The 43,043-nt window shown below is 62.5% G+C and carries 40 protein-coding genes, 4 tRNA genes, 3 rRNA genes and 1 pseudogene (1 of these 48 only partly in view); 47 read left to right on the top strand and 1 reads right to left on the bottom strand.

Translation table 11 applies throughout. The features are described from left to right. Positions 1–238 precede the first annotated feature (238 nt). From A2G96_RS21395 to rpsJ, 22 genes and pseudogenes are all read left to right on the top strand, one after another. A 16S ribosomal RNA gene (locus A2G96_RS21395) occupies positions 239–1,772 on the top strand. 335 nt (positions 1,773–2,107) lie between these two features. Continuing rightward, positions 2,108–5,011: ribosomal RNA gene (locus A2G96_RS21390) — 23S ribosomal RNA — on the top strand. 115 nt (positions 5,012–5,126) lie between these two features. Next, positions 5,127–5,239 (top strand): 5S ribosomal RNA (gene rrf / locus A2G96_RS21385). The 16S, 23S and 5S rRNA genes sit together here with 3 tRNA genes alongside, the layout of an rRNA operon. A 295-nt stretch (positions 5,240–5,534) precedes the next feature. Further along, positions 5,535–5,620, top strand: a tRNA-Tyr gene (locus tag A2G96_RS21380). A gap of 51 nt (positions 5,621–5,671) precedes the next feature. Continuing rightward, a tRNA-Gly gene (locus tag A2G96_RS21375) sits at positions 5,672–5,745 on the top strand. A gap of 39 nt (positions 5,746–5,784) precedes the next feature. Next, positions 5,785–5,859: transfer RNA gene (locus A2G96_RS21370), tRNA-Thr, on the top strand. A gap of 45 nt (positions 5,860–5,904) precedes the next feature. Then, positions 5,905–7,095: an elongation factor Tu gene (tuf, locus tag A2G96_RS21365; RefSeq protein ID WP_062801974.1), complete on the top strand. Its 1,191-nt coding sequence runs from the start codon at positions 5,905–5,907 to the stop codon at positions 7,093–7,095. 83 nt (positions 7,096–7,178) lie between these two features. Next, positions 7,179–7,254, top strand: a tRNA-Trp gene (locus A2G96_RS21360). 59 nt (positions 7,255–7,313) lie between these two features. Beyond that, positions 7,314–7,694: a preprotein translocase subunit SecE gene (gene secE / locus A2G96_RS21355; RefSeq protein ID WP_012354155.1), complete on the top strand. Its 381-nt coding sequence runs from the start codon at positions 7,314–7,316 to the stop codon at positions 7,692–7,694. A gap of 10 nt (positions 7,695–7,704) precedes the next feature. Continuing rightward, the gene (gene nusG, locus A2G96_RS21350) at positions 7,705–8,286 is read left to right on the top strand and encodes a transcription termination/antitermination protein NusG (RefSeq protein ID WP_012354154.1); all 582 of its coding nucleotides are present in this window, start codon (positions 7,705–7,707) and stop codon (positions 8,284–8,286) included. Positions 8,287–8,448: 162 nt separating this feature from the next. After that, positions 8,449–8,880 carry a 50S ribosomal protein L11 gene (gene rplK, locus A2G96_RS21345; protein ID WP_010810467.1) on the top strand — a complete coding sequence of 144 codons (432 nt, stop codon included), beginning with the start codon at positions 8,449–8,451 and terminating at the stop codon, positions 8,878–8,880. Continuing rightward, complete coding sequence (gene rplA / locus A2G96_RS21340; protein WP_012354153.1) at positions 8,881–9,576, top strand: 50S ribosomal protein L1; 696 nt, start codon at positions 8,881–8,883, stop codon at positions 9,574–9,576. Positions 9,577–9,984: 408 nt separating this feature from the next. Further along, positions 9,985–10,506: a 50S ribosomal protein L10 gene (gene rplJ, locus A2G96_RS21335; protein WP_062801973.1), complete on the top strand. Its 522-nt coding sequence runs from the start codon at positions 9,985–9,987 to the stop codon at positions 10,504–10,506. Between the two features lie 69 nt (positions 10,507–10,575). Further along, positions 10,576–10,950 (top strand): 50S ribosomal protein L7/L12, encoded by a 375-nt coding sequence (gene rplL / locus A2G96_RS21330; protein ID WP_012354151.1) that lies wholly within the window; start codon positions 10,576–10,578, stop codon positions 10,948–10,950. 439 nt (positions 10,951–11,389) lie between these two features. Beyond that, the gene (gene rpoB / locus A2G96_RS21325; RefSeq protein WP_062801972.1) at positions 11,390–15,496 is read left to right on the top strand and encodes a DNA-directed RNA polymerase subunit beta; all 4,107 of its coding nucleotides are present in this window, start codon (positions 11,390–11,392) and stop codon (positions 15,494–15,496) included. Between the two features lie 114 nt (positions 15,497–15,610). Beyond that, entirely contained in the window at positions 15,611–19,852 is a 4,242-nt protein-coding gene (gene rpoC / locus A2G96_RS21320) for a DNA-directed RNA polymerase subunit beta' (protein WP_018003796.1), read from the top strand. A gap of 200 nt (positions 19,853–20,052) precedes the next feature. Continuing rightward, positions 20,053–21,900, top strand: coding sequence for a DNA helicase RecQ (recQ, locus tag A2G96_RS21315; RefSeq protein WP_062801971.1), 1,848 nt, complete (start codon positions 20,053–20,055; stop codon positions 21,898–21,900). 333 nt (positions 21,901–22,233) lie between these two features. Further along, complete coding sequence (rpsL, locus tag A2G96_RS21310; RefSeq protein WP_006576501.1) at positions 22,234–22,611, top strand: 30S ribosomal protein S12; 378 nt, start codon at positions 22,234–22,236, stop codon at positions 22,609–22,611. A gap of 224 nt (positions 22,612–22,835) precedes the next feature. Then, entirely contained in the window at positions 22,836–23,306 is a 471-nt protein-coding gene (gene rpsG / locus A2G96_RS21305) for a 30S ribosomal protein S7 (protein WP_010810459.1), read from the top strand. A 117-nt stretch (positions 23,307–23,423) separates the two neighbouring features. Continuing rightward, positions 23,424–25,532 (top strand): elongation factor G, encoded by a 2,109-nt coding sequence (gene fusA / locus A2G96_RS21300; protein WP_062801970.1) that lies wholly within the window; start codon positions 23,424–23,426, stop codon positions 25,530–25,532. Positions 25,533–25,614: 82 nt separating this feature from the next. Further along, positions 25,615–26,807 (top strand): annotated as a pseudogene (gene tuf, locus A2G96_RS21295) (elongation factor Tu). Between the two features lie 77 nt (positions 26,808–26,884). Beyond that, positions 26,885–27,193 carry a 30S ribosomal protein S10 gene (gene rpsJ, locus A2G96_RS21290; RefSeq protein ID WP_006160488.1) on the top strand — a complete coding sequence of 103 codons (309 nt, stop codon included), beginning with the start codon at positions 26,885–26,887 and terminating at the stop codon, positions 27,191–27,193. Between the two features lie 103 nt (positions 27,194–27,296). Here rpsJ and A2G96_RS21285 read toward each other — a convergent pair whose 3' ends face one another. Continuing rightward, complete coding sequence (locus tag A2G96_RS21285; protein WP_062801969.1) at positions 27,297–28,310, bottom strand: AraC family transcriptional regulator; 1,014 nt, start codon at positions 28,308–28,310, stop codon at positions 27,297–27,299. 277 nt (positions 28,311–28,587) lie between these two features. Here A2G96_RS21285 and A2G96_RS21280 point away from each other — a divergent pair, with 277 nt between their 5' ends. From A2G96_RS21280 to secY, 25 genes are all read left to right on the top strand, one after another. Beyond that, on the top strand, positions 28,588–29,817 hold the full coding sequence (locus A2G96_RS21280) for a dienelactone hydrolase family protein (RefSeq protein ID WP_062801968.1): 1,230 nt from the start codon (positions 28,588–28,590) through the stop codon (positions 29,815–29,817). A gap of 77 nt (positions 29,818–29,894) precedes the next feature. Next, positions 29,895–30,683 carry an SDR family oxidoreductase gene (locus tag A2G96_RS21275; RefSeq protein WP_062801967.1) on the top strand — a complete coding sequence of 263 codons (789 nt, stop codon included), beginning with the start codon at positions 29,895–29,897 and terminating at the stop codon, positions 30,681–30,683. 32 nt (positions 30,684–30,715) lie between these two features. Further along, on the top strand, positions 30,716–31,957 hold the full coding sequence (locus A2G96_RS21270) for a styrene monooxygenase/indole monooxygenase family protein (protein ID WP_062801966.1): 1,242 nt from the start codon (positions 30,716–30,718) through the stop codon (positions 31,955–31,957). A gap of 1 nt (position 31,958) precedes the next feature. Then, on the top strand, positions 31,959–32,459 hold the full coding sequence (locus tag A2G96_RS21265) for a flavin reductase family protein (protein ID WP_062801965.1): 501 nt from the start codon (positions 31,959–31,961) through the stop codon (positions 32,457–32,459). Positions 32,460–32,767: 308 nt separating this feature from the next. Then, a complete protein-coding gene (gene rplC / locus A2G96_RS21260) occupies positions 32,768–33,418 on the top strand; it encodes a 50S ribosomal protein L3 (protein WP_010812397.1) in 651 nt (216 codons plus the stop codon). 12 nt (positions 33,419–33,430) lie between these two features. Beyond that, entirely contained in the window at positions 33,431–34,051 is a 621-nt protein-coding gene (rplD, locus tag A2G96_RS21255) for a 50S ribosomal protein L4 (RefSeq protein WP_011299311.1), read from the top strand. Then, positions 34,048–34,362, top strand: coding sequence for a 50S ribosomal protein L23 (rplW, locus tag A2G96_RS21250; protein WP_061956557.1), 315 nt, complete (start codon positions 34,048–34,050; stop codon positions 34,360–34,362). The genes rplD and rplW overlap by 4 nt, the downstream gene beginning before the upstream one ends. 2 nt (positions 34,363–34,364) lie before the next feature. Further along, a complete protein-coding gene (gene rplB, locus A2G96_RS21245; protein WP_012354139.1) occupies positions 34,365–35,195 on the top strand; it encodes a 50S ribosomal protein L2 in 831 nt (276 codons plus the stop codon). A 22-nt stretch (positions 35,196–35,217) separates the two neighbouring features. Continuing rightward, a complete protein-coding gene (rpsS, locus tag A2G96_RS21240) occupies positions 35,218–35,493 on the top strand; it encodes a 30S ribosomal protein S19 (RefSeq protein ID WP_012354138.1) in 276 nt (91 codons plus the stop codon). Between the two features lie 9 nt (positions 35,494–35,502). Beyond that, positions 35,503–35,832, top strand: a complete 330-nt coding sequence (gene rplV / locus A2G96_RS21235; protein WP_003271370.1) for a 50S ribosomal protein L22 — start codon at positions 35,503–35,505, stop codon at positions 35,830–35,832. Positions 35,833–35,841: 9 nt separating this feature from the next. Beyond that, the gene (gene rpsC, locus A2G96_RS21230; RefSeq protein WP_010812392.1) at positions 35,842–36,639 is read left to right on the top strand and encodes a 30S ribosomal protein S3; all 798 of its coding nucleotides are present in this window, start codon (positions 35,842–35,844) and stop codon (positions 36,637–36,639) included. Positions 36,640–36,641: 2 nt separating this feature from the next. After that, on the top strand, positions 36,642–37,058 hold the full coding sequence (rplP, locus tag A2G96_RS21225) for a 50S ribosomal protein L16 (RefSeq protein WP_010812391.1): 417 nt from the start codon (positions 36,642–36,644) through the stop codon (positions 37,056–37,058). An 11-nt stretch (positions 37,059–37,069) separates the two neighbouring features. Further along, positions 37,070–37,264, top strand: coding sequence for a 50S ribosomal protein L29 (gene rpmC / locus A2G96_RS21220; RefSeq protein ID WP_008642937.1), 195 nt, complete (start codon positions 37,070–37,072; stop codon positions 37,262–37,264). Continuing rightward, positions 37,261–37,539: a 30S ribosomal protein S17 gene (gene rpsQ, locus A2G96_RS21215; protein WP_010812389.1), complete on the top strand. Its 279-nt coding sequence runs from the start codon at positions 37,261–37,263 to the stop codon at positions 37,537–37,539. The genes rpmC and rpsQ overlap by 4 nt, the downstream gene beginning before the upstream one ends. 282 nt (positions 37,540–37,821) lie before the next feature. After that, positions 37,822–38,190 carry a 50S ribosomal protein L14 gene (gene rplN, locus A2G96_RS21210; protein ID WP_010812388.1) on the top strand — a complete coding sequence of 123 codons (369 nt, stop codon included), beginning with the start codon at positions 37,822–37,824 and terminating at the stop codon, positions 38,188–38,190. Positions 38,191–38,199: 9 nt separating this feature from the next. Next, the gene (rplX, locus tag A2G96_RS21205) at positions 38,200–38,508 is read left to right on the top strand and encodes a 50S ribosomal protein L24 (protein ID WP_010812387.1); all 309 of its coding nucleotides are present in this window, start codon (positions 38,200–38,202) and stop codon (positions 38,506–38,508) included. A 25-nt stretch (positions 38,509–38,533) separates the two neighbouring features. Further along, positions 38,534–39,076 carry a 50S ribosomal protein L5 gene (rplE, locus tag A2G96_RS21200; RefSeq protein ID WP_010812386.1) on the top strand — a complete coding sequence of 181 codons (543 nt, stop codon included), beginning with the start codon at positions 38,534–38,536 and terminating at the stop codon, positions 39,074–39,076. Between the two features lie 9 nt (positions 39,077–39,085). After that, entirely contained in the window at positions 39,086–39,391 is a 306-nt protein-coding gene (gene rpsN, locus A2G96_RS21195; protein WP_010812385.1) for a 30S ribosomal protein S14, read from the top strand. 27 nt (positions 39,392–39,418) lie between these two features. Continuing rightward, the gene (gene rpsH / locus A2G96_RS21190) at positions 39,419–39,814 is read left to right on the top strand and encodes a 30S ribosomal protein S8 (protein WP_010812384.1); all 396 of its coding nucleotides are present in this window, start codon (positions 39,419–39,421) and stop codon (positions 39,812–39,814) included. 10 nt (positions 39,815–39,824) lie between these two features. Beyond that, positions 39,825–40,358, top strand: a complete 534-nt coding sequence (gene rplF / locus A2G96_RS21185) for a 50S ribosomal protein L6 (RefSeq protein ID WP_062801964.1) — start codon at positions 39,825–39,827, stop codon at positions 40,356–40,358. Positions 40,359–40,369: 11 nt separating this feature from the next. Continuing rightward, positions 40,370–40,726, top strand: coding sequence for a 50S ribosomal protein L18 (gene rplR, locus A2G96_RS21180; RefSeq protein ID WP_062802262.1), 357 nt, complete (start codon positions 40,370–40,372; stop codon positions 40,724–40,726). A 21-nt stretch (positions 40,727–40,747) separates the two neighbouring features. Further along, on the top strand, positions 40,748–41,266 hold the full coding sequence (rpsE, locus tag A2G96_RS21175; RefSeq protein ID WP_006160449.1) for a 30S ribosomal protein S5: 519 nt from the start codon (positions 40,748–40,750) through the stop codon (positions 41,264–41,266). A 10-nt stretch (positions 41,267–41,276) separates the two neighbouring features. Beyond that, positions 41,277–41,459, top strand: coding sequence for a 50S ribosomal protein L30 (rpmD, locus tag A2G96_RS21170; protein ID WP_010812381.1), 183 nt, complete (start codon positions 41,277–41,279; stop codon positions 41,457–41,459). A 19-nt stretch (positions 41,460–41,478) separates the two neighbouring features. Continuing rightward, the gene (gene rplO / locus A2G96_RS21165) at positions 41,479–41,913 is read left to right on the top strand and encodes a 50S ribosomal protein L15 (protein WP_012354135.1); all 435 of its coding nucleotides are present in this window, start codon (positions 41,479–41,481) and stop codon (positions 41,911–41,913) included. A gap of 47 nt (positions 41,914–41,960) precedes the next feature. Continuing rightward, on the top strand, positions 41,961–43,043 hold the 5' portion of the coding sequence (gene secY / locus A2G96_RS21160) for a preprotein translocase subunit SecY (RefSeq protein WP_062801963.1). Its footprint extends 261 nt past the window's final position; the window shows 1,083 of its 1,344 coding nt (coding positions 1–1,083); it begins with the start codon at positions 41,961–41,963; its stop codon lies off the right edge, out of view.

Here is a 43,043-nt window from a genome sequence, read left to right as displayed (position 1 = left end):
GCTGCTGACAACGCAGCGCGCTGAACGGCAAAGCCGGTGAGCGAAGTTCTTTAACAAACAAACAACCGATAAGTGTGGGCGCTTGATAGCGGATGCGAAAGACTTCGGTCTTTTAGCTTAAAAGTTATACAGTGCTCGCACAGCAAAACGTGACTGGGTCTTCGGATCTGGTCAGTCAGTTTTCTGAGAGTGAGCGACCGCTCGAAAGAGCGAGGGTCTACGGACCCACACAGAGATTGAACTGAAGAGTTTGATCCTGGCTCAGATTGAACGCTGGCGGCATGCCTTACACATGCAAGTCGAACGGCAGCGCGGGCTTCGGCCTGGCGGCGAGTGGCGAACGGGTGAGTAATACATCGGAACGTGCCCTGTCGTGGGGGATAACTAGTCGAAAGATTAGCTAATACCGCATACGACCCGAGGGTGAAAGCGGGGGACCGGTAACGGCCTCGCGCGATAGGAGCGGCCGATGTCTGATTAGCTAGTTGGTGGGGTAAAGGCCTACCAAGGCGACGATCAGTAGCTGGTCTGAGAGGACGATCAGCCACACTGGGACTGAGACACGGCCCAGACTCCTACGGGAGGCAGCAGTGGGGAATTTTGGACAATGGGGGCAACCCTGATCCAGCAATGCCGCGTGTGTGAAGAAGGCCTTCGGGTTGTAAAGCACTTTTGTCCGGAAAGAAATGGCCTGGGCTAATACCTCGGGTCGATGACGGTACCGGAAGAATAAGCACCGGCTAACTACGTGCCAGCAGCCGCGGTAATACGTAGGGTGCGAGCGTTAATCGGAATTACTGGGCGTAAAGCGTGCGCAGGCGGTTTGATAAGACAGGCGTGAAATCCCCGGGCTCAACCTGGGAATGGCGCTTGTGACTGTCAGGCTAGAGTGCGTCAGAGGGGGGTAGAATTCCACGTGTAGCAGTGAAATGCGTAGAGATGTGGAGGAATACCGATGGCGAAGGCAGCCCCCTGGGACGTGACTGACGCTCATGCACGAAAGCGTGGGGAGCAAACAGGATTAGATACCCTGGTAGTCCACGCCCTAAACGATGTCAACTAGTTGTTGGGGATTCATTTCTTCAGTAACGTAGCTAACGCGTGAAGTTGACCGCCTGGGGAGTACGGTCGCAAGATTAAAACTCAAAGGAATTGACGGGGACCCGCACAAGCGGTGGATGATGTGGATTAATTCGATGCAACGCGAAAAACCTTACCTACCCTTGACATGCCACTAACGAAGCAGAGATGCATCAGGTGCCCGAAAGGGAAAGTGGACACAGGTGCTGCATGGCTGTCGTCAGCTCGTGTCGTGAGATGTTGGGTTAAGTCCCGCAACGAGCGCAACCCTTGTCTCTAGTTGCTACGAAAGGGCACTCTAGAGAGACTGCCGGTGACAAACCGGAGGAAGGTGGGGATGACGTCAAGTCCTCATGGCCCTTATGGGTAGGGCTTCACACGTCATACAATGGTGCGTACAGAGGGTTGCCAACCCGCGAGGGGGAGCTAATCCCAGAAAACGCATCGTAGTCCGGATCGTAGTCTGCAACTCGACTACGTGAAGCTGGAATCGCTAGTAATCGCGGATCAGCATGCCGCGGTGAATACGTTCCCGGGTCTTGTACACACCGCCCGTCACACCATGGGAGTGGGTTTTGCCAGAAGTAGTTAGCCTAACCGCAAGGAGGGCGATTACCACGGCAGGGTTCATGACTGGGGTGAAGTCGTAACAAGGTAGCCGTATCGGAAGGTGCGGCTGGATCACCTCCTTTCAGAGCGTGCAGCCAACGTTGAGCGTCCACACTTATCGGTAGTTTGTTGGTTAAGGCCAGATGGCCAAATGCAAGCGCTTAAGCTTTGAGCGTTTGCATTTGGCATTGCCAAGCGAGCGCGGGTCTGACCTGCGGATCGGCTGTTCTTTAACAATATGGGATGTAGTAAAGGTGTCGCGGTGCTTTGATGAGAAGCACAGTAGTTGAACGCGATACCGGGTTGTGATTGTATCAACCAAATGTATTTTAAAGTGATCGAAAGATGACTTGGAATACGGCACAAATGCGAGAACTCAACCTGTAGTGAGCGTGTCGATGAGACACACTTGTTATAGGGTCAAGCGAACAAGTGCATGTGGTGGATGCCTTGGCGATCACAGGCGATGAAGGACGCGGTAGCCTGCGAAAAGCTTCGGGGAGCTGGCAAACGAGCTTTGATCCGGAGATGTCCGAATGGGGAAACCCGGCCCGTATGGGTCATCCCACACTGAATCCATAGGTGTGGGAAGCGAACGCGGCGAACTGAAACATCTAAGTAGCTGCAGGAACAGAAATCAACCGAGATTCCCAAAGTAGTGGCGAACGAAATGGGAACAGCCTTGTACTCTTTAGCAGTGGTGTTAGCAGAACGGGATGGAAAGCCCGGCCATAGCAGGTGATAGCCCTGTATGCGAAAACACGATTGTGGAACTAGGTGTACGACAAGTAGGGCGGGACACGTGAAATCCTGTCTGAAGATGGGGGGACCATCCTCCAAGGCTAAATACTCGTGATCGACCGATAGTGAACCAGTACCGTGAGGGAAAGGCGAAAAGAACCCCGGGAGGGGAGTGAAATAGATCCTGAAACCGCATGCATACAAACAGTCGGAGCCCTTTCGGGGGTGACGGCGTACCTTTTGTATAATGGGTCAGCGACTTACATTCAGTGGCAAGCTTAACCGGTTAGGGAAGGCGTAGCGAAAGCGAGTCCGAACAGGGCGTTGAGTCGCTGGGTGTAGACCCGAAACCAGATGATCTATCCATGGCCAGGTTGAAGGTGCGGTAACACGTACTGGAGGACCGAACCCACTAACGTTGAAAAGTTAGGGGATGAGCTGTGGATAGGGGTGAAAGGCTAAACAAATCTGGAAATAGCTGGTTCTCTCCGAAAACTATTTAGGTAGTGCCTCGTGTCTCACCTTCGGGGGTAGAGCACTGTCATGGTTGGGGGGTCTATTGCTGATTACCCCGCCATAGCAAACTCCGAATACCGAAGAGTGCAATCACGGGAGACAGACATCGGGTGCTAACGTCCGGTGTCAAGAGGGAAACAACCCAGACCGCCAGCTAAGGTCCCAAAGATTGGCTAAGTGGGAAACGAAGTGGGAAGGCTAAAACAGTCAGGAGGTTGGCTTAGAAGCAGCCCCAGTCACCGAAGCTGCGGACGCGTGCGTTCCTTTAAGTGCACCAAGCTTGTCGATGCGCAGCATCGACAAAGCCACCAACAATGATCGCTGGTGGTCGTGCTAGTGGATTTAAAGGAGCGCACGCGTGGTAGGAGAGCGTTCTGTAAGCCTGTGAAGGTGTCTTGTAAAGGATGCTGGAGGTATCAGAAGTGCGAATGCTGACATGAGTAGCGATAAAGGGGGTGAAAGGCCCCCTCGCCGTAAGCCCAAGGTTTCCTACGCAACGTTCATCGGCGTAGGGTGAGTCGGCCCCTAAGGCGAGGCAGAGATGCGTAGCTGATGGGAAGCAGGTTAATATTCCTGCACCGTCGTATGATGCGATGGGGGGACGGATCGCGGAAGGTTCTCCGGGTGTTGGAAGTCCCGGTCCCTGTAGTGGAGAAGGCGCTTAGGCAAATCCGGGCGCGTAATTCAAGGCTACGGGGCGAGCGGCCTAGTGCTGCGAAGCAATTGGAAGTGGTTCCAAGAAAAGCCTCTAAGCTTCAGTCATACGAGACCGTACCGCAAACCGACACAGGTGGGCGAGATGAGTATTCTAAGGCGCTTGAGAGAACTCGGGAGAAGGAACTCGGCAAATTGGTACCGTAACTTCGGGATAAGGTACGCCCTGGTAGCTTGACTGGCCTGCGCCAGAAGGGTGAAGGGGTTGCAATAAAATGGTGGCTGCGACTGTTTAATAAAAACACAGCACTCTGCAAACACGAAAGTGGACGTATAGGGTGTGACGCCTGCCCGGTGCCGGAAGATTAAATGATGGGGTGCAAGCTCTTGATTGAAGTCCCGGTAAACGGCGGCCGTAACTATAACGGTCCTAAGGTAGCGAAATTCCTTGTCGGGTAAGTTCCGACCTGCACGAATGGCGTAACGATGGCCACACTGTCTCCTCCCGAGACTCAGCGAAGTTGAAGTGTTTGTGATGATGCAATCTCCCCGCGGCTAGACGGAAAGACCCCATGAACCTTTACTGTAGCTTTGCATTGGACTTTGAACCGATCTGTGTAGGATAGGTGGGAGGCTTTGAAGCGTGGACGCCAGTTCACGTGGAGCCGTCCTTGAAATACCACCCTGGTTTGTTTGAGGTTCTAACCTTGGCCCGTGAATCCGGGTCGGGGACAGTGCATGGTAGGCAGTTTGACTGGGGCGGTCTCCTCCCAAAGTGTAACGGAGGAGTTCGAAGGTACGCTTGGTACGGTCGGACATCGTACCTAAAGTGCAATGGCAAAAGCGTGCTTAACTGCGAGACCGACAAGTCGAGCAGGTGCGAAAGCAGGACATAGTGATCCGGTGGTTCTGAATGGAAGGGCCATCGCTCAACGGATAAAAGGTACTCTGGGGATAACAGGCTGATACCGCCCAAGAGTTCATATCGACGGCGGTGTTTGGCACCTCGATGTCGGCTCATCTCATCCTGGGGCTGTAGCCGGTCCCAAGGGTATGGCTGTTCGCCATTTAAAGAGGTACGTGAGCTGGGTTTAAAACGTCGTGAGACAGTTTGGTCCCTATCTGCCGTGGGCGTTGGAATCTTGACGGGGGCTGCTCCTAGTACGAGAGGACCGGAGTGGACGTACCGCTGGTGTACCTGTTGTCTCGCCAGAGGCATCGCAGGGTAGCTATGTACGGAAGAGATAACCGCTGAAAGCATCTAAGCGGGAAACTCGCCTGAAGATGAGGATTCCCTGGAGGCTTGACCTCCTTGAAGGGTCGTTCGAGACCAGGACGTTGATAGGCTGGGTGTGGAAGCGCAGTAATGCGTTAAGCTAACCAGTACTAATTGCCCGTAAGGCTTGATCCTATAACCAGTGTGTTTCACCTGGTTGAGCGTCGCCTTGTGCCTCGATACACGCACAACCAACACTACATCCCGATTCGTGATGCTGGCCTCAACCCCAGCGTCACAACCCCTCATGCCTGGTGACCATAGCGAGCCGGAACCACCCCTTCCCATCCCGAACAGGACCGTGAAACAGCTCCGCGCCGATGATAGTGCGGATTCCCGTGTGAAAGTAGGTCATCGCCAGGCTCTTATTGTGCAAAACCCCTCGACAGCGTGTGCTGCGAGGGGTTTTTGCTTTTCCGTCGCCTGTTCGGAACGGCGTCGAACAAGCTCCGCCAGGCCGCTCCAGAGCCGCCAGGAGCCGTCCTGCAAAGCCCCCTATAGGGTGAGAACGCAGAAATCTAAACTGCGCTTGTGGGAGCGGTCAGGCAGCGCCAGACGCCACGCCGGAACGCCCTCCCGATTCCCTGGCAGCACAGCATCCGCAACGGAAAGTGCTTGACAGGAGCGGCGAGGAAGCCCATAATCGATAGTTCTCTGCGGAGAGGTGCCCGAGTGGCTAAAGGGGGCAGACTGTAAATCTGTTGGCTTACGCCTACGCTGGTTCGAATCCAGCCCTCTCCACCAGAATGCAAGACAGCAGCCGGCAACGCCGGTGAAGAAGCAGGAAAGACCCAGGCGGGTGTAGCTCAATGGTAGAGCAGAAGCCTTCCAAGCTTACGACGAGGGTTCGATTCCCTTCACCCGCTCCAGTCGCGCGGTTGCTGTCATAAAGTAGTACGTCTAGTTTCGCCCATGTGGCTCAGTGGTAGAGCACTCCCTTGGTAAGGGAGAGGTCGGCAGTTCGATCCTGCCCATGGGCACCAAATACCACGCACTGGCAATATCGCTACCGAGACAGGAGTCGCGAAATGGCAAAGGAAAAGTTCGAGCGGACCAAGCCGCACGTGAACGTTGGTACGATTGGTCACGTTGACCATGGCAAGACCACGCTGACCGCAGCGATCGCCACGGTGCTGGCAGCGAAGTTCGGTGGTGCGGCCAAGAAGTACGACGAAATCGACGCAGCGCCGGAAGAGAAGGCCCGCGGTATTACCATCAATACCGCCCACGTCGAATACGAGACGGCCAACCGCCACTACGCGCACGTTGACTGCCCGGGCCACGCCGACTACGTCAAGAACATGATCACCGGTGCCGCCCAGATGGACGGCGCGATCCTGGTGTGCTCGGCCGCTGACGGCCCGATGCCGCAGACCCGCGAGCACATCCTGCTGGCCCGTCAGGTCGGCGTGCCGTACATCATCGTGTTCCTGAACAAGTGCGACATGGTGGACGACGCCGAACTGCTCGAGCTGGTCGAGATGGAAGTGCGCGAGCTGCTGAGCAAGTACGAGTTCCCCGGCGACGACACCCCGATCATCAAGGGTTCGGCCAAGCTGGCGCTGGAAGGCGACAAGGGCGACCTGGGCGAAGAAGCCATCATGCGCCTGGCCGACGCGCTGGACACCTACATCCCGACGCCGGAGCGTGCCGTTGACGGTACCTTCCTGATGCCGGTGGAAGACGTGTTCTCGATCTCGGGTCGCGGCACCGTGGTGACCGGCCGTATCGAGCGCGGCATCATCAAGGTCGGCGAGGAAATCGAAATCGTCGGTATCAAGCCGACCGTGAAGACCACCTGCACCGGCGTGGAAATGTTCCGCAAGCTGCTGGACCAGGGCCAGGCTGGCGACAACGTCGGTCTGCTGCTGCGCGGCACCAAGCGTGAAGACGTCGAGCGCGGCCAGGTGCTGTGCAAGCCGGGTTCGATCAAGCCGCACACCCACTTCACCGGCGAGGTGTACATCCTGTCGAAGGACGAAGGCGGCCGTCACACCCCGTTCTTCAACAACTACCGCCCGCAGTTCTACTTCCGTACCACCGACGTGACCGGCTCGATCGAGCTGCCGAAGGACAAGGAAATGGTCATGCCGGGTGACAACGTGTCGATCACCGTCAAGCTGATCGCCCCGATCGCCATGGAAGAAGGCCTGCGCTTCGCCATCCGCGAAGGTGGCCGTACCGTCGGCGCCGGCGTCGTGGCAAAGATCCTCGACTAAGCTGTTCGATAGCGAATGCGGCACCAACCGGCCGCATTCGTTGCCAGAGGGGTTGGCGCAAGCGTCGACCCCGAAGTTGTTTTAGGGGTATAGCTCAACTGGCAGAGCGTCGGTCTCCAAAACCGAAGGTTGGGGGTTCGATTCCCTCTGCCCCTGCCAAATCAATCAGCCGCGTCGCGAGGAACAATCGTGACGCGGCTTAGTCTCGTTTGCGAAACATGGCCAATCCCAATGTTGAAACCGTGAATGCCAGCAGCGGCAAGTGGATGCTTGGCGTCGCGGTGCTGCTGGTGGTGGCGGGCGTCATCGGTTTCTATGCACTGGCACAGCAACCGTCTTATGTACGTGGCGCCGCACTGTTCGGTGGTATTGCACTGGGTATCGTGGTTGCGCTGGTGTCGGCACCGGGCAAGGACTTTATCGGGTTCGCCAAGGAATCGTATCGGGAAGTTCGCAAGGTCGTCTGGCCGACGCGCAAGGAAGCCGGGCAGATGACGGGACTGGTCTTTGTCTTTGTCGTCGTCATGGCCCTGTTCCTGTGGTCGGCGGACAAGCTCATCGAGTGGGTGGTGTTCTCGCTCGTGCTGGGCTGGAAATAAGAGGTAGCACATGACGGATAACGCCCAGCAGGAAACCGCCGCGCCGGAATCGCCTTCGTCGAAGAAGCGCTGGTATGTGGTGCATGCCTACTCCGGCATGGAGAAGAGCGTGCAACGCGCGCTGCAGGAGCGCATCGAGCGCGCCGAGATGCAGGACAAGTTTGGCCGCATCCTGGTGCCGTCCGAAGAAGTGGTGGAAATCAAGGGTGGCCACAAGTCGGTCACCGAGCGTCGTTTCTTCCCCGGCTACGTGCTGGTGGAAATGGAAATGACCGACGAGACCTGGCACCTGGTGAAGAACACCAGCAAGGTTACCGGTTTCGTGGGCGGCGCCCGCAATCGCCCGAGCCCGATTTCGCAGCGCGAAGTCGACAAGATCATGACCCAGATGCAGGAAGGGGTCGAGAAGCCGCGTCCCAAGACGCTCTTCGAAGTGGGCGAAATGGTGCGCGTCAAGGACGGCCCGTTCACCGACTTCAACGGCAACGTCGAGGAAGTGAACTACGAGAAATCGCGCCTGCGCGTCTCCGTCACGATCTTCGGGCGCGCCACGCCGGTCGAGCTCGAGTTCGGCCAGGTCGAGAAGGTTTAAGGAATTTGCCGGTTGTCGGTCGCAAGGCCGACAACGGGCAACGGCAGCGCCCCAGGGTGCTGCCAAAGAGGAGCGTGAGGCCGTGCCACCGGTGCGGCGACAGCGCGTTACGACTCAACAGGATCGCAACCCCTGCGTGGAGCGATCCGGATTGGAGTAGAGATGGCCAAGAAGATCATTGGCTTTATCAAGCTGCAAATTCCGGCTGGTAAGGCAAATCCCTCCCCGCCCGTTGGTCCCGCACTGGGTCAGCGTGGTCTGAACATCATGGAGTTCTGCAAGGCGTTCAACGCCCAGACCCAGGGTATGGAACCCGGTCTGCCGGTGCCGGTGGTGATTACCGCCTTCGCCGACAAGAGCTTCACCTTCGTGATGAAGTCGCCGCCGGCGACCGTGCTGATCAAGAAGGCAGCCGGCATCACCAAGGGTTCGCCGAAGCCCCACACCGACAAGGTTGGCAAGATCACCCGCGCCCAGGCTGAAGAAATCGCCAAGGCCAAGAACGCTGACCTGACCGCCGCCGACCTGGACGCCGCCGTGCGTACCATCGCCGGTTCGGCTCGTTCGATGGGCATCACCGTGGAGGGTCTGTAAATGGCTAAGGTTTCCAAGCGCGTCGCCGCCAACAAGGCGAAGATCGAGCGTACCAAGTTCTACCCGATCGACGAGGCCCTGGGCCTGGTGAAGGGCTGCGCCTCGGCGAAGTTCGACGAGTCGATCGACGTGGCCGTGCAACTGGGCATCGACGCCAAGAAGTCGGACCAGGTGGTGCGTGGTTCGGTGGTGCTGCCTGCCGGTACCGGCAAGTCGGTGCGCGTGGCCGTGTTCGCCCAGGGCGACAAGGCCGAGGCCGCCAAGGCCGCCGGTGCCGACATCGTCGGCATGGAAGACCTGGCTGAGCAAGTCAAGGCCGGCAACCTGAACTTCGACGTCGTGATCGCCTCGCCGGACACGATGCGTATCGTCGGTACGCTGGGCCAGATCCTGGGCCCGCGCGGCCTGATGCCGAACCCGAAGGTCGGTACCGTGACCCCCGACGTGGCCCAGGCCGTGAAGAACGCCAAGGCCGGTCAGGTCCAGTTCCGTGTCGACAAGGCCGGTATCATCCACGCCACCATCGGCCGCCGTTCGTTCGAAGACGCCGCGCTGAAGAGCAACCTGGCCGCGCTGCTGGACGCGCTGGTCAAGGCCAAGCCGGCCACCAGCAAGGGCGTGTACCTGCGCAAGGTCGCGGTCTCGTCGACCATGGGCGTTGGCGTGCGTGTCGACCAGGCTACGCTGGCAGCCTGAGCTGACGGCAGATTGCTGACCGGAACCCGATAACACCGGTCGGCAAGCAAGAATTGAAGACCCTGGCCAGTGGCGAGGGTCGTCTCCGGACCGCAAGGAAAGGAGCAAGGCTTTGGGCAGTGGTGCCGGGTTCGATGCGCAAGCATCGCCGGTACCGCTGGTTATCAAAGACCGCTGGTGTCCTTGTCCGCGGCAGCAGGGCGGAAAGGGCTTAATCGATCGGAGCGGGAGTTCAGGCGTTAAGCCTGGGCCATGTTATCCGGCCAGCCAGCGCAGATGGCGCACCCGAAGGGATTGATGAAGCCGGGCCTCGACCCGGATGATTCGGGCCAATCGGACGCCGTTCGTTTGTGCTGACGTGAAGGCTCCGGTATTGCCGGAGACCCAGCGTCATTTTGGAGCTTAACCGTGCCACTCAATATTGAAGATAAGAAGGCCGTCGTTGCTGAGGTCTCGGCGCAAGTCGCCAAGGCCCAGACCATCGTCGTCGCCGAATATCGCGGCATTGCGGTTGGCGATCTGACCAAGCTGCGTGCTACCGCTCGCCAGCAAGGCGTGTACCTGCGCGTTCTGAAGAACACGCTGGCCCGCCGTGCCGTCGAAGGTACGCCGTTTGCAGGCCTCGCAGAGCAGATGACCGGTCCGCTGATCTACGGTATTTCCGAAGATGCAGTGGCCTCGGCCAAGGTTCTGAACGACTTCGCCAAGACCAACGACAAGCTGGTCCTGCGCGCCGGGTCGTATGACGGCAAGGTTCTCGACGCTGCCGCCGTGAAGGCGCTGGCCTCGATCCCGAGCCGCGACGAACTGATTGCTCAGCTGCTGGGCGTGATGCAGGCACCGGTGTCGGGCTTCGCCCGTCTGCTGGCTGCTCTGGCCGCCAAGAAGGCAGAAGGCGCTCCCGCGGAAGCGGAAGCTGCCGGCGCCTAAGGCAATCCAGGCCGCGCATCGCAAGATCGCATTACCGATACCGAATCAAATCTAGTAGGAGTATTTCAAATGGCAATCACCAAAGACGACATCCTGGAAGCCGTTGGCGCGATGTCCGTGATGGAACTGAACGACCTGGTCAAGGCGTTCGAAGAGAAGTTTGGCGTGTCGGCCGCTGCCATGGCCGTGGCTGCTGCTCCGGGCGCTGCCGGTGCTGCTGCTGCCGAAGAGCAGACCGAGTTCAACGTGATCCTGGCCGAAGTCGGCGCCAACAAGGTTGGCGTGATTAAGGCTGTTCGCGAAATCACCGGCCTGGGCCTGAAGGAAGCCAAGGACCTGGTCGATGGCGCACCGAAGCCCGTCAAGGAAGGCGTGGACAAGGCTGCTGCTGCCGAAGCCAAGAAGAAGCTGGAAGACGCCGGCGCCAAGGTCGACGTCAAGTAATGCTGTACTCGCGTGCCCTCGCGGCACGCGAATGGGGCTGGCAAAGGGAAATTCCCGGCGCCAGCCTTTTTGCGCTTGTGCGATTGTGTTTTAGTCACCACTCGACACAGCGCTGATGTGCGAGTAACGCAGTAAAAGTGATGTTTGCGATTCGCGGCGACGGTGGATTTGCCGGCGAGTCAGCAGAGGCCAAACATCAGTGGCACACTAAGTGGTTGCTGCTGATGTTTGTCTTCTGAACCGACTGCAGAAGACAAGTTTGGTCGGGTGTCCCCCGGGCGAGTACAGGCGTTGCGCTTGAGCGACGACCACACCGCCCGCAGCGTGCGGACACCGTCAGCCAGAGGTTGGTAGCGGCCAACCGCCAAATCCCCTCCCAGTCGCTGAACACCTCAGGTCCGGCCAGGTCCAGCCAGCCCTGCGATGATTCGGAGATCCCATGGCGTACAGCTTCACCGAAAAGAAGCGCATTCGCAAAAGCTTTGCGAAGCGCGCGACGGTACATCAGGTTCCATTCCTGCTTGCCACCCAGATTGAATCCTACACCCAGTTCTTGCAAGCGGATACGCCACCCGCACGTCGCAAGACCGAAGGCCTCCAGGCCGCTTTCAACGCAATTTTCCCGATCTCCTCGCATAACGGGCTTGCCCGTATGGAGTTCGTCTCGTATCACCTGTCCAACCCGCCGTTCGACGTCAAGGAATGCCAGCAGCGTGGCCTGACGTTCCATTCGGCGCTGCGCGCCAAGGTTCGCCTGATCATCAACGATCGCGAGAACCCGGGCAAGGTCAAGGAAGTGAAGGAGCAGGAAGTCTACATGGGCGAGATTCCGCTCATGACTTCCACGGGTTCGTTCGTCATCAACGGCACCGAGCGTGTCATCGTCTCGCAGCTGCACCGCTCGCCGGGCGTGTTCTTCGAGCACGACAAGGGCAAGACCCACAGTTCGGGCAAGCTGCTGTTCTCGGCCCGCATCATCCCCTACCGCGGTTCGTGGCTGGACTTCGAATTCGATCCGAAGGACATCCTGTACTTCCGCGTCGACCGCCGCCGCAAGATGCCGGTGACGATCCTGCTGAAGTCGATCGGCCTGACCCCGGAACAGATCCTGGCGCACTTCTTCGTGTTCGACAACTTCACGCTGCAGTCGGAAGGCGCGCAGCTGGAGTTCGTGCCCGAGCGCCTGCGCGGTGAAGTCGCGCGCTTCGACATCGCCGACAAGAACGGCCGCGTGGTGGTCGAGAAGGACAAGCGGATCAACGCCAAGCACATCCGCGACCTGGATTCGGCCGGCACCAAGCTGATCAGCGTGCCGGAAGACTACCTGCTGGGCCGCGTGCTGGCCAAGAACATCATCGACCCGGATACCGGCGAGGTGATTGCCAACGCTAACGACGAGCTGACCGAAGCGCTGCTGGAAAACCTGCGCGAAGCCGGCGTCAAGCAGATCCAGACCCTGTACACCAACGACCTGGACCAGGGCCCGTACATGTCGCAGACCCTGCGCGTGGACGAGACCGCCGACCAGACCGCTGCGCAGATCGCGATCTACCGCATGATGCGCCCGGGCGAGCCGCCGACCGAAGAAGCCGTGGAAGCGCTGTTCCAGCGCCTGTTCTACAGCGAAGAGTCGTACGACCTGTCGCGCGTGGGCCGCATGAAGGTCAACAGCCGCCTGGGCCGCCCCAGCGGCGAAGGCGCCATGGTGCTGCAGGACGAGGACATCCTCGAGACCATCAAGATCCTGGTCAACCTGCGCAACGGCAAGGGCGAGGTCGATGACATCGACCACCTGGGCAACCGTCGCGTGCGTTGCGTCGGCGAACTGGCCGAGAACCAGTTCCGCGCCGGCCTGTCGCGTGTGGAGCGTGCCGTCAAGGAACGTCTGGGCCAGGCCGAGACCGAGAACCTGATGCCGCACGACCTGATCAACTCGAAGCCGATCTCGTCGGCAATCCGCGAGTTCTTCGGTTCGTCGCAGCTGTCGCAGTTCATGGACCAGACCAACCCGCTGTCCGAGATCACGCACAAGCGCCGCGTCTCCGCACTGGGCCCGGGCGGCCTGACGCGCGAGCGCGCCGGCTTTGAAGTCCGCGACGTGCACCCGACCCACTATGGCCGCGTGTGCCCGATCGAAACGCCGGAAGGACCGAACATTGGTCTGATCAACTCGCTGGCACTGTATGCCCGCCTGAACGAATACGGCTTCCTGGAAACGCCGTACCGCAAGGTGGTCGACAGCAAGCTGACCGACGAGGTCGACTACCTGTCGGCGATCGAGGAAGGCAAGTACGTGGTGGCGCAGGCCAACGCGACCGTCGATGCCGACGGCAACCTGATCGACGAGCTGGTGTCGGCGCGCGAAGGCTCCGAGCGTGAAACCCGTATGGTGACGCCGGACCGCGTGCAATACATCGACGTGGCGCCGTCGCAGATCGTGTCGGCCGCTGCCTCGCTGGTGCCGTTCCTGGAACACGATGACGCGAACCGTGCACTGATGGGCGCGAACATGCAGCGTCAGGCCGTGCCTTGCCTGCGTCCGGACAAGCCGCTGGTCGGCACCGGCATCGAGCGTACCGTTGCGGTCGACTCGGGCACCGCCGTGCAGGCGATGCGTGGCGGCGTGGTCGACTACGTCGACGCGATGCGTATCGTGATCCGCGTGAACGACGACGAAGCCGTGGCCGGTGAAGTCGGCGTGGACATCTACAACCTGATCAAGTACACGCGCTCGAACCAGAACACCAACATCAACCAGCGTCCGATGGTCAAGGTGGGCGACCACGTGGCCCGCGGCGACGTCATCGCCGACGGCGCCTCGACCGACCTGGGCGAACTGGCCCTGGGCCAGAACATGCTGGTGGCGTTCATGCCGTGGAACGGCTACAACTTCGAGGATTCGATCCTGATCTCGGAGCGCGTGGTGGCTGAAGACCGCTATACCTCGATCCACATCGAGGAACTGTCGGTCGTCGCCCGCGACACCAAGCTGGGACCGGAAGAAATCACGCGCGATATCTCGAACCTGGCCGAAGCCCAGCTGGCGCGGCTGGACGAATCGGGCATCACCTACATCGGTGCCGAGGTCGAAGCCGGCGACGTGCTGGTGGGCAAGGTCACGCCCAAGGGCGAGACCCAGCTGACCCCGGAAGAGAAGCTGCTGCGCGCGATCTTCGGCGAGAAGGCGTCGGACGTGAAGGACACCTCGCTGCGCGTGCCGTCGGGCATGAGCGGCATCGTGATCGACGTCCAGGTCTTCACCCGCGAAGGCGTGACCCGCGACAAGCGTGCCCAGTCGATCATCGACGACGAACTGAAGCGCTACCGCCTGGACCTGAACGACCAGCTGCGTATCGTGGAAGGCGACGCGTTCCAGCGTCTGGAGCGTCTGCTGGTCGACAAGACCGTCAACGGCGGCCCGAAGAAGCTGGCCAAGGGTGCCAAGATCACCAAGGAGTACCTGGCGGACATCGACAAGTACCACTGGTTCGACATCCGCCCGGCCGACGAGGAACTGGCTGCCCAGCTGGAAGCCGTCAAGGAAGCCATCGAGCAGAAGCGCCACGAGTTCGACCTGGCCTTCGAAGAGAAGCGCAAGAAGCTGACGCAGGGCGACGAACTGCCGCCGGGCGTGATCAAGATGGTCAAGGTCTACCTGGCCGTCAAGCGCCGCCTGCAGCCTGGCGACAAGATGGCCGGCCGTCACGGTAACAAGGGTGTGGTGTCGAAGATCGTGCCGATCGAAGACATGCCGTACATGGCGGACGGTACCCCGGCCGACATCGTGCTGAACCCGCTGGGCGTGCCGTCGCGGATGAACGTGGGCCAGATCCTGGAAACCCACCTGGGCTGGGCCGCGCGCGGCCTGGGCCAGCGCATCGGCGACATGCTCAAGGCGCAGGCCAAGGCGCAGGAACTGCGCACGCTGCTCTCGCAGATCTACAACGAGAGCGGCAAGCCGGAAGACCTCGACAGCCTGTCCGACGCCGAAGTGCTGGAACTGGCGAACAACCTGAAGAAGGGCGTGCCGTTTGCGACCCCGGTGTTCGACGGTGCCCACGAGGACGAAATCCGCCGCATGCTGGACCTGGCCTACCCGGACGACGTCGCCCGCGAAAAGGGCCTGACGGCTTCCAAGCAGCAGGTCACGCTGTTCGACGGCCGCACCGGCGAAGCGTTCGAGCGTCCGGTCACGCTGGGTGTGATGCACATGCTGAAGCTGCACCACCTGGTCGACGACAAGATGCACGCGCGTTCGACCGGCCCGTACTCGCTCGTCACGCAGCAGCCGCTGGGTGGTAAGGCGCAGTTCGGTGGCCAGCGCTTCGGTGAGATGGAAGTGTGGGCACTGGAAGCCTACGGCGCGTCGTACGTGCTGCAGGAAATGCTGACGGTCAAGTCCGATGACGTGAACGGCCGTACCAAGGTGTACGAGAACATCGTCAAGGGCGAGCACTCGATCGACGCCGGCATGCCGGAATCGTTCAACGTGCTGGTGAAGGAAATCCGCTCGCTGGGTATCGACATCGACCTCGATCGCTACTGATCGAGACGATGCGGGTGCCGGCCACGGCGGGCACCCACCAGCGAAGGATTTCCCACAGGATGAATGCCATCGACCCGGACAGACTCCGGGACGGTGGCGAAACAAGGAGTTGCAATGAAAGCATTGCTCGATCTCTTTAAGCAGGTACAGCAGGAAGAGCAGTTCGACGCGATCAAGATCGGCCTGGCCTCGCCCGAGAAGATCCGTTCGTGGTCGTACGGCGAAGTGAAGAAGCCGGAAACGATCAACTACCGTACGTTCAAGCCGGAACGCGACGGCCTGTTCTGCGCCAAGATCTTTGGCCCGATCAAGGACTACGAGTGCCTGTGCGGCAAGTACAAGCGCCTGAAGCACCGTGGCGTGATCTGCGAGAAGTGCGGCGTTGAAGTGACGCTGGCCAAGGTGCGCCGCGAGCGCATGGGCCACATCGAACTGGCCGCCCCCACCGCGCACATCTGGTTCCTGAAGTCGCTGCCGTCGCGCCTGGGCATGGTCCTGGACATGACGCTGCGCGACATCGAGCGCGTGCTGTACTTCGAAGCATTCGTGGTGATCGAACCCGGCATGACTCCGCTCAAGAAGAGCCAGATCATGTCCGAAGACGACTACCTGGCGAAGTGCGACGAGTACGGCGAGGGCGAGTTCGTCGCCATGATGGGTGCCGAGGGCATCCGCGAACTGCTGCGCGGCATCGACATCGAGAAGCAGATCGAACAGATCCGCGCCGAGCTGCAGGCCACCGGTTCCGAAGCCAAGATCAAGAAGTTCGCCAAGCGCCTGAAGGTGCTCGAGGCCTTCCAGCGTTCGGGCATCAAGCCCGAGTGGATGATCCTCGAGGTGCTGCCGGTACTGCCGCCCGAGCTGCGCCCGCTGGTGCCGCTGGACGGCGGCCGCTTCGCGACCTCGGACCTGAACGACCTGTACCGCCGCGTCATCAACCGTAACAACCGCCTGAAGCGCCTGCTGGAGCTGAAGGCCCCCGAGATCATCGTGCGCAACGAAAAGCGCATGCTGCAGGAAGCGGTTGACTCGCTGCTGGACAACGGCCGTCGCGGCAAGGCGATGACCGGCGCCAACAAGCGTCCGCTGAAGTCCCTGGCCGAAATGATCAAGGGCAAGGGCGGTCGTTTCCGTCAGAACCTGCTGGGCAAGCGCGTCGACTACTCGGGCCGTTCGGTCATCGTGGTGGGCCCGACGCTGAAGCTGCACCAGTGCGGCCTGCCCAAGCTGATGGCGCTCGAGCTGTTCAAGCCGTTCATCTTCCACAAGCTGGAAACGATGGGCATCGCCACCACCATCAAGGCGGCGAAGAAGGAAGTCGAAAGCCAGACCCCGGTGGTGTGGGACATCCTCGAAGAGGTGATCCGCGAGCACCCGGTGATGCTGAACCGTGCGCCGACGCTGCACCGCCTGGGCATCCAGGCGTTCGAGCCGGTGCTGATCGAAGGCAAGGCGATCCAGCTGCACCCGCTGGTCTGCGCGGCGTTCAACGCCGACTTCGACGGTGACCAGATGGCCGTCCACGTGCCGCTGTCGCTGGAAGCGCAGATGGAAGCCCGCACCCTGATGCTGGCCTCCAACAACGTGCTGTTCCCGGCCAACGGCGACCCGTCGATCGTGCCGTCGCAGGACGTGGTGCTGGGCCTGTACTACACCACCCGCGACAAGATCAACGGCAAGGGCGAGGGCATGACCTTCGCCGACATCAGCGAAGTGATCCGCGCGTACGAGAACAAGGAAGTCGAACTGGCTTCGCGCGTGAACGTGCGTATCACCGAGTATGAGCTGGTCGACAAGGACGCCGAGGGCGACGCGCGTTTCGCGCCCAAGATCACGCTGCAGGCCACCACGGTCGGCCGCGCGATCCTGTCCGAGATCCTGCCGAAGGGCCTGCCGTTCTCGGTGCTGAACAAGCCGCTGAAGAAGAAGGAAATCTCGCGCCTGATCAACACGGCGTTCCGCCGCTGCGGCCTGCGCGAGACCGTGATCTTCGCCGACAAGCTGCTGCAGTCGGGCTTCCGCCTGGCGACCCGCGCCGGTATCTCGATCGCGATCGACGATATGCTGGTGCCGCCGGCCAAGGAAAAGATCATCGCCGAGGCCTCGGCCAAGGTGAAGGAATACGACAAGCAGTACATGTCGGGCCTGGTGACCGACCAGGAGCGCTACAACAACGTCGTTGACATCTGGGGCGCCGCCGGCGACCAGGTGGGCAAGGCGATGATGGAGCAGCTGCAGCACGAAGACGTGGTCGACCGCGAAGGCAAGACCGTGAAGCAGGAGTCGTTCAACTCCATCTACATGATGGCCGACTCGGGCGCACGGGGTTCCGCCGCGCAGATCCGCCAGCTGGCCGGCATGCGCGGCCTGATGGCCAAGCCGGATGGCTCGATCATTGAAACGCCGATTACGGCGAACTTCCGTGAAGGCCTGAACGTTCTGCAGTACTTCATCTCGACCCACGGCGCCCGTAAGGGCCTGGCCGATACGGCACTGAAGACCGCGAACTCGGGTTACCTGACCCGTCGCCTGGTCGACGTGACGCAGGATCTGGTCGTGGTCGAAGACGATTGCGGCACCTCCAACGGCGTGGCCATGAAGGCCCTGGTCGAAGGCGGTGAAGTGATCGAAGCCCTGCGCGACCGTATCCTCGGCCGCGTGACCGTGGCCGACGTGGTCAACCCGGAAACCCAGGAAACCGCGATCGAAGCCGGCACGCTGCTGGACGAAGACCTGGTCGAGCTGATCGACAACATCGGCGTCGACGAAGTCAAGGTCCGCACCCCGCTGTCGTGCGACACACGCTACGGCCTGTGCGCCAAGTGCTACGGCCGCGACCTCGGCCGCGGCGTGCTGGTGAACTCGGGCGAAGCGGTGGGCGTGATCGCCGCGCAGTCGATCGGCGAGCCGGGCACGCAGCTGACCATGCGTACCTTCCACATCGGTGGTGCGGCGTCGCGTGCGGCAGTGGCCTCGAGCGTGGAAGCGAAGGCGACCGGTACGGTGCGCTTCACCGCGACCATGCGCTACGTGACCAACGCCAAGGGCGAACTGATCGTGATCTCGCGTTCGGGCGAGGCGCTGATCACCGACGACCACGGCCGCGAGCGCGAGCGCCACAAGATCCCGTACGGCGCCACGCTGCTGGTGCAGGACGGCCAGTCGATCAAGGCCGGCACGCAACTGGCGACCTGGGACGCGCTGACGCGCCCGATCGTTTCGGAGTACTCGGGCACGATCAAGTTCGAGAACGTCGAAGAGGGCGTGACCGTCGCCAAGCAGATGGACGAAGTGACGGGCCTGTCGACCCTGGTGGTGATCGACGCCAAGCGCCGCACGGCTGCAACCAAGGGCATCCGCCCGCAGGTGAAGCTGCTCGACGCCAACGGCCAGGAAGTGAAGATCCCCGGCACGGACCACTCCGTGACCATCGGCTTCCAGGTCGGCGCACTGATTACCGTGAAGGACGGCCAGCAGGTGCACGTGGGTGAAGTGCTCGCGCGGATCCCGACCGAATCGCAGAAGACCCGCGACATTACCGGTGGTCTGCCGCGTGTGGCCGAGCTGTTCGAAGCGCGTTCGCCGAAGGACGCCGCCGTGCTGGCGGAAGTCACCGGCACGACCTCGTTCGGCAAGGACACCAAGGGCAAGCAGCGCCTGGTCATCACCGACCTGGACGGCAATGCCCACGAGTTCCTGATCGCGAAGGAAAAGCAGGTGCTGGTGCACGACGGCCAGGTGGTGAACAAGGGCGAAATGATCGTGGAAGGTCCGGCGGACCCGCACGACATCCTGCGCCTGAAGGGCATCGAAGAGCTGGCGCACTACATCGTCGACGAAGTCCAGGACGTGTACCGTCTGCAGGGCGTGAAGATCAACGACAAGCACATCGAGGTGATCGTTCGCCAGATGCTGCGCCGTGTTCAGATCGTCGATGTGGGCGACACCAAGTTCATCCCGGGTGAACAGGTGGAGCGTTCGGAACTGCTCGACGAGAACGACCGCGTGATCGCCGAAGGCAAGCGTCCGGCGACCTACGAGAACCTGCTGCTGGGTATTACCAAGGCGTCGCTGTCGACCGACAGCTTCATCTCGGCGGCATCGTTCCAGGAAACCACGCGCGTGCTGACCGAAGCCGCGATCATGGGCAAGACCGACGACCTGCGTGGCCTGAAGGAAAACGTGATCGTCGGCCGCCTGATCCCGGCCGGTACCGGCCTGGCCTACCACCGTGCCCGCAAGGCGCGCGAGGCCTCCGAGCGCGAACGCGCCCAGGCGATCGCCGAAGAAGAGCAGTCGCTCTTCATCGAGCCGCCGGTGGTGCAGGCGACCGAGGGCGAAGGCGACAACGCCTGATCCCGTTGCAGTGATGACCGCCGCAAGGCGGACCAAAGCCCGGCTGATCCAGCCGGGCTTTTTTTTCGTCCGCGCACGGCGCCGAGGCCTTCGTGGCAAACATCGGTGAGAAACATCCGAGAGTTTGCCGCGCAGGCGCGGCGGCGGCCCCCCTTAGTGGTAAGGTTACGGCTTTTCCGGCTCCAGCATTTCCGTTGTCCATGTCGCAAGCACTGGCGATCCTCAAGGATGTCTTCGGCTACCACGCCTTCCGCGGGCGCCAGGCCGAGATCATCGACCACGTCGCCACCGGCGGCGATTGCCTGGTGCTGATGCCGACCGGCGGCGGCAAGTCGCTGTGCTACCAGATCCCGGCGCTGCTGCGCCAGCGCGCCGGCGATGGTGTCGGCATCGTGGTGTCGCCGCTGATCGCGCTGATGCAGGACCAGGTCGCGGCGCTGACCGAGGCCGGCGTGCGCGCCGCGGTGCTCAACTCGACGCTGACCGGCGCCGAGGCCTCGGCGGTCGAGCGGGATCTGCTGGCCGGGCGCATCGAGATCCTCTACGTGGCGCCGGAACGGCTGATGACGCCGCGCTTCCTCGACCTGCTGGAGCGCACCCGCGTCGGCCTGTTCGCGATCGACGAAGCCCACTGCGTGTCGCAATGGGGCCACGACTTCCGCCCCGAGTACATCCAGCTGTCGGTGCTGCACGAGCGCTTCCCGTACGTGCCGCGCATTGCGCTGACTGCGACCGCCGACGCGCTGACGCGCGACGAGATCGTCGAGCGGCTGGCGCTGCACGACGCGCGCATCTTCATCTCCAGCTTCGACCGGCCCAACATCCGCTACCGCATCGTCGAGAAGGACAATGCGCGCCAGCAGCTGCTGGCCTTTATCAAGGCCGAACATACCGCGGCCGACGGCACCCACGACAGCGGCATCGTCTATTGCCTGTCGCGCAAGAAGGTCGAGGACACCGCGCAGTGGCTGAGCGGCCACGGCATCAACGCGCTCGCCTACCATGCCGGCATGGACGCCCAGGTGCGCCAGCACCACCAGGCGCGCTTCCGCGAAGAGGAAGGCCTGGTAATGGTGGCGACGATCGCCTTCGGCATGGGCATCGACAAGCCCGACGTACGCTTTGTCGCCCACCTGGACCTGCCCAAGAGCATGGAGGGCTATTACCAGGAAACCGGCCGCGCCGGCCGCGACGGGCTGCCCGCCAATGCCTGGATGGCCTACGGCCTGGGCGACGTGGTGCAGCAGAAGCGCATGATCGACGAATCCGAGGCCGACGAGGCGTTCAAGCGCGTGTCGTCGTCCAAGCTCGATGCGCTGCTGGGTTTGTGCGAAACCGCCGGCTGCCGGCGCCAGCGCATCCTGGCGTACTTCAACGAAGCCAGCGAACCGTGCGGCAACTGCGATACCTGCCTCGAGCCGCCGGCCACGTGGGACGGCACGCGCGAGGCGCAGATGGCGCTGTCGTGCGTCTACCGCACCGCGCAGGCCAGCCGCGTGCACTTTGGCGCCACCCACCTGATCGACGTGCTGCGCGGCAATGCCTCGGAAAAGATCAGGCAATGGGGCCATGACAAGGTCTCGACCTTCGGCATCGGCAAGGACCGCTCGGTGCATGAGTGGCACACGGTGTTCCGCCAGCTGATCGCGCAGGGCTTGCTGACCATCGACCACGGCGGCCATGGCGCGCTGCTGCTGGGCGAAGACGCGCGCGCGGTGCTCAAGGGCGAGCGCCAGATCATCCTGCGCCGCCAGGCTGCCAGGCCGGGCAAGTCCGGCGAGCGCGCGGCGCGCGGCACCCGCATCGACCATACCGCCGACATGGACGCCGATACGCTGGCCAACTGGGAAGCGCTGCGGCGCTGGCGCACCGAGGCCGCGCGCGAGCATGGCGTGCCGGCCTACGTGATCTTCCATGACGCCACGCTGGCCGAACTGGCGCGCACCGCGCCGGATTCGCTGTCGGCGATGCAAGGCATTCCCGGGATCGGCGCCTCCAAGCTGGAGCGCTACGGGCAGGGTATCCTCGACACGCTGCGCGGGGCCTAGCCGCCAGGTCTGCCAGTCGGTATACGGCTTGACGGTATACGATTCCGCTGCTAGGATGCCAGATTCGAGTTTTTGGCTTTGGATTTCGCTCGCCCGTCGGATAAGTGGCCTTCAGGTCGCTGCCGGCAAGCCTACCGGACTGGGTTTCCATGGACGGGTGGCGGCAGACGCGGGATCCGGGTGCCGGCTCGCGCTCTTTGGCATGCTGTTACCGCACAGTCCCGTCTGCAGAGCGCCCGCTCACCTCTCCCGTCCAAAACCCGTAGTTGCCTCTCCAGCCTGGCGCATGCCGGCACGAGGGGCGTTTTTCGTAAAACCAAGCTGGATTGAACAATGCCAACTATCAACCAACTGGTTCGCAAGCCGCGCGTCTCGGAAGTCATCAAGAGCAAGAGCCCGGCGCTTGAGAACTGCCCCCAGCGCCGTGGCGTGTGCACCCGCGTGTACACCACGACGCCGAAGAAGCCGAACTCGGCACTGCGTAAGGTCGCCAAGGTGCGCCTGACCAACGGTTTCGAAGTCATTTCGTACATCGGCGGTGAAGGCCACAACCTGCAGGAACACTCGGTCGTGCTGATCCGCGGCGGCCGTGTGAAGGATCTGCCGGGTGTGCGTTACCACATCGTCCGTGGCTCGCTGGACCTGCAAGGCGTGAAGGACCGCAAGCAGGCCCGTTCGAAGTACGGCGCGAAGCGTCCGAAGGCAGCCTAAGTTTCGGCAGCCTGGGCCCGCAAGGCCCGAAGCAACAGACGATAGCCTGTGGCGCAAGTCATGGTGCTGTCACCAGGCGGCGGTACAACGGAGCGCCTTTTTGGCAACCGTGCCGTCGAGTAAGTGGTCACCCGGCGAATTTGCTGTCTTTGCATGCAAGCTAGTTGGTGGCCGGAGAGCGGGAAAATCTGACCGCGCTCTCAACTGAATCTAAAGGAAAGAAGATGCCACGTCGTCGTGAAGTCCCGAAGCGGGACGTTCTGCCTGATCCGAAGTTCGGCAACGTTGAAGTTGCCAAGTTCATGAACGTGCTGATGCTGGATGGCAAGAAGTCGGTTGCCGAACGCATCGTGTACGGCGCGTTCGACCAGATCGAAAAGAAGGCAGGCAAGGCCCCCATCGAAGTGTTCTCCGTTGCCATCAACAACGTGAAGCCGGTGGTGGAAGTGAAGAGCCGTCGCGTGGGCGGCGCCAACTATCAGGTTCCGGTCGAAGTCCGTCCGTCGCGTCGTTTGGCATTGGCGATGCGCTGGCTGCGTGAGGCCGCGAAAAAACGCAGCGAGAAGTCGATGGCGCTGCGCCTGGCAGGTGAGCTGCTGGAAGCATCGGAAGGCCGTGGCGGCGCGATGAAGAAGCGCGACGAAGTGCACCGCATGGCCGAAGCCAACAAGGCGTTCTCGCACTTCCGCTTCTAAAGCGAGCGAAAACATTGTTGGTTGCCGGGCGGGCTGTGTTTTTACACATCTCGCCCGTTTGTGTTAGGGGCGCGGGCCATGAGATGCCGGCGCCTCACGGACGAATAGAGGATTAAAGTGGCTCGTAAGACTCCCATCGAGCGTTACCGTAACATCGGTATTTCGGCTCACATTGACGCGGGTAAAACCACCACGACCGAGCGCATCCTGTTCTACACCGGTGTGAACCACAAGATCGGTGAAGTGCACGACGGCGCCGCCACCATGGACTGGATGGAGCAGGAACAGGAGCGTGGTATTACCATCACCTCCGCTGCCACCACCGCCTTCTGGAAGGGCATGGCCGGCAACTACCCCGAGCACCGCTTCAACATCATCGACACCCCGGGCCACGTGGACTTCACCATCGAGGTGGAGCGTTCCATGCGCGTGCTGGATGGCGCATGCATGGTGTACTGCGCCGTGGGCGGCGTGCAGCCGCAGTCCGAAACCGTGTGGCGTCAGGCCAACAAGTACGGCGTGCCGCGTCTGGCGTTCGTCAACAAGATGGACCGTACCGGCGCCAACTTCTTCAAGGTCTACGACCAGCTGAAGACCCGCCTGAAGGCCAACCCGGTGCCCGTGGTGGTGCCGATCGGCGCTGAAGACGGCTTCCAGGGCGTGATCGACCTGCTGGAAATGAAGGCGATCATCTGGGACGAAGCCAGCCAGGGCGTGAAGTTCGAATACCAGGACATCCCGGCCGAGCTGCAGGCGACCGCTGAAGAATGGCGCGAGAAGATGGTCGAGTCCGCCGCCGAAGCCAGCGAAGAGCTGATGGAAAAGTACCTGGGCGGCGAAGAGCTGACCCGCGCCGAGATCGTCAAGGCGCTGCGTGACCGTACCATCGCCTGCGAAATCCAGCCGATGCTGTGCGGCACCGCGTTCAAGAACAAGGGCGTGCAGCGTATGCTCGACGCCGTGATCGACTTCCTGCCGTCGCCGGTCGATATTCCGCCGGTCAAGGGCGTGGACGAAAGCGACGACGAGAAGAAGCTCGAGCGCAAGGCCGACGACAACGAGAAGTTCTCGGCGCTGGCGTTCAAGATCATGACCGACCCGTTCGTCGGCCAGCTGATCTTCTTCCGCGTCTACTCGGGCAAGATCAACTCGGGCGACACCGTCTACAACCCGGTCAAGGGCAAGAAGGAACGCCTGGGCCGTATTCTGCAGATGCACGCCAACCAGCGCGAAGAAATCAAGGAAGTGCTGGCCGGCGACATCGCCGCCGCGGTGGGCCTGAAGGACGCCACCACGGGCGATACGCTGTGCGATCCGGCTGCCCCGATCGTGCTCGAGCGCATGGTGTTCCCGGAGCCGGTGATCTCGCAGGCGGTCGAGCCGAAGACCAAGGCCGACCAGGAAAAGATGGGCATCGCCCTGAACCGCCTGGCCGCCGAGGATCCGTCGTTCCGCGTGCGTACCGATGAAGAATCGGGCCAGACCATCATTTCGGGCATGGGCGAGCTCCACCTCGAAATTCTGGTCGACCGCATGAAGCGCGAATTCGGCGTGGAAGCCAACATCGGCGCGCCGCAGGTGGCCTACCGCGAAACCATCCGCAAGAAGGCCGAGGACGTCGAAGGCAAGTTCGTCAAGCAGTCGGGCGGCCGCGGCCAGTACGGTCACGCCGTGATCACGCTGGAACCGCAAGAGCCGGGCAAGGGCTTCGAGTTCATCGACGCCATCAAGGGCGGTGTGATTCCTCGCGAATACATCCCGGCGGTCGAAAAGGGTATCGTCGACACCCTGACGGCCGGTATCCTGGCTGGCTTCCCGGTGGTGGACGTGAAGGTCACGCTGACCTTCGGTTCGTACCACGACGTGGACTCGAACGAAAACGCGTTCCGCATGGCCGGCTCGATGGCTTTCAAGGAAGCCATGCGCAAGGCCAGCCCGGTTCTGCTCGAGCCGATGATGGCCGTGGAAGTGGAAACGCCGGAAGACTACACCGGTACCGTGATGGGCGACCTGTCGTCCCGCCGCGGCATCGTGCAGGGCATGGACGACATGGTGGGCGGCGGCAAGATCATCAAGGCCGAAGTCCCGCTGTCGGAAATGTTCGGATATTCGACCGCGCTGCGCTCGGCCACGCAAGGCCGCGCCACCTACACCATGGAATTCAAGCACTACGCCGAGGCACCGAAGAACATCGCCGAAGCAGTGATGGCGGCCAAGGGCAAGTAAATAAGCTGTATGCCGCCGCGTCCGCCAGGACGCGGCGGCGTGATGAATCGACAAGACTGCATTCCATTAGGAGCTGAAAAAAATGGCAAAGGAAAAGTTCGAGCGGACCAAGCCGCACGTGAACGTTGGTACGATTGGTCACGTTGACCATGGCAAGACCACGCTGACCGCAGCGAGATCGCCACGGTGCTGGCAGCGAAGTTCGGTGGTGCGGCCAAGAAGTACGACGAAATCGACGCAGCGCCGGAAGAGAAGGCCCGCGGTATTACCATCAATACCGCCCACGTCGAATACGAGACGGCCAACCGCCACTACGCGCACGTTGACTGCCCGGGCCACGCCGACTACGTCAAGAACATGATCACCGGTGCCGCCCAGATGGACGGCGCGATCCTGGTGTGCTCGGCCGCTGACGGCCCGATGCCGCAGACCCGCGAGCACATCCTGCTGGCCCGTCAGGTCGGCGTGCCGTACATCATCGTGTTCCTGAACAAGTGCGACATGGTGGACGACGCCGAACTGCTCGAGCTGGTCGAGATGGAAGTGCGCGAGCTGCTGAGCAAGTACGAGTTCCCCGGCGACGACACCCCGATCATCAAGGGTTCGGCCAAGCTGGCGCTGGAAGGCGACAAGGGCGACCTGGGCGAAGAAGCCATCATGCGCCTGGCCGACGCGCTGGACACCTACATCCCGACGCCGGAGCGTGCCGTTGACGGTACCTTCCTGATGCCGGTGGAAGACGTGTTCTCGATCTCGGGTCGCGGCACCGTGGTGACCGGCCGTATCGAGCGCGGCATCATCAAGGTCGGCGAGGAAATCGAAATCGTCGGTATCAAGCCGACCGTGAAGACCACCTGCACCGGCGTGGAAATGTTCCGCAAGCTGCTGGACCAGGGCCAGGCTGGCGACAACGTCGGTCTGCTGCTGCGCGGCACCAAGCGTGAAGACGTCGAGCGCGGCCAGGTGCTGTGCAAGCCGGGTTCGATCAAGCCGCACACCCACTTCACCGGCGAGGTGTACATCCTGTCGAAGGACGAAGGCGGCCGTCACACCCCGTTCTTCAACAACTACCGCCCGCAGTTCTACTTCCGTACCACCGACGTGACCGGCTCGATCGAGCTGCCGAAGGACAAGGAAATGGTCATGCCGGGTGACAACGTGTCGATCACCGTCAAGCTGATCGCCCCGATCGCCATGGAAGAAGGCCTGCGCTTCGCCATCCGCGAAGGTGGCCGTACCGTCGGCGCCGGCGTCGTGGCAAAGATCCTCGACTAAGCACTTCCTGGGACATGCCCGCGGGCATGTCCCCATTCAACGGGCAGCTTGCCCAATCGCTCTTTTAAGGAAATATCATGCAGAACCAGAAGATCCGTATCCGCCTGAAGGCTTTCGACTATCGCCTGATCGACCAGTCGGCTGCCGAAATCGTGGATACCGCCAAGCGTACCGGCGCGATCGTCAAGGGCCCGGTGCCCCTGCCGACCCGCATCCAGCGCTTCGACATCCTGCGTTCGCCGCACGTCAACAAGACCAGCCGCGATCAGTTCGAGATCCGCACCCACCAGCGCCTGATGGACATCGTCGACCCGACCGACAAGACCGTTGACGCGCTGATGAAGCTCGACCTGCCGGCAGGCGTGGACGTCGAGATCAAGGTGTAACGATGTTTCGGGCCGCCCGCGCGGCTTGATGCAGCAAAACGGCGAACCTCGGTTCGCCGTTTTTGTTTTGGTGGCACGCCGCACGGCAGCGCCCGCCACGCCCCTACACGCTGCCGCGCCGGCGCAGCGTCTCGGCCGGGCACTCGCCGAACGCGCGCCGGTACTCGGCGCTGAAGCGCCCCAGGTGGGTAAAGCCCCAGCGCAGCGCGGCGCCGGTCACCGACGACAGCGCCGCATCGTTGAGCAGGTCGTGCCGTACCCGGTCCAGCCGGACCGTGCGCAGGTAGGCCATCGGGCTCAGCCCGCGATGCTCGCGGAACCCCGCATACAGGCTGCGCAGGCTGACGCCCGCGATCTCCGCCAGCAGCGCCGGCGTCAGCGCCGCGGCGGCATGGGCGTGGATATATTCCTCGACCACTTTCACATGGCGCGGCGCCAGCGGCTTGCCGTGCCGCTGCAGCGCCTCCGACAGGCTGTGCGGCTGCAGCGTCAGCAGGGTGCCGATCACCAGCTGCTCGAGCTGGCATGCCGTGAGCGGGTGGCGCGCGGCTTCCGGCTCCGCCGCCAGCATCTGCGCCAGATACTCCATCAATGCATACCAGCCGGCGCTGCGCCAGGCCATGCCGAGCTGGAAGCGCAGCGGCGGGTCCGGGCGATGCCCGAGATAGGCGGCGCACACGCGCTCCAGCGCGCTGCGTTCGACGCGCACGATCAGCTGGTCGTTGTCCGCGCTCCAGCGCATCAGCAGCGGGTCGCTGGGCGTCAGCACGGACGCGCAGTCCGGCGTCGACACGATCTGCTGCGCGCCGCAACGGATCTCGGCGTGGCCGCTGAGCGGCATCTGCACCAGCAGGAAGTCGCCGAGCGGGCCCGGGTCGATGGTGACATCGGCGCCGTAGGCGAGCCGGTTCAGCGACACCGCGCCCAGCGGCGCGTGGTGCATGCGGGCCGACAGGCTGGTCCCGCGGATATCGAGCCGGTGCGGCTTGAAGACCTTGCCCACCGCCGCGCGCGTCTGCCCGAGGTCGGTCGAGGCGAACACCTGCCGCCCGGCATCGTGTAGCAGGGCGTGCGCCAGCGGCGCCGGCGCGCGGGCAGTCGGGGGCAGCTGCAACATGGTCTCGCTCCTCTGGCGTGGCCGCGGCGCTGGCTGGCGTCCACGGCGGAGGCCGGGGCGCCATGCGCGCAGCATGGTCCACGCAACCACTATAGCGGATCGATCCGCGCGACCCCGGCCTTGCGTTGACCGAAGCCCGACTTTCCTGCACTAATCGGATAGCCGCTGCAGCCAGCGGCTAGTTTGCTGCGGTGCGGAGCCACCATCATGGGATCCAGCACGGCAGCGCACCCTCCACCAGCTGTCAGCCAACAGAGAACGACAAGGAGCGCAGGCCATGGGCCAGACCATCCAGATCCAGACCCCAGAAGGCAGTTTTGGCGGCTATCTCGCCACCCCCGCGGCGGGCAAGGGCCCCGGCATCGTGCTGTGCCAGGAGATCTTCGGCGTCAATGCCACCATGCGCCAGGTGGCCGATTACTACGCCGAAGAGGGCCATACGGTGCTGGTGCCGGACTTGTTCTGGCGCATCGCACCGGGCATCGAGCTGACCGACCGCGGCGAAGACTTCCAGCGCGCGCTCGGCCTCTATCAGCAGTTCGACGAAGCGAAGGGCGTGCAGGATGTGGGCGCGGCGCTGGAGACGTTGCGCGCGCGCCCCGAATGCGTCGGCCAGACCGGCGTGCTGGGCTTCTGCCTGGGCGGCAAGCTGGCCTACCTGGCCGCCTGCCGGTTGCCCGACGTGGCCTGCGCGGTGGCGTACTACGGCGTCGGCATCGAGCATGCGCTGGGCGAGGCCGCCAACGTGCGGGGCCGCCTGGTGCTGCATATCGCGGAGAAGGACGGCTTCTGCCCGCCGCAGGCGCAGGCGGCGATCCGCGAGGCCCTTGCCGGCCGGGACCACATCGAGGTGTACGTCTATGCCGGCGTCGACCATGCCTTTGCGCGCGCCGGTGGCGAGCATTTCGACAAGCCTTCGGCGCTGATGGCGCACCAGCGCTCGATCGCCGCGCTGCGCCGCGAGATGGGCCCGCACTACGACTTCTCGGCGCTGTGGGACAAGCACTGCGAGTATGAATTCGCCACCCGCGATGTCGATGCGACCATGGCGACGATGGTGGCGCAGCCCTACGTGAACCATATCCCGACCATGACCGGCGGCGTCGGCTACGCGCAGCTGCGCCGCTTCTACCAGAACCATTTCGTCCACAGCAATCCGCCGGACACGACGCTGATCCCGCTGTCGCGCACGGTGGGCGCCTCGCAGATCGTCGATGAGCTGCTGTTCTGCTTCACCCACACCAGCGAGATCGACTGGATGCTGCCCGGCGTGCCGCCCACCGGCAAGCGCGTGGAGATCCCGCTGATCGCCATCGTCAAGTTCCGCGGCGACAAGCTGTACCACGAGCATATCTACTGGGACCAGGCCAGCGTGCTGGTGCAGATCGGCAAGCTGGATCCCACCGGTTTACCGGTGGCGGGCGTGGAGACCGCACGCAAGCTGCTGGACGAGACCCTGCCGTCGAACACGCTGATGGCGCGCTGGCAGCAGAGCGAGGGCAAGTAAGCAGGCGGCAGTGAACGGGAGCGGGCCCGCAGAGGCCCGCACCGTACCGGACACCGGTGAGCAACCAGGAGACAACCATGAAGGGATTGCAGGACAAGGTGGCCATCGTCACCGGAGGCGCCACGCTGATCGGCGCGGGGGTGGCGCGGGCCTTCATCGAGGCGGGCGCGCGCGTGGCGATCTTCGATATCGACGCCGCCAACGGCGAGCGCGTTGCCGCGGAACTGGGCAAGGAGGCGCTGTTCATCGCGGCGGACATCACGCGGGACGAGCAGGTCCGCGATGCGGTGAGCCAGGTGGCGCAGCACTTCGGCGGCGTCGATTTCCTGGTCAACCTGGCCTGCACCTATCTCGACGACGGCTTTCGCTCGAATCGTGCCGACTGGTTGGCGGCGCTCGATGTCAACGTGGTTTCCGGGGTGATGCTGGCGCAGGCGGTGCATCCGCTGATGCGCGCGCGCGGCGGCGGTGCCATCGTCAACTTCACCAGCATCTCCGCCAACGTGGCGCAGACCGGGCGCTGGCTCTATCCGGTATCGAAGGCGGCCATCGCGCAGTTGACCCGCAGTATGGCGATGGATCTGGCGCCGGACCGCATTCGCGTCAACGCGGTGTCGCCGGGCTGGACCTGGTGCCGCTTGATGGACGAGGTCAGCGGCGGCAACCGCGCCCGCACCGATGCGGTGGCCGCGCCGTTCCACCTGCTCGGCCGCGTCGGCGAGCCCGACGAAGTGGCGCAGGTGGTGCTGTTCCTCTGCTCCGACCACGCCAGCTTCGTCACCGGCGCCGACTATGCCGTCGACGGTGGCTACTCCGCCATGGGTCCGGAGCAGAACGTGCCTGCCATCGGCAAGCTGGCCGGCTGAACGCCCCACCACGATCCTTCAGGAGACACCTCATGCGCCAACGCATCGCCATCGTCGGAGCGGGCCAGTCGGGCCTGCAAATGGCCCTCGGGCTGCAGGCCCACGGCTACCGCGTCACGCTGCTGTCCAACCGCACGCCGGAACAGATCCGCGCCGGCAAGGTCATGTCCAGCCAGTGCATGTTCGACCGCGCGCTGCAGACCGAGCGCGAGCTCGGCCTGAACTGGTGGGACGATGCCTGCCCGCCGGTGCAGGGCATCGGCCTGGCCGTGCCGCATCCCGAGCTGCCCGGCGCCAGGGTCATCGACTGGGCCGCGCCGCTGGACCGGCCGGCGCAGGCGGTCGACCAGCGCCTGAAGATGCCGGCATGGATGGAGGCCTTTGTTGCGCGCGGCGGCGACCTGCGCATCGTCGATGTCGGCGTCGACGAGCTGGAAGCGCTGGCGCGCGAGCACGACCTGGTGCTGCTGGCTGCCGGCAAGGGCGAGATCGTCAGCCGCTTCGAGCGCGATGCCTCGCGCAGCCCGTTCGACCGGCCCCAGCGCGCGCTCGCGCTGACCTACGTGACCGGCATGCTGCCGCGCGAGCCGTTCTCGCGGGTTTGCTTCAACCTGATTCCCGGGGTGGGCGAGTACTTCGTCTTTCCCGCGCTGACACTGTCGGGGCCGTGCGAGATCATGGTGTTCGAGGGTATTCCGGGCGGTCCGATGGACCGCTGGACCGAGGCCCGCACGCCCGAACAGCACCTCGCCGAAAGCCTGCGCATCCTGCGCACCTATGCGCCGTGGGAAGCCGAGCGCTGCGAGCAGGTGGCGCTGACCGACGACAATGGCATCCTGTCGGGCCGCTTCGCGCCGACGGTACGCAAGCCGGTGCTGACGCTGCCGTCGGGGCGACTGGTGTTCGGCATGGCCGATGCCGTGGTGGTCAATGACCCGATCACCGGCCAGGGCTCGAACAATGCCGCCAAGTGCTGCAAGGTCTATCTCGATGCCATCGTCGACCATGGCGAGCGGGCGTACGACCGCGACTGGATGGAACAGACCTTCGCCCGCTACTGGCAATACGCCGGCGCTGTGGTGGCGTGGACCAACTCGCTGCTGACCCCGCCGCCGCCGCACATCCTGGGTCTGCTGGGCGCGGCGGGGCAGGCGCCGGCGCTGGCGGCCCGCATCGCCAACGGCTTCGACAATCCGCCGGACTACTTCCCCTGGTGGATGGATCCGCAAGCCTGCCACCAGCTGATCGACCACCACCTGCCGCAGGCCGCCTGAGATGGTCACCATCAGCCATGCCGCCCCCTCGCTCGATCCGCGCGAACTGCGCCGGGTTTGCGGCCGCTACGCGACCGGCGTGGCGGTCATCGGTGCCTGTACGCCGCAGCGGCGGCCGGTCGGCATCACCGTCAACTCGTTCGCGTCGCTGTCGCTGGCGCCGCCATTGATCCTGTGGAGCCTGGCCAGGCATTCGCCCAATGCGGGCCTGTTCGCCCCGGGCGCGCCGTTCGGCGTCAGCATCCTGCGCGCCGGCCACGGCGAACTGGCGCGCCGCTTTGCCACGCCGTTGCCGGACAAGTTCGCCGGCATTGGCCATCGCCGTTGCCCGCACGGCGTACCTTACCTGGACGAGGCGCTGGCGACGCTGTCGTGCCGGGTCGAGCGCGCCGATCCGGTGGGCGACCACCTGCTGATCGTCGGTGCCGTCGAAGCCGTCACGGCAGGGGAGGGCGAGCCGCTGGTCTTCTATGGCGGCGACTTCGTCCGCATCGCGGCCTGACCTGACTTTTTACGGTGCCTGATGGGCCGCTCCGAAAGCGGCCCGTCGCCCCGCCACCACAGCCAGGCAGCGCAAGCGTCACTGCAGCGCCCTCCCTGCCTACAACATTGCAGGGAAATCCGCAATTCATATTGCCCTTTCCAAACTGCTGTGATATGTTGTAAGGCTACCCGTTACCTCGGGTAGTGGGCTGGCCATTTTGGCCGCGCGCAGTCTTGTTTAGCGCAAGCCCATCCGCGCACAAGCGCAAGCACAGTTTTCGTGTATCAATCAGCCCCGGCCAATCGCAGCTGGGAATGGAGCAAACCATGAGCCTTGGCCTTGTAGGTCGCAAGGTTGGCATGACCCGTATTTTCACGGACGACGGTGAAGCGATTCCCGTGACCGTGGTCGAGGTCGGCGACAACCGCGTGACGCAAATCAAGACGGACGAGACCGACGGTTACACCGCGGTTCAAGTCACCTTCGGCGCACGACGCGCAAGCCGCGTCACCAAGCCGCTGGCGGGTCACCTCGCCAAAGCCGGCGTGGAAGCCGGCGAAATCATCCGCGAATTCCGTATCGACGCAGCCAAGGCTGCCGAACTGCAAGCTGGCGGTTCGCTGTCGGTCGACCTGTTCGAAGTCGGTCAGAAGATCGACGTGCAGGGCGTGACCATCGGTAAGGGCTACGCCGGTACCATCAAGCGCTACCACTTCGCCTCCGGCCGTGCCACCCACGGTAACTCGCGCTCGCACAACGTGCCGGGCTCGATCGGTATGGCGCAGGATCCGGGCCGCGTGTTCCCGGGCAAGCGCATGACCGGTCACCTGGGCGATGTCACCCGCACCGTGCAGAACCTGGAGATCGCCAAGATCGACGCAGAGCGCAAGCTGCTGCTGGTCAAGGGCGCCATTCCCGGCTCCAAGAACGGCAAGGTCATCGTTACCCCGGCCGTCAAGGCCAAAGCCAAAGCTTAAGGAGCGCATGTAATGGAACTCAAGCTCCTCCAGGACAATGGCCAAGTCGGTGCAGGCGTTGCTGCCTCGCCCGAAGTGTTCGGCCGTGACTACAACGAAGCCCTCGTTCACCAGATCGTCGTCGCTTACCAGGCCAACGCGCGCAGCGGTAACCGCAAGCAGAAAGATCGTGAAGAGGTCAAGCACACGACCAAGAAGCCGTGGCGCCAGAAGGGTACGGGCCGTGCTCGTGCCGGTATGTCTTCCTCGCCGCTGTGGCGCGGGGGCGGCCGTATCTTCCCGAATTCGCCGGAAGAGAACTTCAGCCAGAAGGTCAACAAGAAGATGTTCCGTGCCGGCATGCGCTCGATTTACTCGCAGCTCGCACGTGAAGGTCGTATCAACGTGGTGGACGGTTTCACTGTCGACGCGCCCAAGACCAAGCTCTTGGCCGACAAGTTCAAGGCCATGGGCCTGGACTCGGTGCTGATCATCACCGACAGCCTCGACGAAAACCTCTACCTGGCTTCGCGCAACCTGCCGCACGTGGCAGTCGTGGAGCCGCGCCAGGCTGACCCGCTGTCGCTCGTGCACTACAAGAAGGTGCTAGTGACCAAGGCTGCCGTCGCGCAGATCGAGGAGTTGCTGAAATGACGCAAGTAGCCAAGAACGATCATCGTTTGATGCAGGTGCTGCTCGCGCCGGTGGTTTCCGAAAAGGCAACCCTGGTCGCCGACAAGAATGAACAGGTCGTGTTCGAAGTGGCCCGCGATGCCAACAAGGCAGAAGTGAAGGCCGCCGTCGAACTGCTGTTCAAGGTCGAGGTGCAGTCCGTTCAGATCCTGAACCAGAAGGGCAAGCAGAAGCGCTTCGGCCGTTTCATGGGCCGTCGCAACCACGTGAAGAAGGCATACGTGGCACTGAAGCCGGGTCAGGAAATCAATTTTGAAGCGGAGGCCAAGTAATCATGGCACTCGTCAAGACCAAGCCGACTTCCCCGGGTCGTCGCTCGATGGTGAAGGTGGTCAACAAGGACCTTCACAAGGGCACCCCGTACGCGCCGCTGCTGGAAAAGCAATTCCAGAAGTCGGGCCGTAACAACAATGGTCATATCACCACCCGCCACAAGGGCGGTGGTCATAAGCACCACTACCGCGTGGTCGATTTCAAGCGCAACGACAAGGACGGCATCCCCGCCAAGGTCGAGCGCCTGGAATACGATCCGAACCGCAGCGCCAACATCGCGCTGGTCGTGTTCGCCGACGGCGAGCGCCGCTACATCATCGCCACCAAGGGCATGGTTGCCGGCCAGCAGCTGCTGAACGGCTCGGAAGCGCCGATCAAGGCCGGTAACAACCTGCCGATCCGCAACATTCCGGTCGGTACCACGATCAACAACGTGGAAATGCTGCCGGGCAAGGGCGCCCAGATCGCACGCGCCGCAGGCGGCTCCGCCGTGCTGCTGGCCCGCGAAGGCCTGTACGCCCAGGTTCGCCTGCGCTCCGGCGAAGTGCGCCGCGTGCACATCGAGTGCCGCGCCACCGTTGGTGAAGTGGGCAACGAAGAGCACAGCCTGCGCGTCATCGGCAAGGCCGGTGCGACCCGCTGGCGCGGTATCCGCCCGACGGTCCGTGGTGTCGTGATGAACCCGGTCGACCACCCGCACGGTGGTGGTGAGGGCAAGACCGCTGCTGGTCGCGATCCGGTGTCGCCGTGGGGTACCCCGACCAAGGGTTACCGTACCCGCAGCAACAAGCGCACGGACAGCATGATCGTCCAGAAGCGCCACAAGCGTTAATCGGTAGGTAGGAGCTAAAGATATGACTCGTTCCGCTAAAAAGGGTCCGTTCTGCGACGCCCACCTGCTGAAGAAGGTGGAAGTTGCAACGAGCGGCAAGGACAAGAAGCCCATCAAGACGTGGTCGCGCCGCTCGACCATTCTGCCGGAGTTCATCGGCCTGACGATCGCCGTCCACAACGGCCGTCAACACGTGCCGGTGTACGTTACGGAAAACATGGTTGGCCACAAGCTCGGCGAATTTGCGATTACCCGCACGTTCAAGGGCCACGCGGCTGACAAGAAAGCGAAGAGGTAAGGTGCCATCATGGAAGTGAAAGCGATTCATCGCGGTGCCCGCATCTCCGCCCAGAAGACGCGCCTGGTCGCTGACCAGATCCGTGGTCTGCCGATCGAGCGCGCGCTCAACGTCCTGACGTTCAGCCCGAAAAAGGCTGCCGGGATCGTGAAGAAGGTGGTCGAATCGGCCATCGCCAACGCCGAGCACAACGAAGGCGCCGACATCGACGAACTCAAGGTCAAATCGATCTACGTCGACAAGGCAACCTCGCTCAAGCGCTTCACGGCACGGGCAAAGGGCCGCGGCAACCGCATCGAGAAACAAACCTGTCACATCACTGTGACGCTCGGCAACTAAGGAGTCACGATGGGACAGAAGATTCATCCGACTGGCTTCCGTCTGGCTGTCAGCCGTAACTGGGCTTCGCGCTGGTACGCCAGCAACACGAAGTTCGCCGGCATGCTGAAGGAAGACATCGAAGTTCGCGACTTCCTGAAGAAGAAGCTCAAGAACGCATCGGTTGGCCGCGTCGTGATCGAGCGCCCCGCCCGTAATGCACGCATCACCATTTACAGCTCGCGTCCGGGCGTGGTGATCGGCAAGAAGGGTGAGGACATCGAACTGCTGAAGGCCGAACTGCAGCGTCGCATGGGCGTGCCCGTGCACGTGAACATCGAGGAAATCCGCAAGCCGGAAACCGATGCTCAGCTGATCGCCGATTCGATCACCCAGCAGCTCGAGCGCCGCATCATGTTCCGCCGCGCCATGAAGCGCGCCATGCAGAACGCGATGCGCCTGGGCGCCCAGGGTATCAAGATCATGAGCGCCGGCCGTCTGAACGGTATCGAAATCGCCCGTACCGAGTGGTACCGCGAAGGCCGTGTGCCCCTGCACACCCTGCGCGCCGACATCGACTACGGCTTCTCCGAAGCAGAAACCACCTACGGCATCATCGGTGTCAAGGTGTGGGTCTACAAGGGGGATCACCTCGGCCGCAATGACGCGCCGGTGGTGGAAGAGCCGCAGGACGACCGTCGTCGTCGCCCGGGTCGTCCGGAAGGCCGCCGCCGTGAAGGCGAAGGCCGTCCGGGTGGCAACCGCCGCGGCGGTGCCGGTGCCGGTCGCCGCGCTGCGCCTGGCGCAGATGCGAAGAGTGGAGAATAACGATGCTGCAACCTAAGCGCAGAAAATACCGCAAGGAGCAGAAAGGCCGCAACACGGGTAAGGCTACCCGTGGTAACGCCGTGTCTTTCGGCGAATTCGGCCTGAAGGCCATGGGCCGTGGCCGCCTGACGGCTCGTCAGATCGAGTCGGCACGTCGTGCGATGACCCGCCACATCAAGCGTGGCGGCCGCATCTGGATCCGGATTTTCCCGGACAAGCCGATCTCGAAGAAGCCTGCCGAAGTCCGTATGGGTAACGGCAAGGGCAATCCGGAGTACTACGTGGCTGAAATCCAGCCGGGCAAGATGCTGTACGAAATGGATGGTGTGAGCGAAGACCTGGCACGTGAGGCGTTCCGCCTCGCGGCTGCCAAGCTGCCGATCGCCACCAATTTCGTGGTGCGCCAGGTCGGGACGTAAGGAGAGCAGGGATGAAAGCATCCGAACTTCGCGGCAAGGACGCCGCAGGCCTGAACCAGGAGCTCTCCGAGCTGCTGAAGGCCCAATTTAGCCTGCGCATGCAAAAGGCAACCCAACAGCTGCAGAACACCAGCCAGCTGAAGAAGGTTCGCAAGGACATCGCGCGCGTGCAAACCGTGCTGACTGAAAAGGCGAACGCGAAATGACTGAAGCTGCACAAACGGAAAAGTCGCTTCGCCGCACCCTGGTCGGCCGTGTCGTGAGCGACAAGATGGACAAGACCGTTACGGTCTTGGTGGAAAACCGCGTCAAGCATCCTCTGTACGGCAAGTACGTGCTGCGTTCCAAGAAGTACCACGCACACGACGAAGCCAACCAGTACAAGGAAGGCGACAAGGTCGAAATCCAGGAAGGCCGTCCGCTGTCGCGGACCAAGTCCTGGGTGGTTTCCCGGCTGGTAGAGGCTGCACGCGTCATCTAAGAACAACACGTTCTTAGCTTGACTTGCAAGTCCAGGATTATGTAGCTATAATCCTGGACTTCCGCTTTATTGCGTTCGCCTTAGCTGTACCACCCGGGCGGGGCTGTTGAGCGAGCCAGGGCCAGGCGGCTCCGATGTTTTTCCGTCGGAAATTGCCGGGCTCCTACCGACTTCAAAGTTGATCAACCCATACGGTGCTGGCGCAAGGCCGGAACCGACGGGACCAAGACTGACCGACGGGCGCTATCGCACCTGGCGGATTAAGTTGGGAAGACAAACACCATGATTCAGACAGAAAGCCGGCTCGAAGTGGCCGATAACACTGGTGCGCGCGAAGTGCTGTGCATCAAGGTGCTGGGTGGCTCCAAGCGCCGCTACGCAAGCGTTGGCGACATCATCAAGGTGACCGTCAAGGACGCAGCGCCGCGCGGTCGCGTCAAGAAGGGCGACATCTACAACGCCGTCGTCGTGCGTACCGCCAAGGGCGTGCGCCGCGCTGACGGTTCGCTGATCAAGTTCGACGGCAACGCCGCCGTCCTGCTGAACAACAAGCTCGAGCCGATCGGCACCCGTATCTTCGGGCCGGTGACTCGTGAACTCCGTACCGAGCGCTTCATGAAGATCGTGTCGCTCGCTCCGGAAGTGCTGTAAGGAGCCGCCATGAACAAGATTCGCAAAGGCGACGAAGTCATCGTGCTGACCGGCAAGGACAAGGGCAAGCGCGGTACCGTGCAGGCCGTCCTCGGCGACAAGGTTGCGGTGCAAGGCGTGAACATCGCCAAGAAGCATGCCCGCCCGAACCCGATGCTGGGCACTACCGGTGGTGTGGTCGACAAGGTCATGCCGCTGCATATTTCCAACGTTGCGCTCGTGGATGCCAATGGCAAGCCGTCGCGCGTCGGCATCAAGGTGGAAGACGGCAAGCGCGTGCGCGTGCTGAAGACCACCGGCGCCGTCGTGGCAGCTTGATTCTGGGCACGTATAGGAGTTGAGCATGGCAGCACGTCTGCAAGAGTTTTACAAAGAACAGGTTGTGCCGAAGCTGATCGAGCAGTTCGGCTACAAGTCGGTCATGGAAGTGCCGCGCATCACCAAGATCACCCTGAACATGGGTCTTGGCGAAGCCATCAATGACAAGAAGATCATTGAAAACGCCGTCGGCGACCTGACCAAGATCGCCGGTCAGAAGCCGGTCGTGACGAAGGCCAAGAAGGCCATCGCCGGCTTCAAGATCCGCCAGGGCTACCCCATCGGTGCGATGGTGACCCTGCGTGGCGAGCGCATGTTCGAATTCCTCGATCGTTTCGTCACCGTTGCCCTGCCGCGCGTGCGTGACTTCCGTGGTGTGTCGGGCCGTTCGTTCGACGGTCGTGGCAACTACAACATCGGTGTGAAAGAGCAGATCATTTTCCCCGAAATCGAGTACGACAAGATCGACGCACTGCGTGGTCTGAACATCAGCATCACGACGACGGCAAAGAACGACGAGGAAGCCAAGGCCCTCCTCGGTGCGTTCAAGTTCCCGTTCCGCAATTAAGGGGTAACCGTGGCTAAACTGGCTCTGATTGAACGTGAGAAGAAGCGCGCCAAGCTGGTGGCGAAGTATGCCGCCAAGCGCGCCAACCTCAAGGCCATTATCGACGACCAAGAAAAGTCGGAAGAAGAGCGTTACAGCGCGCGTCTCGAGCTGCAACAGCTCCCGCGCAACGCGAACCCGACCCGCCAGCGCAACCGCTGCGCGATCACCGGTCGTCCCCGCGGTACCTTCCGCAAGTTTGGCCTGGCGCGTAACAAGATCCGCGAAATCGCCTTCAAGGGCGAAATCCCGGGTCTGACGAAAGCCAGCTGGTAATTACGCACAGGCTACAGGAGAAACAGTATGAGCATGAGCGATCCTATCGCCGATATGCTGACGCGCATCCGCAACGCCCAGGGCGTGCAGAAAGCGTCGGTTGTCATGCCGTCGTCGAAGCTGAAAGTGGCAATCGCCAAGGTCCTGAAGGACGAAGGCTATATCGACGACTACGCCGTCCAGGAAGATGGCGGCAAGGCACAACTGAGCATCGGTCTCAAGTACTACGCCGGCCGTCCGGTGATCGAGCGCATCGAGCGCGTCTCGAAGCCCGGCCTGCGCGTGTACAAGGGCCGCAGCGACATTCCGCAAGTGATGAACGGCCTCGGTGTGGCGATCATCTCGACCCCGCAGGGTCTGATGACCGACCGCAAGGCTCGCGCCACCGGCGTGGGCGGCGAAGTTCTCTGCTACGTCGCTTAAGGAGAGAACCATGTCCCGTGTAGGTAAGGCTCCCATCGCGCTCCCCAAGGGCGCGGAAGTGAACGTGGCAGCTGGCGTGCTCTCCGTGAAGGGCCCGCTGGGTACGCTGTCCCAGCCGATTCACAGCCTGGTCAAGGTCAATGTCGAGAACGACACGCTGACCTTCTCGCCGGCTGACGAATCGCGTGAAGCAAACGCCCTGCAAGGCACCATGCGCGCCCTGGCGGCGAACATGGTCAAGGGCGTGACCACCGGTTTCGAGCGCAAGCTGAACCTCGTCGGCGTGGGCTATCGTGCCCAGCTGCAAGGCACTGCGCTGAAGCTCCAGCTTGGTTTCTCGCACGACGTGATCCATGAGATGCCGGAAGGCGTGAAGGCCGAAACGCCGACGCAGACCGAAATCCTGATCAAGGGTGCGGACAAGCAGAAAGTCGGTCAGGTTGCCGCCGAAGTGCGCGCGTACCGTCCGCCTGAGCCCTACAAGGGCAAGGGTGTGCGTTACAGCGACGAGCGCGTCATCCTGAAGGAAACCAAGAAGAAGTAAGGGGTGCAATGATGAACAAGAAAGACGCTCGTTTGCGCCGTGCACGTCAGACCCGCGCCAAGATCGCGGAGATGAAAGTCAATCGTCTGACCGTGTTCCGTACGAATTCGAACATTTACGCCCAGGTCTTCTCCGAGTGCGGCACCAAGGTGCTGGCTTCGGCTTCGACCGTCGAGGCAGAAGTGCGCAAGGAACTGGAAGGCAAGGGCGCTACCGCCGCTGCCGCTACCGTCGTGGGCAAGCGCATCGCCGAGAAGGCGAAGGCTGCCGGCGTGGAAACCGTCGCCTTCGATCGCGCCGGCTTCCGTTTCCATGGCCGCGTCAAGGCCCTGGCAGACGCCGCCCGCGAAGCCGGCCTGAAGTTCTAAGCGCATAGAGAGAGATACGTCATGGCAAAGATGCAAGCAAAAGTCCAACAGGACGAACGCGACGACGGCCTCCGCGAGAAGATGATCTCGGTCAACCGTGTCACCAAGGTGGTGAAGGGTGGCCGGATTCTCGGTTTCGCTGCGCTGACCGTGGTCGGTGACGGCGATGGCCGCATCGGCATGGGCAAGGGCAAGGCCAAGGAAGTGCCGGTCGCCGTTCAGAAGGCAATGGACGAAGCCCGTCGCAAGATGGTCAAGGTCTCGCTGAAGAACGGCACGCTGCAACACGAAGTCGTTGGCAAGCACGGCGCCGCCAAGGTGCTGATGATGCCCGCCAAGGAAGGTACCGGCGTGATCGCCGGCGGCCCGATGCGCGCGATCTTCGAAGTGATGGGTGTCACCAACGTGGTGACCAAGTCGCACGGCTCCACCAACCCGTACAACATGGTTCGCGCCACGCTGGACGGCCTTCAGAAGATGAGCACGCCGGGCGAAATCGCCGCCAAGCGTGGCAAGTCGGTCGAAGACATCCTGGGTTAAGGTGAACGCAATGTCGCAGAAAACCGTAAAAGTGCAACTCGTGCGCAGCCTGATCGGCACGCGCGAGGATCATCGCGCCACCGTTCGTGGCCTGGGCCTGCGCCGCATCAACTCGGTGTCGGAGCTGCAGGACACGCCCGCCGTGCGCGGCATGATCAACAAGGTCTCGTACCTGGTCAAGGTTCTGGCCTGATCGGGACTTGGAGAGCAAGATGCAACTGAACAACCTGAAACCGGCTGCCGGTTCGAAGCACGCCAAGCGTCGCGTCGGCCGCGGTATCGGCTCCGGCCTGGGCAAGACCGCCGGTCGCGGTCACAAGGGTCAGAAGTCGCGTTCGGGCGGCTTCCACAAGGTGGGCTTCGAAGGCGGCCAGATGCCGCTGTATCGTCGCCTGCCGAAGCGCGGCTTCACCTCGCTGACCAAGGCGTTCACCGCCGAAGTCACGCTGCGTGACATCGAGCGCCTGGAAGCGGCCGAAGTCGACCTGCTGGTCCTGAAGCAGGCTGGCCTGGTCGGCGACCTGGTCAAGAGCGCCAAGGTCATCAAGGCCGGCGAGCTGACCCGCAAGGTGACGATCAAGGGTCTGGGCGCCACCGCTGGCGCCAAGGCCGCGATCGAAGCCGCCGGCGGCCAGATCGCAGCCTGATACGGCAGCATTCATCGCAGCATAGGCAGTCATAGTCGGAGCATCGTTTGGCCACGGCGAAACCCAATGCAAGCGCGCAAGCCAGGAACACGGCGAAGTACGGCGACCTCAAGCGCCGGCTGATGTTCCTGGTGCTGGCCCTGATCGTGTACCGCATCGGCGCTCATATTCCGGTGCCCGGTATCGATCCGGAGCAGCTTGCGAAGCTTTTCCAGAGTCAGTCGGGTGGCATCCTCGGGATGTTCAACCTGTTCTCGGGCGGGGCGCTGTCGCGCTTTACCGTCTTCGCGCTCGGCATCATGCCGTACATCTCGGCGTCGATCATCATGCAGTTGCTGACGATCGTGCTGCCGCAGCTGGAGTCGCTGAAGAAGGAAGGGCAGGCAGGGCAGCGCAAGATCACGCAGTACACGCGCTACGGCACCGTGGTTCTGGCCACGTTCCAGGCGCTGTCGATCGCGGTCGCGCTGGAGTCGCAGCCCGGGCTGGTGCTGGATCCGGGCCTGATGTTCCGGGCCACGGCGGTGATCACGCTGGTGACCGGCACGATGTTCCTGATGTGGCTGGGTGAGCAGATCACCGAGCGCGGTCTGGGCAACGGCATCTCGATCATCATCTTCGGCGGTATCGCGGCGGGCCTGCCCAACGCGATCGGCGGACTGTTCGAACTGGTCCGCACGGGTTCCATGAGCATCATCGCGGCGATCTTCATCGTGGCGATCGTGATCGGTGTGACCTTCGCCGTGGTGTTCGTCGAGCGTGGCCAGCGCAAGATCCTGGTGAACTATGCCAAGCGTCAGGTCGGCAACAAGGTGTACGGCGGCCAGTCGTCGCACCTGCCGCTGAAGCTGAACATGGCAGGGGTGATTCCGCCGATCTTCGCATCGTCGATCATCCTGTTCCCGGCGACGATCGCGGGCTGGTTTACGTCTGACTCGACCGGTACGGTCGGCCGGTTCATCAAGGACCTGGCTGCCACGCTGTCGCCGGGCCAGCCGGTCTACATCCTGCTGTACGCTGCTGCGATTGTATTTTTCTGCTTCTTCTACACGGCCCTGGTGTACAACAGCCGTGAAGTGGCAGACAACCTGAAGAAAAGCGGTGCCTTCATTCCGGGCATTCGTCCGGGC

Origin of the sequence: Cupriavidus nantongensis (genome assembly GCF_001598055.1) — a bacterium.
GTDB lineage: Bacteria > Pseudomonadota > Gammaproteobacteria > Burkholderiales > Burkholderiaceae > Cupriavidus > Cupriavidus nantongensis.
The sequence above is the reverse complement of the archived record's forward strand: the minus strand, read 5'-3'. Positions and strand labels throughout refer to the sequence as shown.

Bases quoted from the DNA above. Each gene is read 5' to 3' on its own strand.
- tuf (WP_062801974.1), top strand. From the start codon at position 5,905: ATGGCAAAGGAAAAGTTCGAGCGGACCAAGCCGCACGTGAACGTTGGT.
- secE (WP_012354155.1), top strand. From the start codon at position 7,314: ATGGCCAATCCCAATGTTGAAACCGTGAATGCCAGCAGCGGCAAGTGG.
- nusG (WP_012354154.1), top strand. From the start codon at position 7,705: ATGACGGATAACGCCCAGCAGGAAACCGCCGCGCCGGAATCGCCTTCG.
- rplK (WP_010810467.1), top strand. From the start codon at position 8,449: ATGGCCAAGAAGATCATTGGCTTTATCAAGCTGCAAATTCCGGCTGGT.
- rplA (WP_012354153.1), top strand. From the start codon at position 8,881: ATGGCTAAGGTTTCCAAGCGCGTCGCCGCCAACAAGGCGAAGATCGAG.
- rplL (WP_012354151.1), top strand. From the start codon at position 10,576: ATGGCAATCACCAAAGACGACATCCTGGAAGCCGTTGGCGCGATGTCC.
- rpoB (WP_062801972.1), top strand. From the start codon at position 11,390: ATGGCGTACAGCTTCACCGAAAAGAAGCGCATTCGCAAAAGCTTTGCG.
- rpoC (WP_018003796.1), top strand. From the start codon at position 15,611: ATGAAAGCATTGCTCGATCTCTTTAAGCAGGTACAGCAGGAAGAGCAG.
- recQ (WP_062801971.1), top strand. From the start codon at position 20,053: ATGTCGCAAGCACTGGCGATCCTCAAGGATGTCTTCGGCTACCACGCC.
- rpsL (WP_006576501.1), top strand. From the start codon at position 22,234: ATGCCAACTATCAACCAACTGGTTCGCAAGCCGCGCGTCTCGGAAGTC.
- rpsG (WP_010810459.1), top strand. From the start codon at position 22,836: ATGCCACGTCGTCGTGAAGTCCCGAAGCGGGACGTTCTGCCTGATCCG.
- rpsJ (WP_006160488.1), top strand. From the start codon at position 26,885: ATGCAGAACCAGAAGATCCGTATCCGCCTGAAGGCTTTCGACTATCGC.
- A2G96_RS21285 (WP_062801969.1), bottom strand. From the start codon at position 28,310: ATGTTGCAGCTGCCCCCGACTGCCCGCGCGCCGGCGCCGCTGGCGCAC.
- A2G96_RS21280 (WP_062801968.1), top strand. From the start codon at position 28,588: ATGGGCCAGACCATCCAGATCCAGACCCCAGAAGGCAGTTTTGGCGGC.
- A2G96_RS21275 (WP_062801967.1), top strand. From the start codon at position 29,895: ATGAAGGGATTGCAGGACAAGGTGGCCATCGTCACCGGAGGCGCCACG.
- A2G96_RS21270 (WP_062801966.1), top strand. From the start codon at position 30,716: ATGCGCCAACGCATCGCCATCGTCGGAGCGGGCCAGTCGGGCCTGCAA.
- A2G96_RS21265 (WP_062801965.1), top strand. From the start codon at position 31,959: ATGGTCACCATCAGCCATGCCGCCCCCTCGCTCGATCCGCGCGAACTG.
- rplC (WP_010812397.1), top strand. From the start codon at position 32,768: ATGAGCCTTGGCCTTGTAGGTCGCAAGGTTGGCATGACCCGTATTTTC.
- rplD (WP_011299311.1), top strand. From the start codon at position 33,431: ATGGAACTCAAGCTCCTCCAGGACAATGGCCAAGTCGGTGCAGGCGTT.
- rplW (WP_061956557.1), top strand. From the start codon at position 34,048: ATGACGCAAGTAGCCAAGAACGATCATCGTTTGATGCAGGTGCTGCTC.
- rplB (WP_012354139.1), top strand. From the start codon at position 34,365: ATGGCACTCGTCAAGACCAAGCCGACTTCCCCGGGTCGTCGCTCGATG.
- rpsS (WP_012354138.1), top strand. From the start codon at position 35,218: ATGACTCGTTCCGCTAAAAAGGGTCCGTTCTGCGACGCCCACCTGCTG.
- rplV (WP_003271370.1), top strand. From the start codon at position 35,503: ATGGAAGTGAAAGCGATTCATCGCGGTGCCCGCATCTCCGCCCAGAAG.
- rpsC (WP_010812392.1), top strand. From the start codon at position 35,842: ATGGGACAGAAGATTCATCCGACTGGCTTCCGTCTGGCTGTCAGCCGT.
- rplP (WP_010812391.1), top strand. From the start codon at position 36,642: ATGCTGCAACCTAAGCGCAGAAAATACCGCAAGGAGCAGAAAGGCCGC.
- rpmC (WP_008642937.1), top strand. From the start codon at position 37,070: ATGAAAGCATCCGAACTTCGCGGCAAGGACGCCGCAGGCCTGAACCAG.
- rpsQ (WP_010812389.1), top strand. From the start codon at position 37,261: ATGACTGAAGCTGCACAAACGGAAAAGTCGCTTCGCCGCACCCTGGTC.
- rplN (WP_010812388.1), top strand. From the start codon at position 37,822: ATGATTCAGACAGAAAGCCGGCTCGAAGTGGCCGATAACACTGGTGCG.
- rplX (WP_010812387.1), top strand. From the start codon at position 38,200: ATGAACAAGATTCGCAAAGGCGACGAAGTCATCGTGCTGACCGGCAAG.
- rplE (WP_010812386.1), top strand. From the start codon at position 38,534: ATGGCAGCACGTCTGCAAGAGTTTTACAAAGAACAGGTTGTGCCGAAG.
- rpsH (WP_010812384.1), top strand. From the start codon at position 39,419: ATGAGCATGAGCGATCCTATCGCCGATATGCTGACGCGCATCCGCAAC.
- rplF (WP_062801964.1), top strand. From the start codon at position 39,825: ATGTCCCGTGTAGGTAAGGCTCCCATCGCGCTCCCCAAGGGCGCGGAA.
- rplR (WP_062802262.1), top strand. From the start codon at position 40,370: ATGAACAAGAAAGACGCTCGTTTGCGCCGTGCACGTCAGACCCGCGCC.
- rpsE (WP_006160449.1), top strand. From the start codon at position 40,748: ATGGCAAAGATGCAAGCAAAAGTCCAACAGGACGAACGCGACGACGGC.
- rpmD (WP_010812381.1), top strand. From the start codon at position 41,277: ATGTCGCAGAAAACCGTAAAAGTGCAACTCGTGCGCAGCCTGATCGGC.
- rplO (WP_012354135.1), top strand. From the start codon at position 41,479: ATGCAACTGAACAACCTGAAACCGGCTGCCGGTTCGAAGCACGCCAAG.